Consider the following 55,945-nt stretch of genomic DNA (forward strand, 5'->3'; position numbering starts at 1 on the left):
TCCCGTCTCTACAACACCTCGACGCTGCTGACTCTGACCATCGGCATCATCATCTGCTATCTGGCTCTGTACGTCGTGAACCTGGCCTGGGCGCTCTTCGTGCTCGACACGACGGTGATGAGCGAGTCCCTCGGCAGAGCCGTCGGAACCGGTGATCTTTTCGTGCTCAGCTGGTTCGTCGCGTCGGCGGCGACACTCGGCGGGGCGCTGGGCACGGGTCTGGAGTCCGACGATGCGATCCGCGCCGCCACGTACTCGAAGCGCGAAGAGGAGCGACGCGCACGCCTGGCTGATGAGCGCGTCTGAATCGGCGATGCACGAGGGCGCTTCGTAGAACGGACTCCCGGTCTCAGGACGCCGATGGCGCCCAGGTCAAGGACAGCTGATGGCGGGTCTCCCGATGATCCAGCACGATGCTCGTCACCGGATCGGGATGCGCGGGTGAGGTGACGGGTCTCGGAAGCGTCAGGGTGATCGGTCCCGTGCGCACCCATGCGGACTCCGCGCTCCCCGCCAGTGTCACGGCGATGCCCGACGCGCTCCACTCCAAGAGCTCGACGGTGAGCGCCGTCCGCGTCGTGAGTCCGGTCACCGCCCCCTCGGCCCAGGAATCGGGAAGGGCGGGGAGAAGGGTGATCGCGTCGCGGGACGAGCCGACAAGCATCGCCGCCACGACGGCGGGAAGCGCGCCGCTCGCGTCGAGGTTGAAGATCGCGCCCGAGTCGTGCGTCGTCGACATCGCCGGGGTGAAGTGCAGCGCGGCGAGCCAGTGCAGACACTGCTCCGCGCTCGGCGCGTCGCCCAGGGCCGCGGCGGCGAGTCCGAGCTGCGCAAGCCCGAAGGCCATCTCGCCGTTGCCGGGAGGCGGGCCAGGGTCCTCGGCGCGCCAGGCGATCTTCTCCTGCACGAGCCGTCGCGCCGCCGCCCGCATCGGGGTCGCCTCGAACGCGGGGTCCATGTCATACCAGAGCGGATACAGCTCGCTCGTATGCCGGTGCGCACGGTGCGGCAGAAAGACGGGGTCGGCCCATTCGGCCAGCACCCCGTCGTCGTCGATGCGGAACTTCGGCTCGACGACGGGGAGAAGGATGGGGTCCCTGCCGTGCGCCTCGGCCAGCACACGACCGGCACGATCGACATCGCGCAGCACCGCGATGTCCATGGTCGCGTTCACCGCGAGCGGTGTCGCCGCACCGCCAGGGGTGTTCTCCGGCGAATAGGACGGTGCGACAGGTCCGTGCGCGATCACATCGCGCGAGAAGAGGAGGATCCCCTCGATCAGCTGCCAGGTCTCGTCGTCGACCAGCTCACGGTCCCCGGAACTCAGGACCGCGTCCGCCAGCATGCGCAACACCCACCCGCCGCCGCTGATCCAGAACTGGTGAGGGAAGCCGTCGGAGAAGTGGTTCGCAAGGCCGTGAGTGCTCATCCGGCTCGGCAGCATCGCTCCATCGAATCCGAAGATGCGCGCGGCGTTGGTGCGGAAGTCGGAGAGATGCGGAACGAGCAGGCGGAAGAGGGATGCCGTCAACTCCGGTGTGCCGGTGGGCACCAGCGACGCCATCCCGCCGTTCTGCACGTTGCCGTTCAGCGTGTAGTCGGCCGACCACGCCGGCGACCACGTCCCCTGCCACACCCCCTGCAGGGTGGCAGGGAGCTCTCCGGTCGCACTGATGATGTTGGCCCGCCCGGCGGCGTAGGCCAGTTCGATGAGCGCGCGCATCATCCGGGGGTCGCCGTCCGCTCCCTCCCGCAGCGTCTCCGTGGCGACGTCCTCCGGCACCCCCGACGCGAGGTCCAACCCCGAGGCGCCGTGCAGAGCGGCCTGGTCGCCGAGCGGGAGCGTATCGGGGTCGCTGTCGCCGTGACGCAGTTCGACCTCGAACTCGGCCCATCTCCCGCCCTCGACGTCGACGGCGAACTCCGCACCGGTATCGTCGACGAGCCGCACTGTTGCGTCCTGCGCGCTCACCGTGGTCGTCAGCGTCGCCCGCTCCCCCGCGGTGCCTGCACTCACGGTGAGGGCCGCCTCGGTCGGCGCCCGCAGTTCCACCGCGGCATCCGCGAACCCCCTATAACTCGCGGCGCCGGGGATGTCGGCGGTCAGATCACCGGTCACCCCGAGCCTGAGACGTACCGTCGCCGGAGCCGACGACCGCACGGCGATGCGGACCCGCCGTCCTCCGCGCGGCGCCGAGACCCGCAACTCCCGGTGGATGCCGTCGACCTGCCAGGCGATGATGACCTCTCCCGTCGCGAGGTTGCGGTGTCGCCGATAGGCCCCGGGCTTCGCACCTACCGGGCCGCCCGCGCCTCCACCCTCATCCGGGGCATCGATGACCAGCCGTAGCTCGGCACCGGGTGCCAGCGGATCGGTCCAGATCATCTGCGAGAAATCGGCGGAGCCGGTGGTCTCCGTGATGATCGCCGCAGCCTTCTCCGCCTCGTGCGCCAGCAGCGCGGTGCGGATACGCGGCATCGCCTCGACAAAGCGCGGCGGAGGGGTGCGTGCGTTGACGGGCAGGAAGAACCGCTCATGCGTCAGCGAGATCGCATGCTCGTCCGGACTCCCCCAGACGACCGCTCCGACCCGACCGCTGCCGACGAGCATGCCGAGGTCCCAGCTCGGCGCGGTGCTCGCGCTGACGAAGTGGGATCGGCTCTTCATACGTCGTCCTTCCGGTGGCGGCGATCGGGTGCGCGTCAGCGCACGCGGGTGCGCGTCAGCGCACGCGGGTGCGCGTCAGCGCACGCGGGTGCGCGTCAGCGCACGCGGGTGCGCGTCAGCGCACGCGGGTGCGGCGACCCTCGTCGCCGGCGCTCTCCTCGACAGCCGCGAGCACCCGCTGCACCTGGTACGCATCGGCGAAAGACGGCGATTCCGGTGTTCCGTCGATGGAGCGCACGAAGTCGACGATCTGGTGCGTGAACGTGTGCTCATAGCCGATGCCGTGGCCAGTGGGCCACCACGCGTCGGCGTAGGGGTGCGCGGGATCGGTGGCCTGGATCGTGCGGAACCCGCGGCGGTCATCCGCGTCGTCGTCGCTGTAGAACTCGAGCTCGTTCATCCGCTCGAAGTCGAAGGCCACGGAGCCGCGGTCGCCGTTGATCTCGATGCGGTTGGCGTTGCGGCGGCCGAGCGCCATGCGCGTCGCCTCGAACACGCCGAGCGCGCCCCCGCTGAAGTCGGCGATGAACGCGGCGGCATCGTCGACATCGACCGGCAGGCGCTCGGCGTCGAGATCGCCTCGGCCGCCGAGCCCCACTTCGGCGCTCCGACGAGGACGCGACGACACGAACGTGCGGAGGTGCGCGGACACGCCCACGATCCGCTCGCCGGTCAACCACTGCGCCGTGTCGATGCTGTGCGCGCCGATGTCGCCGAGGGCGCCGGAGCCCGCCGATGCGCGGTCGAGACGCCACGTGTGCGGAGCATCCGCGTCGCTCAGCCAGTCCTGCAGATACTGTGCGCGGACGTGCCTGATGGTGCCGAGCGCTCCCTCCGCGATGAGTCGGCGCGCCGACGCGAGCGCGGGGGTGCGCCGGTAGCTGTAGCCGCACATCGCGACGACACCCTGCCGTGCCGCGGCATCCGCGGCAGCGACCATGTCGGCGGCATCGGCCGGATCGTTCGCGAGCGGCTTCTCGCAGAGCACGTGCTTGCCGGCGCCGAGGGCCGCGATCGCGATCTCCGCGTGCGTGTCGCCGGGAGTGCAGATGTCGACCACGTCGATGTCGTCGCGTGCGACCACCGTCCGCCAGTCATCCGACCAGCTCTCCCAGCCCCAGTCGCGCGCCGCTGTGTGCCCTCGTGCCTCGTCGCGCGACACCAGGACCGAGAGCTGGGGCTCGCGCGGCAGGTCGAAGAAGCGCGGTGCGGTGCGCCAGGCGTGCGAATGCGCTCGTGCCATGAAGCCCGCACCGATCACGGCCACACGCAGCGGGCTCGTCGTCATGATGCCACCTCCGTTCGCTCGATCGCCGTGACGCCCGGCTCTGGTTCCAACTGCAGCTCCACCGTCGCGAAGGAGTGCGGCGGCAGGGTCACCGTCAGCCTCCCGCCGTGGATCACCGCGTCGAGCGCACGCGGGGCCACCCGGTCGGGAGCTGCGGCGTCGTTGTAGGCCGACGCGTCGTCGCCGGTGAGCACGCGAGCCCTGGCGACGCTCGCACCTCGCCCGCGCAGATCGATGCTCACGGTGCAGTCGGCATCGATCGCGAGATGGCTGAGCGAGATCAGGGCGGTGTCGCCCCGAGTCGAGGCCGACAGCGAGATCAGGGGGAGGTCGCCTCCCCGCACGCGGTTCGTCGGCACCTCGCGCAGGTGCGCGGGCAGGTGCAGCGCGTCCTGATGCCCCTTGTTCATCTCGAACACGTGGTAGGTCGGCGTCAGCACGAGCGCGTCGCCGTCCGTGAGCACCATCGCCTGCAGCACGTTGACGGTCTGGGCGATGTTCGCCATCGAGATCCGCCGTGCATAGCGGTGGAAGACGTCGAAGTGGATGCCCGCGACCAGCGCGTCCCGCACGGTGTTCTGCTGGAAGAGGAACCCCGGATTGGTGCCCTCCTCGACGTTCCACCAGGTCCCCCACTCGTCGCACACCAGCGAGACGCGGTTGTCGGGGTCGTAGGAATCCATCACAGCCACGTGTCCGCGCACGACGCGTTCCACGTCGGCGGCGTAGGCCATCGTGTCGTAGTACTTCTCGTCACTGAACGGTGCCGCGTGCTCGGTGTTGATGCCCGATCCTGAGTGCGTGTAGTAGTGGAAGGAGATGGCCTGGTACGGCAGGGTCCCGTAGAGCGTGCAGCCGTGGCACTCCATGAGCGTCTTCATCAGGACCCGCGTCCAGTCGAGGTCGTCTTCGTTGGCGCCCGCCGCGATGCGGGTGAGCCGGTTCTCGCCGTGATCGTGGGCGAAGGTGGCGTAGCGTCGCGCCTCCTCCGCGTAGTGGGCGGCCGACATGTGGCCGCCGCATCCCCACGCCTCGTTACCCAATCCCCAGAACGGCACCTTCCAGGGCTCGTCCCGCCCGTTCTCCCGCCGCAACCGCGCCATGGGGCTGTCGTCGCCGCGGGTGAGGTACTCCACCCATTCGGCCATCTCCTGCACCGTGCCGCTGCCGATGTTGCCGTTGACGTACGCGTCGGCTCCGAGGAGGTCGCACAGATCCATGAACTCATGCGTGCCGAAGTGGTTGCTCTCCACCACATCACCCCAGTTGGTGTTCGCGATACGCGGCCGCAGCTCCCGCGGACCGATGCCGTCGCGCCAGTGGTAGGTGTCGGCGAAGCAGCCGCCCGGCCAGCGGAGGTTCGGGATGTCGAGGGCCTTCAGCGCCTCCACGATGTCGAGTCGGATGCCGCGCACATTCGGGATGTCGGAGTCCTCGCCCACCCAGAAGCCGTCATAGATGCAACGCCCCAGATGCTCGGCGAAGTGCCCGTAGATGTGGCGGTTGATGCGGTCGCCGGTCACGTCGAGGTCGATCACCGCACGTGCGGTGGTGGCAGTGGTGGTCAACGCTTTCTCCAGGATTTCTCGGGGGTGAAGGGGATGAGCGACGGCCGCTCCGGGGCCGTGGTCAGATCGATGCGTCGGCCGACGCGTGCGGATTCCGTCAAGGCCGTCATCATCTCGAGCACGTGCAGGGCGATGTCGCCGCGGGCGCTCCCTGCGCCGGTGGCGAGGCGATCGAGCACGCCGATGCCGCGGCCGGCGTTCTCGTACCCGGCGCGCTCGACGACGGGCGTCCAGACGTCTTCGGCGGGTCGCCGCACCCGGACGACGCCTTCGAACAGATTCGGGTCGGGCACCGACAGCGTGCCCGTCTCCCCGTGGACCTCGAGCGGCGCAGCGTCCGTGGCTGCGCCGTCGAAACTGAACGTGACGGTCGAGATCGCTCCGCCGACATGCTCGAGCGTCCCGGTCACGTGCGTGTCGATCTCGACCGGGATGCTCTCCCCCGCCCGGGGACCGGAGGCGATCGTGCGCACGGCCCGGGGACGCGACGACGCCCCGGAGACGCGCGCGACGGGCCCGAGCAGATGGAACAGCGTGGTGAGGTAGTACGGCCCCATGTCGAACAGCGGACCGCCGCCGTCACGGTAGTAGAAGTCCGGGTGGGGATGCCACGCCTCGTGCCCCGACGACACCCAGGTCGCCACCGCGGCGACGGGCCGGCCGATGCTGCCGGCATCCACGGCGGCACGTGCCGTCTGCACGCCGGTACCGAGCACGGTATCCGGCGCGCAGCCGACCCAGGCCGACCCTGCGGCCTCGACGACCCGGCGGGCATCGCCGAGGGTCGCCGCGAGGGGCTTCTCTCCGAAGACGTTCTTGCCCCCGGCGAGCGCGGCGAGCGCCACCTCGGCGTGCGCGGACGGGATCGTGAGGTTGATCACGGTGTGCACCGACGGATCCGTGACGAGCTCATCGACGTCGAGCACGCGGCACCCGGGGTAGCGTGCGGCGACCGCCTCGGCTCTGGCCGTGTCGAGGTCGGCTGTCGCGGCGATGCGCACATCGGGGTGAGACCCGAGCGTGTCGAGGTACTGCGCCGAGATGACGCCGAGTCCGATTATTCCGATACCGTGCGGCTGGCCCACAGCATCCCCCTCTCGATGATGGTGCGGACACTCGTGTCGCGGAGGACGACGAGGCTGTGCCCTGGTGTGGCCACGAAGACCCGGCCCTTGCCCCACTCGCGCGTCCAGACGGCCGGCGAGGTGATCGGCCGGTGCCAGGGGTGGAACGGCTGCACAGGATGGGTGGTCGTGGCGAGGACGTCGTTGAGGTCGTCGGTGAGCACCCAGTACTGCTCCGTGCGAAGCGTGAAGTCCTCGATGCCCTCCATGATCGGGTGCCGCCGTCCGAGATCGGTGAGGTCGACGGTGTAGCAGAGGAAGTTGTCCGCCTCGCCGCCCTCGCGCTCAGCCGGGTGCTTGCCGGGGTGGGTGGCGAACTGGCCGCCGATGAGCTGCAGGTAGTCGGAGCTGTTGCGGTAGGAGTCGGCGATGCCGCCGTGCCATCCGGCGAGTCCGGTGCCGCGCTCGACCGCACCGCGCAGCCCCTTCAGCGCCTCCTCCGAGATGTCCGACATCGTGACGCTCTGCACGATGAGGTCGGTGCGGTCCATCTCCTCGCGGTCGGCGTAGACCTCGTTGGAGTCCTCGACGCGCACGTCGAAACCGTTGTCGACGAGGAACGGGAGGAACATGTCGGTGGCTTCGACGGGGCGGTGACCGTCCCAGCCTCCGCGGACCACGAGTGCTCTGCGCGCGGTCATGGCCGTGCCTCCCGCCGCGCGGCCGGTTCCCGCAGGCGCACCTCTGATCCGCGCGCGTTCAGCGCTGTCGGCAGCGTCGTCTTCATCGACTCGTCCCTCCGCATCGACGGGCATGTGCAACGTCCGACACGATGCCATCGACGTGTGGCGGAACGCACCGTTTTTGCGCAAAATAGCTTCATGGCCAGTCCCCCTCGCCCCACGCTCACCGATGTCGCGGCGCAGGCCGGGGTCAGCATCGCCACGGCGTCGCGGGCGCTGCGGGCACGGGGAGAGATGGCCGCGGATACGCGATCGCGGGTGCTGCGCGCCGCGGCAGAACTCGGCTACTCGACCGTCGGCCAGCGGCGCGGGCGTCCGCGGCGCGGCACGTCCCTGATGTTCGACCTCGTGCTGGGCCACTTCCACGACCCCTACACCGAGGAGATCACCGCGGGCGCCCGCACCACCGCCTCCGAGCTCGGATACGACCTGGTCCTGACGGCCGAGCGCGATGACCCCGCGGATGACTGGCACGAGCGCATCCGCTCGCGCGGTTCCGCCGGGGTCATCGTCGGCCTCATCGTGCCGACGAGCACCCAGATCGCCGCGATGCATCGGGCCTCCATCCCGCTGGTGCTGATGGAACCGCCGTCCGAAGCGTCGAGCCCGTTGCCGAGCCTGCGCACCACCGACAGCGCCGGCGGCGGGGCGGCTGCCGAGCACCTCGTCGCGCGCGGGGCTCGGCGCTTCATCGTGATCGGCGGAGCACCGTCCTACCGGTACGGACGCGCGCGAGTCGACGGTTTCGTGCGCACGATCGACGAGATCGCCCCCGGCGCTCCGTGCGTGCGCACCAGCGCGGACTGGAGCGCCTGGGATGCCAGGAGGGCCTGCGCGCGTGCGCTCGCGGAGCTGCCCGGCAGCGGACCGATCGGCGTTTTCGCGTGCTCCGACGAGATGGCGGCCGGCGCCTATCGGGCGATCGCCGACAGCGACCGCAACATCCCGCGCGATGTCATGGTGGTGGGCTTCGACGATGTACGCGGAGCACGGTGGCTGCATCCGTCGTTGACCACGATCCGCCAGCCGATCCGGGAGATGGCGTCGGCAGCCGTGCGCATCCTCGCGCAGGTGACGTCGGGGGGCGTGGTCTCGAATGAGGCCATCGTCATGCCGACGGAGCTCGTCGAGCGCGGCTCGACGCGCCCTGTCATCACGGAGTGACCGTGGTACGCACCGGGAAGTACACCGAGTAGCGTTCGTCGGTCACCTCGTTGAGCGGGATGAATCGGATGCCGGCGTCGCGGCCGACCGTGCGATAGCGCACCAGCCACTGCGTCCATTGCCGTTCGTCGTCGGCGGCGAGCAGGGTGGACGGCTCCGCCGGGTCGCCCTCCAGACAGACTTCTCGGTCGACGAGTCCGGCGAGCACCAGCGGCCCTTCGACGAAGGCCACCGTCTGGGGCTCGTCCGGGATCGGCACGGTGCGCAGCAGGAACGGGAACTCGACGTCGACGGTCGTCGCACCGCCGGGATGGACGAGTTCGAGGAACCGGCCCTCGCGGCGCCAGGGCGCCGTCGTCGTCACCAGCGGATCGCTCGACGTCCACTCCGGCACGCGGAGACGCACCGTCGCCGGCACTCCCTCTTCCGACGTGACGGCGACCTGCACGCGCACTGCCATCGGGCGGTGCGTCTCTCCTCCCGGCCCTGCATTGGAATCAGGACCGACGTAGCCGGCGTCGTCGCCGAGGCGCACGTCGACGGTCACCGGTGCACCCGCCGCCATCGTCTCGGCGCGCACCGGCAGGTACTGCGCCACCGTCAGCGTGTCGTCGTCGGCATAGACAGCGAGGGAGGCGACGCGGGTATGCGCCTGCACGAGGCTCCCATGGCAGCACCAGAAGTCCTCCGTCGGTGTGCCCCACCTCTTGCGCGCGCCGCCCTCGAGCGGCAGGAAGTAGGCGACCATGCCGGTCTCCGGGTGCTGTTGCGCCAGCAGACCGTTGTGCAGATTCGCCTCGATGTAGTCGAGGTGGACCGGGTCGCCGCCCCACCGGTACAGCACGTCGGCGAGGCGGATCATGTTGTACACCGAGCAGTGCTCCTGCGTCTTCGCTCCCCGGCGCGCGGCGAAGGAGAACGGGGGCGTCCAGATCTCGCCGGACGTCTGCCCGCCGGTGCAGAAGGTGCCTCGACGGGTGACCGCCCACTCCCAGTACTGTTCGACCACGCGCTTCCAGCGCTCCTCACCGGTGACCTCGAACGCGCGCGCGGCCCCCAGCACCTCGGGGATCGTCGTGTTGGCGTGCATGTTGGTGAGCGCATCCTCCCCGGCCAGCAGCGCATCGAAGAGAGAAGCATGCCAGTACCGGTCGAGGAGCTCGCGATAGAGCTCGTCTCCCGTCGCCTCGAGGAGGTCGGCCCACACCTCCAGCATCCCGCCGGTCTCCACATCCAGGATCTGCTGGAACCGCTCTCGATCGAAGCCTCGCGCCCACTCGGCGATCGCGCCGGCCGCGCGGTGCGCGATCTGCAGGCAGCGCTCGTCTCCGAGGTCGCGGTAGACGTCGACGAGCCCCATGAACGTCTTGTGGATCGCATACTGCGGGGCCCACACATCCCGCCCCTCCGCGAGTCGCCTCAGGAAGGAGGGCGGCGTCGCGAAGACCCATTCGCCTCCGTTCTCCTCCTGGCACTGCGTGAGCAGCCCGATCACTCCCTCGAGCATGGCGCGAAGCACCACGTCTCCGGTCGCCGCGATCTCCCGGGCTGCCGCCGACATCCAATGACCGAGGAAGTGCCCGCGCAGCAACGATCCCGGTGTCTCCCATCCCCAGTGCCGCTCGAGCCCTCGATCCTTCGCCGAGGAGCCCGACGGCTGCAGATGCCAGGCCTGGTCACCGATGCCGGCCTCGATCAGATGGTTCTGCATCAGATTCCGCTCCGACAACGACACGAGGTAGTCACGATTGCGGCGCCGGCGGCGGTCGAAGACACCCCCGGTGAGGCGTGCAGCCGAAGGCGGGAGTGCGACGGTGGGCATGATTCCTCCTGATATCCGAGATCGATCTCTCACTGTACTCGCCCCGGACATCCGTGCAGAATGGTCGGCATGCAATCCACTCGCGTGATCCACCTCGCCGCCGGCGACGTCTCCCTGGTGCTGGCCGTGCTCTCGAGCGGTCTTCCCGTCGTTCTGCACTGGGGGGCGCGGATCATCGCGACAGATGACGACCTCCTCACATTCGCCCTGGCCGAACAAAGACCTGGTATCGGGGGTATTTCCGACCTTCCCTATCGCCCTTCCCTCCTCCCGGAGCACGGTCGAGGATGGTTCGGACGCCCGGGACTGAGCGCGCATCGCGCAGGCCGGGGGTGGGCACCCTCGTTCCACGTCGACACGATCTCCATCGACGATACGGAGTTGCAGGGGTCGGTGATCCAGGCCGGGGCGGGATCGATCCGTGTGCTCGCGCGCGATGAGCAGGAGGCGATCTCGCTCATGCTAGAGATCGATCTCACCGCCGCAGGACTGCTCCGGCTCCGCTCCGGCGTGCGCAACGAAGCGAGGGAGGTCGCACCACTGGAGGTCGAAGACCTCATGCTCGCGCTTCCCGTTCCGACACGGGCGACCGAGGTGCTCGACTTCTCCGGACGCTGGGCACACGAGCGCATCGCTCAGCGGCACCGCGTGGTGCGCGGCACGCACAGCCGCCCCTCGCGCCGAGGGCGGACCGGACTGGACGCCACGACCGTCATGATCGCCGGCACCCCGGGATTCTCCGCCGACACGGGAGAGGTCTGGATGTTCCACGTCGGCTTCAGCGGCGACCATGAGCACGCACTCGAACGCGGCGACGGAACCCTGGCGTTCCGCGGCGGCGAGCTCCTCCTCCCCGGCGAGATCCGACTCACGCCAGGAGCGGAGTACGTCGGGCCCTGGGTGTACGGCAGCCACGGCGAGGGCTGGGACGCCGCGTCCGCCCGGTTCCATACCTTCCTGCGCGGTGTCTCGCGATCATCGCGCAGGGATCGGCCGGTCACGCTCAACGTGTGGGAAGCGGTGTACTTCGATCAGGATGCCGCGACCCTCCACGACCTCGCCGAGCGCGGCGCCGCACTCGGCGTCGAGAGGTTCGTGCTCGACGATGGCTGGTTCCGTGGTCGCGGCGATGACCGTGCCGGACTCGGCGACTGGGAGCCCGACCCGGTGGCGTGGCCCGACGGCCTGCGTCCGCTCGCCGATCGAGTTCGAGATCTCGGGATGGAGTTCGGGTTGTGGGTCGAGCCCGAGATGATCAACGAGGACTCCGAGCTCGCCCGCACCCACCCCGACTGGATCCTGCGAGCCGGTGACGAGCTTCCTGCCAGATACCGCTTCCAGCAGGTGCTCGACCTCACCAGACCCGAGGCGTTCACGCACATCCTCGACACACTCGACGGGTTGATCGACGACATCGGCGTCAGCTACCTCAAGTGGGACCACAACCGCGACCTCGTCTCCGCCGGTCATCCCGCGACCGGAGCACCGGCCGTGCACGCGCAGACCCTCGCCCTCTACCGGCTGCTCGATGAGCTGCGGGCGCGCCACCCCGACCTCGAGATCGAGAGCTGCGCCTCCGGCGGCGGCCGCGTCGACCTCGGCATCCTCGAGCGCAGCGATCGCATCCATCCCTCCGACAGTCACGATCCGGTCGACCGCTTCGACATCCTGCGGAACACCGGTCTGCTCGTGCCGCCCGAGATGATGGGCTCGCACGTCGCGTCTCCGGTATCGAGCGTGACCGGGCGCACGTCCGACCTGCATTTCCGTTGCGCGGTGGCCTTTCTCGGACATTTCGGCATCGAGTGGGACATCCGCGCGCTGAGTGATGCGGAGCGCACTGAGCTCGCGGCGTGGATCGCGCGCTTCCGCCGTCTGCGCCCCCTCATCCAGACCGGGCGTACGGTCGGCAGCGGAGAGGACGACCCGTCGGCCCCCTCGATGCGCGGTGTCGTGGCCGATGACGGCAGCGAGGCGCTGTACACCGTCGTGACCCCCAGGACGACGGCCGACACCCTGGCACGGATCCGCCTGCTCGGAGTGGACCCGACGCGTCGCTACCGGTTGACGGTCAACGCGCCCGAGTCGCTCGGGCCGCCCTGGCAGGTTCCCGACTGGCTGCGGGCGCCCGATCTCGACGAGGCCGGATCCGCGCCCGTCCTCTCCGGCGCGCTGTTGTCCACGGCAGGGCTGGAGTTCCCGACGTTCCACCCGGACCGTGCGGTGGTCGTGCATCTTCGCGCCGTGGACACGCTGTGAGCGCCCCCAGACGACAGGCCGCCGCGCTTCCCCCGATGGGCTGGAACAGCTGGGACTGCTTCGGCTCCTCGGTCACCGAGGACGAGGTCATCCGCAACGCCGGGTTCCTGGCTGAGCACCTCGCACCGTTCGGCTGGGACTGCGTCGTCGTCGACATCCAGTGGTACGAGTCCGACCCCGGCCACCACGACTACCGACAGATCTCGCGCCCGGAGCTCGACGACTGGGGCCGCCCGTTGCCCGCGGTCACCCGCTTCCCGTCTGCGGCCGGCGGGTCTTTCCGGCCGCTCGCCGACCGCATCCATTCGCTCGGCCTGCGCTTCGGCCTGCACCTGATGCGCGGCGTGCCGCGCGCCGCGGCCGAACGGCGGCTGCCGGTCCTCGGCGCGCCCGGCGCAACCTGCGACACCATCGCGGATCGTGCGAACGTCTGCCCCTGGAATCCCGACAACTTCGGTGTGGACATGAGCGCTCCCGGCGCGCAGGAGTACTACGACTCGCTCGCCCGGCAGTTCGCCGACTGGGGTGTCGACGTCATCAAGCTCGACGATGTGCTCTATCCCCCGGTGCAGACCGCCGAGATCGCCGCGTTCTCTCGCGCCATCGACCGCTCAGGACGGCCGATGCTGCTGAGCCTCTCGCCCGGCAAGCAGTTGTCGACCGCGCACCTGGACTCGCTGCGCGCGCATGCCCAGCTGTGGCGCATCTCGGACGACCTCTGGGACGACTGGTCGCAGGTGCGCGAACAGTTCCAGCGCGCAGCCCGATGGGCGCCGCTCCAGCAGCCCGGCGCGTGGGCCGATGCCGACATGCTGCCGTTCGGGCGGATCGGCATCCGCGGGCACGTCGGTCGCGACCGGATGAGCCGCCTCACGCTCGAAGAGCAGCGCACGGTGATGACGCTGTGGTGCCTGCTGCGTTCTCCGCTCATGTTCGGAGGCCACCTGCCCGACACCCCGCACGACACCCTCGCCCTTCTGACCCGCCGCGAGGTGCTGGCGCTCCGCGAGGGTCACGGCGCGCGCGAGATCGTGCGTGACGGCGATCTGGTGATGTGGAGATCACGGGTCGGCGATCGCGACTACCGCGCGCTGTTCTGGCTCGGCGACGAGCCGAAGCGGCTGCGCGCCCACGTCGATGACCTGGGTGTGCCGGAGGATGCACTCGCCCGGGGCTGCGCCGACGCATGGTCCGGCGAGATGCTTCCCCACGACGGCGGTTGGGTCGAGGTCGAGGTTCCCGCCCACGGTGTGCGACTGCTCCTGTTCGGGTGAGCGGGACGGCTCACCTCGCGGCGATCCGCTGGTCCACGGAGCGCGGACGTCACCGCGGCGGGCCGCCCGCCCACGTGCGCAGCTGATCGGCGATCTCGGTCTCCCCTGCTGCCTGGGCGTCCGCGAGCGCCGATACCCCGGCCCGTGCGAACACGGAGTCCAACTCGACCCTGGTTCCGGTCGCCGCGGACTCCCCCGCCGCCTCGACCATCGCGAGACTGCGGATGTTCTGGCGGATCTCCCCCGACGGAGGCGCGCCCCCGTCCAACGCGGCCAGGAACTCCGTGAGCGCGGCGTCGAGCCCCTCCCGAACGGCGCCCACCGGAATGTCCTGCACCCCGCCTCCTTCGCGCTGCATCCGCACGGCGTTCTCGCCGTCCCACGTCGCGGACCCTCCCGGCGCGCTCGCGCGCCAATCCCCGTTCCACGAGGTCGTGAGGCCGTCGGCGCACCAGCTCCCCGCGTAGCCGAAACGCGCGCCGCCCGAGAAGCGGAAGATCGCCTGCGCAGCCGCCGCTCCGCGGTACCAGCTCCACGCCGGCGAGAACTCCTCGCAGTACACCGATTCCGGTTCGCTCCCGAGCAGGTATCTGGCCTGGTCGAACTGGTGGATGGCCATGTCGACGAGCAATGGCGAGGCCATCTCGTCACGGAAGCCACCGAATCGAGGGTTCTGGAAGAACTGCGTCTGCAGCTGGCCGAGGCCGCCGAGGTCCCGCAGGGCGTCACGGAAGGCAGTGATGCCTGCCGAATGCCGGCGCGATTGACTGGTCGCGAGCAGCACTCCTCGCGTGACGCTCAGTGCGCTGAGCCACATCGCGTCCGCCACGGTCGGGGTCACCGGTTTCTCACTGAGCACCGGAACCCCCGCCCGGATGGCGGTCTCGCTCACCCCCCGATGCGCCTCGGGAATCGTGACGTTCAGCAGCAGATCCGCACGGACCTCCTGCAGCGCTGCGGCCACATCATCGAAGACCGGCACGCTCCAGTCACGCTCCGCCGCCGCGGCCCGCGCCGCCGACAGGTCGATGTCGACGACGGCCGAGGGGCGCAGATCCTCCCTCGACCGCACCACATCCATCCATGCCCGCCCCATGCCCCCGGCTCCGACGACGACGACGTCACGCACGTCGGCACCGGCCACGGCCGCGGTCATTGCAGCGTCCCGTCCCATTCACGGGGTGTGTCGAACTCGCCCTCGCGGTGCATCGTGATCCGCGGCTGGGTGCGCGGCCGATCCTGGAACGCCCACGCCACGGCGTTGGCGAGCACCCGCTTGATCTCCGGCTGGTGATAGACCGGGTAGTCCTGGTCGCCGGGCGAGAAGTAGAAGATGCGCCCGTGACCGCGCGAGAACGTCAGCCCCGAGCGGAACACCTCGCCGCCGGAGAAGCTCGAGACGAACACCAGTTCGTCCGGAGCAGGCACATCGAAGTACTCCCCATACATCTCCTGAGCGGGGATGATGAGCGGATGCGGCACACCCTGGGCGATCGGATGCGTGGGCGACACCGTCCACACCAGCTCGCGATCGACACCCTGCCGCCAGCGCAGGCTGCACGTGGTTCCCATCAGACGGATGAAGACCTTCGAGAAGTGCGCCGAATGCAGAGGGATGAATCCCATCCCTCCGAGCACATGCCGCTGCACGCGCTCGACCGCATCGTCGTCCACGGCGTCATGCCGCAGATGCCCCCACCACAGGAGCACGTCGGTCTCGGCGAGCTGCTCTTCGCCGAGCCCCTGCTCCGGATCGTCGAGAGCGGCGGTCTCGACCACGGCGTCCGCACCGAGGAGATCGCGCAGCCCGGCCGCGATCGTGCCGTGCATCGTGTCGGGGTAGATCTGCCGGGTGAGCTCATCGTGCTTCTCGTGATGATTCTCGCCCCAGACCAGCACCCGCATCGGCCGCTTCGTCGTCATTCCTCGTCCTCTCCGTGATCGACATCCCACGCGGTCCTCCCCGCGCGGGCCAGCACCACATGCCGCGGGCCCACGAGCCGGACGCGGATCGCACAGGCGCGATCCGCCACCGACGGCCCCGCCGCGAGCACCACCGTGCCGGGATCGACGCCCAACCGGCCGTCGATCCCCGTCACGGCCAGACGTGCGGCTTCGAGAGTGAAGCGCACGGTCCTTCGCCTCCCCGCGGGGATGCGCACACGCGCGAAACCGACCAGCTGCGCCTCCGGACGCACCACGGCGCCGGACGGGAAGGAGGCATAGAGCTGCACGACCTCCACCGCCGCCGACCCCGCGTTGTGCACGGTGACGGCGATCTCGGCGGCGCCGTCGGTGCGGAGATCGGACGGCGCGTCGATCGACTCGTACTCGATCCGTCCCCTGGTCAGGCCGTAGCCGAACGGGTAGAGAGGGGTCGGATCGGCCACCGTGGCCCCCGCATCATGACGGCCGGACGGCGGTTCCAGGTACGTGGTGGTCACCGAGGGCGACCGCGGAATCTGCACGGGAAGCCGCCCGCTCGGGGCGACGCGTCCGGAGAGCACGCCGGCGATGGCGCCGGCGCCGTCTGCGCCGGGGAAGAAGGCCTGGACGATCGCGCGCGCCGCCCCGAACTCCCCCAGCGCGTACGGACGCCCGGAGACCACGACCAGCACCGTCGGGACACCGGTGGCCAGCACGGCCAGGACGAGGTCGTGCTGGCGACCGGGAAGCCGCAGATCAGGGGCATCGCATCCCTCGCCGGAGGTGCCCGCACCGAAGATCCCCGCCACATCGCCGACGACCACCACGGCGACGTCGCTCTCGCCGGCTGCTCTCACCGCAGTGGCGATCTCCTCGGCATCGTCGAGGATCTCGCAGCCGCGGACGAAGCGCAGCTCGCCGATCCCCCGCTCTGTGTGCAGTGCCGCCTCGATCGTCTGGATCGTGATGCCGGGGTCATGGCCCGGGTACTTGGTGAGGACGTGGTTGGGGAACGCGTAGCATCCGAGCAGACTCCGATATTCGGCAGCGGCCGGCCCGATCAACGCCACCCGCGAATCGAGGGTCAGGGGCAGGATGCCGTCGTCCTCGAGCAGCACGATCGACTCCTCGGCGATCCTGGCCGACAATGCACGGTTGCGCTCGCTGTCGAGGTCGACGTCTTCCGCGCCGTGCGGCACGACGGATGCCGCGTCGAGCAGTCCCGCCTCGATCTTGTGCCTCAGGTGACGCACCGCCGCACGGTCGATATCGCTCTCGTCGACGATCCCTTCGCGGACCAGTCGTGCGAGCGAGGAGAACGCGGTCGTGGACGGCAGTTCGACATCGACACCGGCGCGCAGTGCGAGGGCGCCGGCCTCGGCGGCATCCGCAGCCACCCGGTGCCGGGAGACGAGGAACGGGATCGCCCAGTAGTCGGCCACCACCGTGCCGTCGAATCCCCACTCGGTACGCAGGATGCCGTCGAGCAGCGCCCGGTTGGCTGTGCTCGGGATGCCGTCGACATCGGCGTACGAGGTCATCACGCTGCGGGCTCCGCCCTGTCGCAGCGCCATCTCGAAAGGAGGCAGCACGGTGTCGGCGAACTCGCGCGGCCCCATGCTGACGGGGCCGCGGTTGCGCGCACCCCGCGACGCCGCGTAGCCGGCGAAGTGCTTCACCGTGGCGATGACCCCGGCACTCTCGAGCCCCGAGACGTAGGCGGCGCCCAGCTGTCCGACGAGATACGGATCCTCGCCCAGGGTCTCCTCGACCCGCCCCCATCGGTAGTCCCGCACGACGTCGAGCACCGGAGCCAGCCCCTGATGCACGCCGATGGCGCGCATGTCCGTGCCGATGGCACGCCCCATCTCGCGCACCAGATCATCGTCGAAGGTGGCCGCCCACGCGAGCGGTGTGGGGAAGGCGGTCGCACCGTAGGTGGCGAGGCCTGTCAGGCACTCCTCGTGCACGAGCGCGGGGATCCCCAGGCGCTGGCTGTCCGTCACCGTATGCTGCAGCGCCCGCAGCTTCGCCACGGCGTCGCGCACGCTGATCGGTGCCGTGCCGAAGACGCGGGTGAGTTGGCCGAGGCCGTGTGCGAGCGAGACGACGACGCCGTCGGCGAAGTCATCGGAGAGGTGCGGGTCGCTGGCATCGGCGCCTCCGGCCGGCCAGAGGGATCCGAGCTGAGCGACCTTCTCCTCGAGGGTCAGCTCGTCGACCAGAGCTTGTGCACGCTCACGCGCGCTCAGCGTCGGATCACGCCATCGGGCCTGATCGACGGCGTTGAGCTCGACCGTCATCCCTTGAACGCCCCGTCCATGATGCCCGCGACCATGCGGCGGCCGACGAAGAAGAAGACGATGAGCAACGGCAGGGTGGCCATGAACGAGCCGCCCATGGTCAGAGCCAGATCGATCGTCCGGTTCGCCTGCAATTGCTTGAGTGCGATCTGCACCGTGAACAGCTCGGGAGACTTCAGCACGATGAACGGCCACATGAAGTCGTTCCACACACCGGTGAAGGTGATGAGCCCCAGGACGAAGGCGGCCGGGCGCACGACCGGGAACCCGATGCGCCAGAAGATCTGCCAGCTGTTGGCGCCGTCGATGCGCGCGGCAGCCATCAGCTCGTCGTTCAGGGTGGTCGACAGATGCTGACGCATCCAGAAGATCCCGAAGGCGCTCGCCAGTCCTGGCAGGATGATCGCCTGGAGCGTGTCGACCCAGTCGAGCCACGAGATGATCAGATATTGCGGGATCACACTCAGCTGCGCCGGCACCGTCATGGTCAGGAGCACGATGAGGAACAGCGTGTTGCGCCCGGGGAACTGCAGCTTGGCGAAGGCGAATCCGGCGAGCGCGCACAGCAGCGAGGTGATGACGGCCACGGCGAGCGACACGATCACACTGTTCAGCAGCGACTGCAGGAAGGGCACGGTCTCGAACACCTTCGTCGCGATGTCGAAGAAGTTGAATCCGGGGTACAACCGCGGCGGGATCGACGTGACAGCCGAAGCTCCGACCGACGCGATCACGAACATGTAATAGAGCGGGAAGACGCTGATCAGCACGGCGACGATGAGGAATGCGTAGACGTACCACCGCACCCTGCCGACACGGCCGCCATGACCACGGCGGCGGGCGGGAGCTTCGGGCTTCGCCTGCGACATCGAGGCCGTCTCCTGCGTCACGTGAGTCATGCGCGTGCCTTCCTGGTGCGGGTGGTGAGGTAGAAGTTGATCAGCGACACGACGACCACGATGACGAACAGCGCCACTCCGATCGCCGAGCCGTAGCCGAACTCGAACTGTCCGAAGCCCTGTTCGTAGAGGAAGAGCGCGAGCGTCTGGCATTGGCGACCGCCGCCGCAGGTGAGTCCCGACTCCGGCGCGACGAGCAGCGGCTCCGTGAAGATCTGCAGCCCACCGATCGTCGACATGATCACGGTGAAGATGATGATCGGTCGCAGCGACGGAATCGTCAGGTGGATGAACTGCTGCCAACCGGAGGCACCGTCGACGGATGCCGCCTCGTACATCTCGCGTGGGAGGGCTTGGAGCCCGGCGAGGTACAGCAGGGTGTTGTACCCGAACCAGCGCCACATGACCATCGAAGAGATCACGATCCACGAGCCCACCTGCGACGACATGAAGTTCACCGCCGGCGCCCCGACGAGATCCAGGATCCAGTTGATGAGCCCGAAGTTCTTGTCGAAGATCTGGGCGAACACGAGCGCGGTCGCGGCGACCGAGGTGATGTACGGGATGAGCAACGCCATCCGGAAGAAGTTCGCGAGCTTGAGTGTCGCGTGGTTGAGCAGATGGGCCAGGCCCAGGGCCAGCAGCAGCTGCGGGATCGTGGAGATCAGGAAGATCCCGAAGGTGTTGACGAAGGCGTTCCAGAACCGTGCGTCCTGGAAGAGCCGCTCGAAGTTCGCCAGGCCCACGAAGGTCTGCTCACCGATCGGATTCCAGTCGAAGAGAGCCACGTAGAAGGTGAACAGCAGGGGGAACAGGCCGAAGACGGCGAAGATGATGAAGAACGGGGCGACGTAGAGATACGGGGCGAGACGCTCGGCGAACGGCTGCCTGATCTTCTGGGTGGGCGGCCGGTCGCGCCGGCGGATCTTCTGAACGGGGATGGCGGTCGCTGTCGCGGTCATGGTCCTGCCTCGGTCGGGATGGTCGGCCCACGCGCTGCGGCGCGGACCGACCATCGGGCGATTCGGTTCTCAGCCGCCGATCGCGGCTTTGGCGCTGTCCAGCCCGGTCTGCCATGCGTCAGCCGGTTTGACGTTGCCCGCTTCCATGTCCACGAGCGCGTTCAGCAACGCGGCGCCGATCGCGCTGGTGTCGGGACCGTTGTAGAACGAGCTGAACTCCAGCACAGAGTCACTCATGGTGGCGCCGATGGGAGAGTCGCCGAAGAAGGGGTCGGTGTAGCTGCGCACCTCTTCGCTGTTGAGCGCCTCGTTCGCCGCCGGGAAGGTTCCGGTCGTCGAGAAGTGCTCGGTCTGCCCCTTCGGCGAGAGCATCGTCTCGATGTACTGCCACGCCGCTTCCGGGTTGTCGGCGCGGGCGGGGATGGCGATGACGCTGCCACCCCAGTTGCCGCCGATGCCGGGGACCGACGCGATGCGCCACAGGCCCTCGGTGTCGGGAGCGTCCGTCTTGATGCCGGACAGCATCCACGAGGGAGCCGTGGTGACCGCGAATGCGCCGTTGGCCTTGCCCGGCGCCCAGCCCGATGACCACGCGGGGATGCTGGCGCTGATGCCGGCGTCGTAGGTGCGCACCGCGACATCGAACGCCTCCTCGACCTCGGGGTTCTTGTCGTAGATCAGCTCACCGTCTGACGAGTAGTACTTCTCGCTCACCTGGTTGACGGTGGAGAAGAAGACGCTCGTCTCGACGTTGTCGACGAAGGGCTCCCCGGTCGCTGCCGTGTACTTCTCACCCATCTCGATGAACTTGTCCCACGTCGACCACATCTCGGCCACCTCGGCCGGGTCGGTGGGGAGACCGGCCGCCTCGAACAGATCGGCGCGGTATGCGAAGCTCAGACCGCCGACGTCCGTCGGGATCCCGATGATCGAGCCGTCCTCGGCCGTCGCTCCCCCGATCGCCCAGTCGAGGTAGTCGTCGCCGAGGTCATCGCCGCCGAGCGTGCGCAGATCGACGAAGTTGCCCGCGTTCTCGACGAACTTCGGAAGGTCGTCATTCTGGATCATGACGAGGTCAGGGACGCGGCCGCCGGCGAGGGCCGCGGTCAGAGCGGTCGCCGTCTCGGTCGTGCTGCCGACCTCGCTCAGCTTGACCTTGGCGTCGGGGTTCTTCTCGAGGTACCGGTCGACGGAGTCCTTCTGCCCGATGCCGGTGAAAGACCAGAACTCGAATTCGGCGTTCGGATCACCGGATCCGGACTCCGATCCTGATCCGCCGGATGAGCATCCGGAGATCAGCAGCGCGAAAGCGCCGATCGCTGCGATAGGCAGGGCCAATTTGCGACGGTTCACAACAGCTCCTCTTCTTCGGGGACATGTGAGTGCAGACGACTACGTGAGGGAGTGCGCCTGAGAGATCGATCTCTCGTTCGGGTCACAGTAACCGACATCATCCAGCAGGGCAACCCTGTAACGACGCATCGGCCGATCCGACAAATTCGTCCCTCGGTCGAACATCCGTCGGTTTTCGTGCGATGATCTCTACATCGAGAGATCGATCTTCGACTGACCACCGAACTTCCGCGGAGAGAGCCATGGGCAGACCCACCGTCGTCGACGTCGCGCAGGCGGCGGGAGTGTCGCGCGCCACCGCCGCCCGCGTGCTGGCCGGCGCGACCAATGTCGACCCGGCGATGACCCAAGCCGTCGAACGAGAGGCTCAGCGCCTCGGCTACGAGACGAACTTCGCGGCCAGGGTGCTGCGTGGTGGCCGTGCCGGTGCCGTCGGGCTCGTGATCGCCTTCGAGGAGCTCGGCAGCCACAACGGAACCTTCTTCACCGCGGTGCTCAAGGGCGCCGCGAAGGGACTCGCCGCGGGAGAGGTGCAGCCCGTGCTGTTGCCCGCCGACCAGGAAGACCTCGATCGCATTCCGCGCTTCCTCCGCTCAGGCGCGCTCGACGGCGCGATCGTCATCTTGCAGCACGAGATCACGCACCTCGTCGATCGGCTGGCCGAGTCCCCCGTGCCGATCGCCTGGGTCGGTCGCCCGCATGCCGATATCGGCCCCGATCCGATCGTGATCGACTCGGACAACTACGGCGGCGGCGTGCTCGCCGCCCGCGCCCTCGTGGAAGCGGGCCGCCGGTCCATCGGCATCATCACCGGACCGCTCGACCTCGAGCAGGCGAGGGACCGCACGCGCGGATGGACCGACGAGCTCGCCCGGCACGGCATCACGCCCGGTCCGATCGTGCACGGGGACTTCACGCTCGACAGCGGCACCGCGGCGATGGCACGGCTGCTGCAGCGCGCCCCCGATCTGGATGGCCTCTTCGCCTCCTCCGACCTCATGGCTGCGGGGGCGCTTCGGGTGCTTCAGGCGGCAGGAAGGCGCGTGCCGACCGATGTCTCCGTCGTCGGGTTCGATGACATCCTCATCGCCGGCACATCCGATCCACCGCTGACGACGGTCCGTCAGCCTCTGGAGGAGATGGGGAGAGCAGCCGCAGATACGCTGCTGGCGACGATTCGCGGTCTCCCCGCCGAGAAGGAGCAGTTGCTGCCGACCTCGTTGATCTCTCGTGAATCGCTCTGAGCCCTCGACAACACCTCCCCGCCGCAAGGCGCTGATCAGCACGGATGCGGCGAATGAGGCGGACGATCAGTTCGCCGTCGCTCATGCACTGCTCTCCCCCGTGCTAGAAGTGCGTGGTCTGCTTCCGGCCCACTTCGGCCGGAACGGGAGCAGAGCGGCATCGCGTGCGGAGGTCGATCGGCTCTGCGATCTGATGAGCGTCGGCGACAGCATCGCGATCGCCGATGGTGCCGACGGCGCGCTGCCGGATACGCAGACGCCTCGATCGTCTGCGGCGTCGCAGCTCATCATCGACGAGGCGCACTCCGATGAGCGGCGGCTGTGCATCGCCGTGCTCGGCCCCCTCACCGACGTGGCATCCGCTCTGTTGGAGGATCCGTCGCTCGTCGCGACCGACCCGCTCGTGGTGTGGGTCGGCGGGCCTCCCTATGAAGGGCTGGCGGGATACTCGCCGGAGTTCAACCTCGTGAACGACGTGCCGGCCGCTGAAGTCGTGCTCGCCTCAGGCGTCGAGGTCTGGCAGATCCCGATGCCGGTCTACACGATGGTCGGCGTCGGTCACGCCGAGCTCCGCGAACGCCTCTCCGGCACCAGCGCTCTCGGCGACTACCTGGTGGACCAGCTGATCGAGTTCAACGAGACGGTCAGCTACGGGCCGCTCGACTTCCGCTCTCTCGGCGACAGCCCCGCCATCGGTGCGCTCCTCAATCCGCTCGGCGCGCGCTGGAGTCTGCGTCCGCCGCCACGGTTCACCGCCGATGCGCAGATCGATGGCGTCCTCGATGAGCACCGGCGCATCCGCGTCTGCGAAGGGGTCGATACCCGCTGGCTGATCGAGGACATGTTCGCGAAGCTCCGGGCGTGGGGCGACGCCGAATCGTCGCTCACGCTCGATGGCTCGCGCCTCTGACCAGCCCGCTACGGGCGTCTCCCCTTGTCTGCGCGGCGCCTGTTCGAACCGATGACGGCTGTCACGACCGTCACCAGGATCATCACCGTCGAAACGCCCAACAGGGTGAGGGCGAAGGGTATCCCGTTCACGCTTTCGGTCCTCCGAGTCCGGCGCCGACCCCGAAAGTGGGGACAGCATCCCTTGGTGAGACGCGGCACGCCCCGATTCATCACGCGAAACAGCGATCGACCTGCGCATCTCGGACGGGAGCACACAAGCAAGCCCCCTGTCCGCAGCTCACGTGAGCTACCGGCAGGGGGCTTGCGTTCGGGATTATGACCGAACCAGGTTCGCTCTTGATCAGGACGGTCAGAAGTCCCAGTCGTCGTCTTCCGTGGCCTCGGCCTTGCCGATGACGTACGACGAACCCGAGCCGGAGAAGAAGTCGTGGTTCTCGTCGGCGTTCGGCGAGAGCGCCGACAGGATCGCCGGATTCACGTTCGTCACGGTCGAGGGGAACATCGCTTCGTAGCCGAGGTTCATCAGCGCCTTGTTGGCGTTGTAGTGCAGGAACTTCTTGACGTCTTCAGTGAGACCGACGCCGTCGTAGAGGTCCTGCGTGTACTGCACCTCGTTGTCGTAGAGCTCGAACAGCAGGTTGAAGGTGTAGTCCTTCAGCTCCTGACGGCGCTCCTCGGTCTCGTTCTCGAGACCCTTCTGGAACTTGTACCCGATGTAGTACCCGTGCACGGCCTCGTCGCGGATGATGAGGCGGATGAGGTCGGCCGTGTTCGTGAGCTTCGCCTTGGACGACCAGTAGATCGGCAGGTAGAAGCCCGAGTAGAACAGGAACGACTCGAGCAGCGTCGAGGCGACCTTGCGCTTGAGCGGGTCGTCTCCCTGGTAGTAGTCCATGATGATCTGAGCCTTCTTCTGAAGGTTCGGGTTCTCGGTGGACCACCGGAACGCCTCGTCGATCTCCTTGGTCGACGCGAGCGTCGAGAAGATCGAGGAGTAGCTCTTCGCGTGCACCGACTCCATGAACGCGATGTTGGTGTACACCGCCTCCTCGTGCGGGGTGATCGCGTCGGGGATGAGCGAGACGGCGCCCACGGTGCCCTGGATCGTGTCGAGCAGCGTCAGACCGGTGAAGACGCGCATCGTGAGCAGCTGCTCTTCGGGCGTCAGCGTGTTCCACGACTGGATGTCGTTCGACAGCGGCACCTTCTCGGGCAGCCAGAAGTTGTTCACCAGGCGGTTCCAGACCTCGAGGTCCTTATCGTCGATGATGCGGTTCCAGTTGATCGCCTGCACGCTGTCGACCAGCTTGATCGGGGAGTGGGGAGTCATGTCTTCGTCGTTTCTCGAGTCAGTGAGCAGGTCAGAGCATGCAGGAGACGCACTCGGTCATGTCGGTGCCCTCCAGCGCCATCTGACGCAGACGGATGTAGTAGATCGTCTTGATGCCCTTGCGCCATGCGTAGATCTGCGCCTTGTTGATGTCACGCGTGGTGGCGGTGTCCTTGAAGAACAGCGTCAGCGAGAGGCCCTGATCCACGTGCTGCGTGGCCGCGGCGTACGTGTCGATGACCTTCTCGTAGCCGATCTCGTACGCGTCCTGGTAGTACTCCAGGTTGTCGTTCGTCATGAACGCGGCCGGGTAGTAGACGCGGCCGAGCTTGCCTTCCTTGCGGATCTCGATCTTCGACGCGATCGGGTGGATCGACGACGTGGAGTTGTTGATGTACGAGATCGAGCCGGTCGGCGGCACCGCCTGCAGGTTCTGGTTGTAGATGCCGTGCTCCTGGATCGATGCCTTGAGCGCGACCCAGTCCTCCTGCGTCGGGATGTGCTTTCCGGCGAAGAGCTCCTTGACCTTCTCGGTCGCCGGCACCCACGCCTGGTCGATGTACTTGTCGAAGAACTCCCCCGACGCATAGGTCGAGTCCTCGAAGCCGTCGAACGCCTGCTTGCGCTCGATCGCGAGGTTGTTCGACGCACGCAGCGCGTGGAACAGCACCGTGTAGAAGTAGATGTTCGTGAAATCGATGCCCTCTTCGGAGCCGTAGTAGACGTGCTCACGAGCCAGGTACCCGTGCAGGTTCATCTGCCCGAGGCCGATCGCGTGGGAGCGGTCGTTGCCGTCCTCGATCGAGCGCACGGAGCGGATGTGGCTCTGGTCGCTGACCGCGGTCAGCGCGCGGATCGCGGTCTCGACCGTCTGGCCGAGGTCATCGGCATCCATCGACAGCGCGATGTTCATCGATCCGAGGTTGCACGAGATGTCCTTGCCGATCTGGTCGTACGACAGGTCGTCGTTGTATGTGGTCGGCGTGTTCACCTGCAGGATCTCGCTGCAGAGGTTCGACATGTTGATGCGGCCCTTGATCGGGTTGGCCTTGTTCACCGTGTCCTCGAACATGATGTACGGGTAGCCCGACTCGAACTGGATCTCGGCGATCGTCTGGAAGAACTCGCGCGCGTTGATCTTCGTCTTCTTGATGCGAGGGTCGTCGACCATCTCGCGGTACTTCTCGGTGACGGAGATGTCGCCGAAGGGCACCCCGTAGACCTTCTCGACGTCGTACGGCGAGAAGAGATACATGTCCTCGCCGTTCTTGGCGAGCTCGAACGTGATGTCGGGCACGACGACGCCGAGCGAGAGCGTCTTGATGCGGATCTTCTCGTCGGCGTTCTCACGCTTGGTGTCGAGGAAGCGCATGATGTCGGGGTGATGCGCGTTGAGGTACACCGCACCCGCCCCCTGACGTGCACCCAGCTGGTTGGCGTAGCTGAAGCTGTCTTCGAGCAGCTTCATGACGGGGATGATGCCGGAGGACTGGTTCTCGATCTGCTTGATCGGCGCACCGGCCTCGCGGATGTTCGAGAGCAGGAGCGCCACGCCGCCACCGCGCTTGGAGAGCTGGAGCGCGGAGTTGATTCCGCGGGCGATCGACTCCATGTTGTCTTCGATGCGCAGGAGGAAGCAGCTGACGAGTTCGCCGCGCTGCGCCTTGCCCGCGTTGAGGAAGGTCGGCGTCGCCGGCTGGAAACGACCGGAGATGATCTCCTCGACCAGGGCGACCGCGAGCTTCTCGTCACCGTCGGCGAGACCGAGGGCGGTCATCACGACACGGTCCTCGAAGCGCTCGAGGTAGCGCTTGCCGTCGAACGTCTTGAGCGTGTAGCTCGTGTAGTACTTGAAGGCGCCGAGGAAGGTCTCGAAGCGGAACTTCTTGCCGTAGGCGAGGTCGTTGAGCTTCTGGATGAAGTCCATCGAGTACTGCTCGATGACGGCGGGCTCGTAGTACTCCTTCTCGACCAGGTAGTCGAGACGCTCCTTGAGCGAGTGGAAGAACACGGTGTTCTGGTTGACGTGCTGGAGGAAGTACTCGCGCGCTGCCCGCTTGTCGGCGTCGAACTGGATCTTGCCGTCGGCGTCGTACAGGTTGAGCATCGCGTTGAGCGCGTGGTAGTCCAGGCCCTCGTAGTTGGGGTTGGCCTTGAACGCCACCGTCTCGGTCACTGCGTCCTGCTCGTCAACTGTGGTAGCCACTGTCGCTCCAATCCGTCGCTCACGCGATCAACGTCGTCTTGTGTGCCGAAGATTTCGAGCCGGTACAAGTGAGGCACGTGACACTTGCGGCTGATGATGTCGCCGGCGAGACAGAAGGAATCGCCGAAGTTGGTATTTCCCGCAGAGATGACGCCGCGGATGTGCTGCCGGTTGCGCTCGTCGTTGAGGAACCGGATCACCTGCTTGGGCACGGCCCCTCGTTCGACGCCGCGCCCTTCACCTCCGCCATAGGTGGGGGTGACCAGCACGAAGGGCTCGTCGATGACGAGGTCTTCCTCCTGCCGGCGGAGAGGGATGCGTCGGGCCGGAAGCCCGAGCTTCTCGACGAAACGTGCGGTGTTACCCGACGCGCTCGAGAAGTAGACCAGGAGCGGCGCGGCGGTCGCGACTAGGTGCATGACTCACCCCGGTTCCTGAGCGACGCCGAAGGGTCACGCCAGGCGCGTGGCGAGCTCGGCGATCTTGTCGGGACGGAAGCCCGACCAGTGGTCCTCGTCGGTCACGACGACGGGCGCCTGCATGTAGCCGAGCGCCTTGACCTGCTCCAGCGCCGTCGGGTCCTCCGACAGGTCGTGGATCTCGTACTCGATGCCCTTGGCATCCAGCGCACGGTAGGTGGCGTTGCACTGCACGCAGGACGGCTTGGTGTAGACCGTGATCGACATCTGAAACCCCTCAAATCTCTGGTTGCTCCGGCAGACCCCCGCCGGGACTTCAATACTACATATAGGGACGGACATTACGGGCGACCACAAGGGGTAGTAGTTACATCCGTGTAGTTTTCCACCGCTCTCCCCTGGTACAACACAGGTTCTCCACCGTTTCTTCCACAGGCCGAGACCGGTCCGAAGGGCATCCGAACCGCGAGAAATCGCGGCTGGGAAGCGCCTGTGAGCGATCTGTCCACAGGTGGGACCGTAAGCGGGGGTTCCGACATTCCGAGACCTGTGGAAACTGCCGTTCGGCGTGTCGTCGGCGTGTCGCATCCGTACCCGCTTCGACGCTCCGCACCGGGTGCCGGTACCGTTGTGAGGTGGCGGGATATCGGGACCTTCTTCGCACGCCCGGGGTGGCGCGCATGATCGCAGCTCAGCTGACCGCGCGTTTCCCCAACGGCATGTCTTCGCTCGCGATCCTGCTGCATGTCGAACAGCAGACGGGGTCGTACGGAGCCGCCGGTCTCGTGCTCGCAGCGACCAGCGTCGGCCAGGCTGTCGCCGGCCCCATCACCAGCCGCTGGATGGGCGCGTGGGGCATGCGCCGCGTGCTCACCCTCACCCTGACCGTCTGTGTGGTCGCAGTGCTGGGACTCGCTCTGCTCCCGCTGAACCTGCCGGGCTACATGGTGCTGGGGATGGTGGCCGGCCTCTCCACTCCGCCGATCCAGGCCGCCGTGCGCACGATCTACCCGAAGCTCGTGAACTCCTCGCAGCTCACCCCGCTCTTCTCCCTCGACGCCTCGTTGCAGGAGATCATCTGGATCCTGGCTCCCGTGGTCATCACGCTCGTGTCGACGCAGATCGGCACCACCGAGGGCCTGCTTCTCGTCGCGATCATCCTGGTGGCCGGAGGCGCGTGGTTCATCCTCTCCCCCGAGGTCGGTCGCGTGCGGATCCCCCGCAGCCGGAACGCCCTGGGAAAGGTCGTCCTGAAGCCGCCGGTCATGCTCGCCACGGTCATCGGCTTCCTCCTGATCGGCGCGTGCGCGGCCGTCGAGGTCGGCGTCGTGGCGACGTTCGAGCACGGCAGCCTGGCCGCGGGGCTCGTCCTCGCCGTCTTCTCGGTCGGCAGTCTCGCCGGGGGCCTGGCCTTCGGCCATATCCCCATCGGACCGTGGGCCATGGCACGGCGTCTGCTGATCGTCACGATCGGCCTCGGCCTCACGATGGTCATGCTCAACGTGTTCTGGCTCGGCGGCACCCTGATCCTCGCCGGCATCGGCATCGCCCCGGCCCTCGCCGTGCTGTTCGCGATCACCTCGGCGAGTGTGAAGTTCAGCGAGACCGCAGAGGCCTTCGGATGGGCCGGTACCGGCCAGCTCATCGGCGCCGCAGCCGGGTCCGCGGTGGCGGGCTTCCTCGTCGACGTGAGCGACTGGCGTGGCGCCTACTTCGCCGCGACGCTGTTCGCCGCGGCCGGCCTGGTCGTCTCGATCGTGTTCGTCCGTTCCTTCCCCGATCTGCGTCACCGCGACGCGAGCCCTCACCCCGATACCGAACCGCTGGCGGTCACCCCCTCATGAGCTCCTTCTCCTCTCTGACGTCCGCGCCCGAGATCGTCTGCGTCGGCGAGACCATGGCGTTGATCACGCCGACGGATGCGGGCCTCGCCGAGGCCGGGCACGCGACGATCGGGCTCGCCGGGGCGGAGTCCAACGTGGCGGCGGGCGTCGCCGCCACCGGCCACCGCGTCGCTTGGGCATCCCGCCTGGGCGCCGACCCGCTCGGCGACCGCATCGTGTCGGACCTCGCGCGTCGCGGCGTGGAGCTGTGGGTCGAGCGCGCCGCGGACGCACCCACCGGCGTCATGTTCAAGGATCCGGGCGTCGAATCCTCCGCCGTGTACTACTACCGCCGCGGATCGTCCGCCGCGCACATGGGGCCGGGCTTCCTGACACCCGAGCGGCTGGACGGTGTGCGCATCGTGCACACCACCGGCATCACACCCGCGCTCTCGCCCTCGACTCGGGAGATGGTCGACCGCCTCTTCACCGATGCCCGCACCGCCGGCGCGCTCGTGTCATTCGACGTGAACGACCGGCGGCCGCTCTGGAGTCGCGAGGAGGCCGCCGAGACCCTCGCCCGCCTGGCCGACGCCGCCGACATCGCCTTCGTCGGCCGCGACGAGGCCGAACGCATCTGGGGCACCGTGACTCCGGCCGAGATCCGCGCCTTCCTCCCCCGTTGTCCGCTGCTGATCGTCAAGGACGGCGATGTCGGGGCGACCGCCTTCGACGGCGACGCCGATCCGGTGTTCGTGCCGGCCCCCGTGGTCGACGTGGTCGAGCCGGTCGGGGCAGGCGACGCGTTCGCCTCCGGCTTCCTGGTCGCCACCCTCGACGGCGCATCGCTCGACGCACGCCTGTCGGCAGGGCATGCCGCCGCCGAGCGCGTACTGACGATCGCGGCCGATCTCCCGCCACTCGACTGATCGCACTGAGCCCACCTCACCGGCCGGTCGTAGGCTGTGAGCATGCCCGCACCGCTCCTGCTGCCCCGCATCGCCTGGGGCTCCCCCTCGGCTCCGCGCCGCGCCCTGCTCGTGCACGGTCTCGGCTCCTCCGCTGCCCTCATGTGGCGCCTCGGAGACGCGCTGGCCGAAGCCGGATGGCACACCACCGCCGTCGATCTGCGTGGTCACGGTGACGCACCCCGGGCACTCGACTACTCGGTCGCAGCGTATGGCGCCGACCTCGTGGCGACCCGCCCCGCCGACGGCGGCAGCTGGGATGCGGTCATCGGCCACTCCCTCGGGGGCGCAGCGAGCACGGTCGCCGCGGCATCCGATGCCGCCTGGACGCGCCGCCTCGTGCTCATCGATCCGGCCATCCACGTCGACGACCGTGACGCCGCGATCGTGCGCCGGAGCCAGGAGCGGGCATTCGCCGACCCCCGACTCGACGTGGTGCAGGAGGAGCATCCGCACTGGCACCCGCAAGACCAGGAGCTGAAGGTCGATGCCGTGCTCCGGGCGAGCGCCTGGGCGGTGGAGCAGACCAGCGCCCAGAACCGGCCCTGGGATGTGCGGGCCGAAGCCGCGGCCCTCTCGATCCCCACGCACGTGCTCGGCGCCGACCCCGCCGTGTACAGCATCTTCACCGGCGATCTGGCGGACGAGGTGCTGGCGGCGAATCCGCTGATCACGATGTCGATCGTCGCCGGCGCCGGGCACTCCCTGCACCGCGACAAGCCGGAGGAATCCGTGCGCCAGCTTCTGGAGGCTCTGACGTGAGCGCTTTCGACCCGACCACCTTCCTCCCCGACGACCTGCTGGAGCGGATCCGCGAGCGTGCTCCGCTGCACGACCGCGAGAACACGTTCCCGCAACAGGACCTCGACGAGCTCCGCGAGGCGGGATACCTGTCGATCCTCGTGCCGGCCGCGCGCGGGGGTGCCGGTCTCGGTCTCGCAGAGGCCGCTCTGCTGCAGCAGCGGCTCGCGACGGCTGCCCCGGCCACGGCCCTGGCCATCAACATGCACCTGGTGTGGACGGGCGTCGCGAAGGTGTTCTCCGACCGCGGCGTGCCGGGGCTGGAGTTCGTGCAGGACGGCGCGGTCGCCGGTGAGGTCTTCGCGTTCGGCATCAGCGAGGGCGGCAACGACCTCGTGCTCTTCGGCAGCGACACGGATGCCGTGCCCCTCCCCGACGGCGGCTACTCCTTCACCGGCACCAAGATCTTCACGTCGCTGGCCCCCGTATGGACGCGACTCGGGCTGCATGGCCTCGACACCACGAGCGCGGATGCGCCGAAGCTGGTCTTCGCGTTCGTCGAGCGCACCGATGCGGTCACGACCTCCGAGGATTGGGACACGCTCGGCATGCGGGCGACCCAGAGCCGCACCACCCGTCTGCACGGCGCGACAGCGGATGCCGCACACGTCGTGCGCCGGATCGATCCCGGTCCGAACCCCGACCCGATCGTGTTCGGGATCTTCAGCGTGTTCGAGATCCTGCTCGCCTCCGTCTACACCGGCATCGCCCGCCGCGCGCTGGACCTGGCCGTGCAGACGGCGCACACCCGCCGCTCGAAGAAGACGGGCGCGGCCTACAGCCAGGACCCCGACATCCGCTGGCGCATCGCCGACATGGCCCTCGCCTACGACGCCCTGCCCCCGCAGATCTCCACCCTCGCACGCGACGTCGACGAGCGCGTCGACAACGGCGCACGGTGGTTCAGCCTGCTCTCGGGCGTCAAGCACCGCGCCATCACGATGTCCAAGCACGTGGTCGACCAGGCGATGCTGGTCTCCGGCGGCGGCTCGTACTTCTCCTCGAACGAGCTCTCCCGCCTCTACCGCGATGTGCTGGCGGGGGCGTTCCACCCCTCCGACCCCGAGTCCGCCCATGCCACGGCGGCGGGCGCATGGCTGGGTCCACTCGAATCCTGACCCCTTTCCTGCTGTTTTCCATAGACTCGGGCAACTCAAAGCGCGAAATCAGTTGCCGAACGTCGTTGCGGATGCGAAGATCGCACCATGAGCCCGACGAGAAGACACCCCACGCTGGATGAGGTCTCGAAGACGATCATCGAGCTCCTGCAGGAAGACGGCCGTCGCTCGTACTCCGATATCGGCCGTGTGGTCGGCCTGAGCGAGGCGGCGGTCCGTCAGCGCGTGCAGCGGCTCACAGAGTCCGGCATCATGCAGATCGTCGCCGTGACCGACCCCATGCAGCTCGGCTTCCACCGCCAGGCCATGATCGGCATCCGCGTCTCCGGCGATGCACGCCGGGTCGCCGAGGCGGTCGCCGCGATCGAGGCGATCGACTACGTCGTCATCACCGTGGGCGCCTTCGACGTGCTCGCCGAGGTCGTCTGCGAGGACGACGAAGACCTGCTCTCGCTGATCAACGACGTCATCCGTCCGATCGAGGGGGTTCTCTCGACCGAGACCTTCATCTACGCCAAGCTGCAGAAGCAGCTCTACAACTGGGGGACCAGATGAGCACCACACGCAACGAAGCCGAACTCCAGGCGATGGCCAAAGACCACCTCTGGATGCATTTCACCCGGCAGTCCACGATGGAGAAGTCCGGTGTGCCGATCATCGTCAAGGGTGATGGGCACCACATCTGGGACTCGAAGGGCAAGCAGTACTTCGATGGTCTCGCCGGCCTCTTCGTGGTCAACGCCGGACACGGTCGCACCCGACTCGCGGAAGCCGCCGCGAAGCAGGCGTCGGAGCTGGCGTTCTTCCCGCTGTGGTCCTACGCGCATCCGGCCGCCATCGAGCTCGCCGACCGCCTCGCCGATGAGGCGCCGGGCGACCTGAACCGCGTCTTCTTCTCGACCGGAGGCGGCGAGGCCGTCGAGACCGCGTTCAAGCTCGCCAAGCACTACTGGAAGCTGATGGGCAAGCCCACCAAGCACAAGGTGATCTCCCGCTCGGTCGCCTATCACGGCACCCCGCAAGGTGCTCTCGCCATCACCGGCATCCCGGCGATGAAGTCCATGTTCGAGCCCGTGACCCCCGGTGGCTTCCGCGTGCCGAACACCAACTTCTACCGCGCGGCGGAGATGGGTGGACCGGCGGATGATCTCGAGGCCTTCGGCCGTTGGGCGGCGGACCGCATCGAGGAGATGATCCTCTTCGAAGGCGCAGACACGGTCGCCGCGGTCTTCCTGGAGCCTGTGCAGAACTCCGGCGGCTGTTTCCCGCCCCCTCCCGGCTACTTCGCCCGCGTGCGAGAGATCTGCGACCGCCACGACGTACTGCTCGTCTCCGACGAGGTCATCTGCGCGTTCGGACGCCTCGGGCACACGTTCGCGTGCACGGGCCTCGGCTACGTGCCCGACATGATCACGTGCGCCAAGGGCATGACGAGCGGATACTCGCCCATCGGCGCCACGATCGTCAGCGACCGCATCTACGAGCCCTTCTCGAAGGGCGACATGTCGTTCCCGCACGGCTACACGTTCGGCGGCCACCCGGTCTCCGCGGCCGTCGCGCTCGAGAACCTCGCCATCTTCGACGAGGAGGGCCTGAACCAGCGGGTGCGCGAGAACTCTCCGCTGTTCCGCGCCGAGCTCGAGAAGCTCCTCGACATCCCGATCGTCGGCGACGTGCGCGGCGACGGCTACTTCTTCGGCATCGAGCTGGTGAAGGACAAGGCCACCAAGGAGACGTTCGACGATGACGAGTCGGAGCGGCTGCTACGCGGCTTCCTCTCCCCTGCCCTGTTCGAAGCCGGCCTGTACTGCCGCGCGGATGACCGGGGCGACCCCGTGATCCAGCTCGCACCGCCGCTCACGATCGGTCAGCCGGAGTTCCGCGAGATCGAGCAGATCCTGCGCGACGTGCTCACCCGGGCCCAGTCCGTGCTCTGAACGCCCGCACGCGCTACGGTCCCTCGTCCTCCGCTGCGGGGACGAGGGACTTCAGGATCGTCGCCTGACGGACGAGGAACGCCCGTTCGTCGAGCCTCTTGCGACGCAGCCACGAGGTGACCTCGCTGTTGTTCTTGCTGGCGTTGCACGACGCACACGCCGGCACCACATTTTCGAGGGTGTATCTTCCGCCGCGGGAGACGGGCATGATGCAATCGCGCTGCAGCGCCGGTGCCGGGTTCTGGCAATAGGCACAGCCCTCCCAGGCGTCCATCAGCGCCTGCCACTGATCGGGAGTGAGATCGTTGTCCACCCGCGACAGTCGATTCTGCCTCCGACGCGCATAGCGCGTGCGGGCAGCTGGCGTGCGCGCGGACGCGGGGACTTTGCGACGGGCAGGCATGGGCTCACGGTACCGCGGCGGGCGGGGGATGTTGCGGTGTGAACCGCTCAGTTCCGATTGTGCCCGAGGGCCCGGGAGACCAGCACCTGTTTCCAATAGGTCTCGCGGTCGATCACATGATCGTCGTCTGTGCGCATCGACCAGAACTCCAGCAGAGCGAATCGCATCGTCGTTCGGAAATACTCTTCGCCCGTCGCCGCGAGGTGAGCTTTCAGCCCGACGTTGTCTCCGTGGAGGGTGAGCGCGTAGTGGGACCAGCGTTGCCAGATCCCCGTGTCGCCGTAGGCAGAGCCGACGTAGGGTTCGCCTGTCACCGTGTCGTGGATGACATAGACACCCTTCATGTGCTCCAACGCGATACGCCAGTCAGGACGGCCCTGCTTCACGATCGTCTGGATCTCGCCCAGCGAATGATCGATGCGATCGTGCCCCGGGAAGGGGATGCCGACGAACGGTTCCTCGGCAATCGACGCAACCGTCATGTCGCCGAGACATGCCTCCATGTTCCGACGGCGGTTGCGGCCCGTGAGCGCCACGCGCACGAAGAGCCTCTTGATATAGGGGCCCATGAGGTCTTGCCGAAGGATGACGTCGTAGGAATGCTGTCGTGGCTCGGGGCGACGGCCCACCACTTCCCAGATCCCGCCGAACAACCACAGCGTCGGATCGCGTCGGTCCTGTGCGAGAGAGAAGATGAACTGCCGGTTGAAGTCGTCGTTCACGTTGCGCCATGAATTCCACCGCTGCCACTGATCGGGGTCGTTGCCGAGCGCGTCGATCGGAAAGGACTCACCATTGAAAACGGCGAAATGGAGCTTGACTCGCGTCGGATCGAACCCTGGCGGCAGTAGCGTCTCGAGCAGGATCGGGTCCATGGTCACAGGCTAGTGCGGACGATGGAGAGAGCTGGCGTCATTTCGACGAGACTGACCATTGGCCGTGCTTGTCTCGTTGAGGATGCAAGAACGAGGCTCTATAGCGGCTCGCAGCCACAGCGGGGCGGCCAGATGCGCACACGGAAACGACGACGGCCGACCAGTCATGATCTCTCATGCCCGATCGGCCGTCCTCTCGGTGGACCTAAGGGGATTCGAACCCCTGACCTCCTCGATGCGAACGAGGCGCGCTACCAACTGCGCCATAGGCCCGTGAACACCTCTACGCTATCACGACGGAAGAGGGGTCCGCGTCACACCGATCACCCGGCGGCACGTCGGGAGAGCAGCTCCCTCACGTGGTCTTCGATCTCCGCATCGTCCACGAAACCCATCCGGGCGTACGGAGATGAGGAGGCGGCCGGCAGGGCCACCGGGGCCTCCGGAGCCATCTCCTCGGCACGCGCACGGAGTGCGGCGATGCGGGCGGCCTTGCGCCGTTCTTCCTGCGCCTCGATCTCGGCCTGCGCAACCTGTGCGCGCGATCCGGCGACCGACACCATGGGCTCGGGCAGCGGACGCGGGGTCCAGGTGGCACGGCCCTGATCATGGAGTTCCGGAGCAACGCGCTCGGTCTGCGGCTCTGCGACCTGCTGCGGGCGCCTGACGGATCGCGCGGCCACCGCTGCCATCCGCTGCAGGGCGAGCCCGGAGACGAGCACGAGCGCGCCTCCGACCCAGAGCAGCAGCTGCGCACCGGTCGCGATGATCTGCCACACACCGAGGCCCGCGAGAGCGAGCCCGAGGAGCACCATGGTGGTCGCCGTCGCACGCACGCGACGACGAGCGCGCGCCTGGCGCACCACCGGATCAGCCCTGGTGGCGGCGAGCTCGTTGCGGAGCGCTTCGAGCTCGGCGGCCTCCCGCTCGGACTGCACGCGCTTGGCCAACTTCTGCTGCGCGAGCGCGGTGCGGGCGTTCAACTCGAAACGCACCTCTCCCGGTGTCTCACTGGTCTCGGCGAGCACGCGGAGCGCCTGGTTCAGCCGCACGGCGTTGCGCTCCGCGGCGTTGTACTGGAAGCGACCGCGCCAGGAGGGCAGCAGGTACAGCATCCAGAGGAGCACAGCGACGAGCACGATCACTCCCCCGCTCAGCACCGGCCCGTCCATACCGACAAAGCTACGGGTTCCCGAGCCTTCCGAACGCGCAGTCGGCGCGTGTCGCGGGGAGTCGGCGTCGGATCAGAGACTCAGACGGTCAGCGGGAGGCACCGTCGACGCGTCGGGAGGCACCTGACCGTTCAGCCAACGCGCCAGAACTCCCTGCGGAACGTCCTCCCGGGTGAGCGCGAAGGCATAGTGATCCCGCCAGTCCCCATCGATGTGGATGTAGCGACGCCGCAGCCCCTCGTAGCGGAACCCCAGCTTCTGCACCACGCGCAGGCTCGCCACGTTCTCGGGGCGGATGCAGATCTCCATCCGGTGCAGTCCGTACTCGGTGAAGCAGGCATCGGTCGCGAGCGCGACGGCCGTGGGGGTGATCCCCCGGCCGGCGAAACGCTCGCTCACCCAGTAGCCGATGGTGGCCGAGCACAGCGAGCCGCGAGCAACACCCCACACGTTCAGCTGACCGGCGACCTCGCCGTCGTACTCCATGACGAACGGGTAGCCGGCACCGTCCTTGTACTGCTGAAGGAGTCGCCGGATGCTCAGGCGCATGTCGAACGAGACGCTCCCGTAGGGAACCGTCGCCTCCCACCGCTGCAGCCATGACCGGTTGGTCAGCAGCTCGTGCTGCAGCGGACGTGCGTCCTTCGAGCGGATGAGCCGCAGCTCGATCGCCCCGTGCCTGATGCCTGCCGTCAGATCCATCGCGCGCCCCGACGCCCGCAGAGTCGCCTACAGGCGTTCCGCGAACTCCTTCAACCACGGCCGCAACTCGGGGCCGAGGTCCTCACGGTCGGAGGCGAGCTGCACGATCGCCTTGATGTAGTCGACACGGTCACCCGTGTCGTAACGCCGACCGCGGAAGATCACGCCCACCACACCGGGGCCGTCGGGGTCTGCCGCCATCTCCTGCAGCGCATCCGTCAACTGGATCTCGCCGCCCTTGCCCGGCTCGGTGCGCTCGAGGATCTCGAACACCGAGGCGGGGAGCACGTAGCGTCCGATCACGGCGAGGTTGGAAGGAGCATCTTCCTGCGCGGGCTTCTCGACGAGTCCGGTCACGCGGACCGACTCAGAGCCGTCGATCGGCTCCACGGCGGCGGCGCCGTACATGTGGATGTTGGAGGGGTCGACCTCCATCAGAGCGATCACCGCGGCGCCGCTGCGCTCGTGCTCGGCGATCATGTCGGTCAGCAGCGGGTCGCGCTCATCGATGAGGTCATCGCCCAGCAGCACCGCGAACGAACTGTCGCCGACGTGCGTGCGGGCGCGCAGCACCGCGTGCCCGAGCCCCTTCGGCTCACCCTGACGCACGAAATGGATGTCGGCGATGTCGCTCGACTTCATGACGCGCTCGAGGCGGCCCGTGTCGCCCTTCTCCATGAGCTTCACCTCGAGCTCCGGCACGGAGTCGAAGTGGTTGGAGATGGCGTTCTTGTTGCGGCCGATGATGACCAGGATGTCGTCGATGCCCGCTTCCGCCGCCTCTTCGACGACATACTGGATGGCCGGCTTGTCGACGACCGGGAGCATCTCCTTCGGCATCGCCTTGGTGGCTGGCAGGAATCGAGTCCCCAGGCCTGCGGCAGGAATGACGGCCTTGATCTTCTGCGTACCCATCCCCTCAGCCTAGTGGTGGGCACCCCCGTAGACTCGGAGGCATGTCGAACGACGTCGAGCATGCCAAGCGCGCACTCCGCGCCGAACTGCGCGAGCGCCGCGGACTGCTCTCCGAGGCACAGCGCGAAGCGGCGGCCGCAGCGATCGGCGAACGTCTGGATGCCCTGATCGACGAACTCGGCGCCCGGTCCATCTCCTGCTTCCTCTCCACCCTGAGCGAACCCGGCACCCGGGAGTTCGTGACCAGAGCCGTACGCCGAGGGATCCGGGTGCTGCTCCCGATCACGCGCGCCGACGGACTGCTGGACTGGGCCGTCGCAACCGATGACGACGCGACGACCGAGGGGCTGTACGGACTTCCGGAGCCCACCGGCGAGGTGCTCGGGCCCATCGCCGTGAACGATGTCGACCTGATGATCGTCCCCGCAGCGGCCGTCGACCGATCGGGCATGCGGATGGGGTGGGGCCGCGGCTACTTCGACAAGACCATCGGTTCCATGGAGAAGTGCCCTCCTGTCTACGCAGTCATCTATGATTCCGAGATACTCGACTCCCTGCCCCGAGAGGTGCACGACCAGCCGGTGGACGGCGTCGTCACCCCGTCGCAGACTCTGAACCTGTCGCCGTCGCGACGCTGACCCTGAGGACGAAATGCCCACTTACGCCTATGCCTGCACATCGTGCGGACACCAGTTCGATGCCGTGCAGAGCTTCTCTGACGACGCTCTCTCGGTCTGCCCCGAGTGCGGTGGCGCCCTGCGCAAGCAGTACGGCTCGATCGGGGTGACCTTCAACGGCTCCGGTTTCTATCGCACCGACTCGCGCGCCAAGACTGGCGGATCGAAGGATGCTTCGGCATCATCGAAGACGGAGTCGACGACGAGCGCCAAACCGGCGGCTGCATCGAGTTCCGCCTCTTCCTGAGGTCCCGATCTGCTGGGGGTCCCCATGCTCAAAGGTTTCAAGGAGTTCATCCTCCGCGGCAACGTCATCGACCTGGCTGTGGCCGTCGTCATCGGCGGTGCATTCACCACGATCGTGAACGCCGTCGTCGCCAGCGTCATCAATCCGCTCGTGTCCCTCTTCTTCAAGGCGGATGCCGCGGGCAACTTCGGCCCGCAGCTCACGAGCATCTATGGCGAGAAGGTCACCTTCCCGATCGGCGATCTGGTCTCGGCCGTCATCAGCTTCCTCGCCGTTGCCGTTGTCGTCTACTTCGTGTTCGTCGTGCCGATGAACCACTACAAGGCGCGCGTCGCCGCGAAGAAGGGCACTCCCGCAGAAGAGCCCGCCGCAGCCACCGAAGCCGAGCTCCTGCTCGAGATCCGCGACCTGCTCGCCAAGAACCAGCGCAGCTGACCCGCGTCCACTCTGCGAGAAGCGCACGGCACCCGGATCGGGGCCGTGCGCTTCTTGCGTTCGGGGCCGTTCAGACCGCCGAGTCAGTAGTGCGGAGGGACATCCTGGATCAACTGGTCGTCGTTCGGGCCCTTCGGTCCGCGCACGGTCCGCGCCGGCTTCTCCACGACCGCCGGTCCCGACTCCGGATCCGGGTCGGTGCCGGGCACCGGCGTCAGCCGTGCGCGCCGGGAGCCCGGCACCCGCACGACGCGTTGCCGCGGGGCATCGGAGTCAGGCTGCTCAGCCACGGTCGGGATCGGCGATGTCGATCGGTTGCGTGTCGTTGTCGGCCCGCGGCGCCGAATCGGAGATGCCGAGCACCGCGGCGATCCGCGTGGCGACCGTCACCGGATCGCTGTAGAGGTCGAAGGCATGCACGCGCACGTAGTGCCATCCCAGCCGGCGCAGCACGTGCGGGCGCAGACGCAGCGTCTCGCGCAGCGATTCCCCCCGGGACTCCGGGTCGGACTCGATCACCACGGCCTTGCCCTGGTGCTGCGCGACCAGCGGGAGGCGTCCGCGGTAGTCGACGTCGACGGAGGCGCCGAGGCGCCGCAGCTCTCTGGCGAGAGCGAGGGTCAGCGGATCGGCCAGATCCTCCAGGCGGGCATCACGTCCGCGCGCGGCCAGGCCGCCGAGGATCGACATCAGTGTCGCCGCGCCGTGCTCGAGGCGCCCGTCGTCGAAGGAGGAGGGGCGGATGGACGACACGATCACCATCGAACGACGAGCTCTCGTCATACCGACCGTGAGCAGGCGCTCACCGTCAGGCGTGGAGAGATCGCCGAAGTCGCTGAGCACCCGTCCGTGCTTGGTGAGGCCGAAGCCGAGCGAGAAGATCACACGGTCGCGGCTCTCCGCGACGGATTCCTCGAGAGTCAGGACCGAGAACGGCTCGGCGGTGTCACGTCCGACGAAGTCGGCGACGTCGGAGCGACCGGCGAATGCCGACGTGACCGCCGCGCGCACGCGCTCGGCGTGCCGCCTGCTGGCGGTGACGACCATGAGCGACTCTGTCGGACGATGCACGGCGTGCTCGACCACGAGCGTGACGACGCGCGCGACCTCGGCATCAGGGCTCTCGACAGCGCCGGAGATCGGATCCGGCGCTCCGGTGCCGCCTTCGACGTAGTCCACCGTGAGGCTGCCACGTCCGAGATACGAACCGGCCCAGGGCAGCGAGACGATCTCGCCCCCGTAGAAGGCATCGTTGATCAGCTCGGCGAGATCCTCTCCCCCGGCCCGATAGCTGCGCGTGAGCGTCATCACCGGCAGCAGCTCCGAGAGCCGCTCGAATACCGAGACATCGTCGAAGGGGACCTCGGGCTCCCAGTCATCGCCTGGATCGACGGCGATGTGGAAGGGAGTGGGGCGCTGCGTCACCGGATCGCCGAACGCGACGATCTGACGCGCACGGCGGATCGCCGGTGCAGCCTCGGCGAGATTGATCGCAGCCGCATCGACCAGGAGGACGGTGTCGAACTCGACGGACTCCGGAATCTCGGGTACGCGGTAGGGCGAGGAGATCCAGACCGGGGCGAGCACGTCGACCAGGCTCGGAGCGGCGCTGACGATCTCGGCCGTGCTGGAGCCGGGTTGGGTCAAGGCACGACGAAGGTGCTGGGACTGCTGGGGCTCATCGACGATCGCGATCTTCCACTGGCTCGCCAGCTGCCAGGCGAGCAACGGTCCTGCCATCGCCGCATGAGCCTCATCCACCAGACGGAAGTCCCGCTCGAGGCGATCCACGACGGCGGTGTTGGCGCCCAGAAGGGCACGGTTGTCCTGAAGTGCACGTTCCAGGAGCGACTGCCACCAGGCGAATTCGAGCTCCTCGCCGACCTGGCCCTCGGATACGTGGCGCACCGACAACTCGGCGAGCAGCGGCTCGAGACCCCACAGCGCGAGTCGATCGCGCAGCTGCGCGCGCTCGACCAGGTTGTCGAAGACGTCGGACTTCGCGGCGAGGCCGGCAAGGGTGCGGACCAGGCGGGCGACCGGCAGCGCCGCGAGAGGTTCGCGTCGTCCGAGAGCGGCATCGAGCTCCGCGAGCTCCGCGTGGGCACGCTGCCACGCCGAGGAAACGTCGGCGAGTCCGAGCGGCACTTCGGGCGCCACCCCCGCCTCGACGAAGCGCTGCCACTGCGTGCGCTGCGCCTGGATGCGCAACAGCGCCTCGTGCATCTCGGTGACGTGCACGCCGGGCCGGACGTACTCCTTCGCCAGACGGCGCAGGCGACGGCGGTTCGCTCCGGAAAGCCCCGGCGCATCGCGGCGCGAGCCGTGCGCCTGGATGAGTTCGCCGAGCGGCCGTTCGAACACGGTCGGGCTGAAGCGGTCGAGCGAGTCGCGGATGCCCTGCAGCAGCCCGAGGTACTCGCCGAGTTCGTCGATCGTGGCGAAGGGACGCATGCGCGTCTGCGCGATCAGCTCGTAGCCGCGCTCCAGGAGCGCAGGAATGCTGTTCGAGTGGAGGCGAGCGGCGAGCTCGTGAGCTGCTCGCGCCGCCTCCGTGCTCGAGAACGTGACGCCATACCAGGGCGAGTCATCCGGGCCGAACCGGAACTCCCCGAGTCGTGCCGCCTGAGCAAGCGCCGACGCGGCAGCGGACCTGTCGTCGGCCAGACGGTGCAGCGCCTCTGCGCCGAGGCGGGCAGTGGTCGACGGAGGCACGGGAAGCGAGGCGAGGCGGGTCAGGTGCCGCGTGGCATCGAGAACCGAGGCCCCGGTGCCGCCGACGGGTGCGGTGAGCGCCTGTCGATAGTCGCGCAGGACGGTACGCAGACGGACGAGTGCATCGTCGACCTCGCCGACCTTCGGGGCGGCCGCCTTCTCATTGCGTCCGATCGCACGCACGAGGTCGCGGCGGACGCTGGCGGGTGAGATCGCGAGGCTGTCCAGACCGATCCCGGCGAGGCGATGACGCACGCCGTCGAGCGTGGAACGCCGTGCCGAGACGACGAGCACGCGCCGGCCGGCCCGCACCAGCTCACCCAGGGCGTTGATCACGGTCTGGGTGCCGCCGGTGCCCGGCAGCGTCGCCACGGTCAACGAATGGCCGGCAGCGATGCGCGCGAGCACTGCCTCCTGCTCGGCATCCGCATCGAGCAGGAGGTTGTCGGATGCGGGCGCTCTGTCATCGGGCCCGGTGTGGTGCGGCGTCGCCCGCGGCGCGGTGACCTGTTCACGATCGCCGACGTGGCCGGCGAGCGCGTTCAGCACGACGTGGTCGAGGTTGCGGCTGTCGCGGACCATCGCGCCGCTCACATCGGCGAAGGTGGAGACGACCAGCCGTGGTTCGACCGAGAAGGTGTCGATCGAGCGGGCCGTCGCGCGCAGGCTGTCGATCACCGGCTGGGGTTTGAAGATGCCCCCGTCGTAGGCGAGGGCGGCGAGGGCTGCGGCGTCGATGAAGAGGCCGAAGTGCTCTTGCGCGATGCGCACGAGCTCAGGATTCACCTCGAAGGCACCCTGCAGCTTGAGCTCGAAGTCGGAGTGGTGTCGGCGGATGGCCAGAGGGCGCAGCAGCACGGGGGCGGAGAACCCGACTCCCCCGATGCGCCAGTGCGCGACGCCGACGGCGAGGTGGACAGCCTCGATCCCACGGACAGTGCGGAGTTCGGTGTTCTTCGCGGTGATGCGTTCAGCCGCGAGCCTGGCCGTACGCAGTCCGACCTCGTCGCGGAACAGGTTGGACAGCAGGGTCGACCGGCCGGTGATGAACTGCGGCAGGCTCCCCGGATGCGCCTTGGAGATGTCGATCCCGGATTCGGGCCCGTCACGGAAACTGACCAGGGGCGATGCGCCTCCGAGGTCGGCGGCTTCCGCACGCAGTCTGGTTCGCTCCGCCTCGGCGGCGTGTGCGACATCGACGCCGGTCGCGGACTCGTGGAGCTCGCCGAGAGTCACTGCGGCCTCCGCCACTGCGTCATCCGCAGACTTGTCATCACGTCGCCACACAACTCACACACTAGGCGCGTCAGTGCCCGGCGTCCGGTATCCCTGGCGGGTTTCACCGGATTCATGCCTCTGAGCCGGCCCGCGCACTCTTCCTGCACGCCCTCGGAGGGTGATCGGTTGTTCCCGAGACGTGGCCCGTCGGGGATCCGCGCACGCGTCACGTCGGCACGAGCGGACACTATGGAGGAATGACCTTCCGCTACGACTTCGCTCCGACGCCGTTCGGCGACGCTCTCGCGGTGTTCTCCGATGAGGGCATCGTGCGGTTCGACCTCTCCGAATCCGAAGACCCATCCGTCCCCTGGCTGCTGGAGGGCGTCGCACGGGAGCTCGGCGCCCTCCCTGAACCCGCCCCCGGCGCGGCAGACGAGCTGTCCCGACTCCTCGAGGCCTACTTCGAGGGTGAGCCCGTGCGCTTCACCGACCATGTGGAGCTCGACTGGCGCCTCGCCCACGGCTTCTCGCGGACCGCGCTGCAGACGATCGGCACGATCGAGTGGGGCGAGACCATGAGCTACGGCGAGGTCGCGGTGCTCGCCGGTCACCCCGGGGCCGCGAGGGCGGTCGGCACCGCCTGCCGGCTCACCCCGTTCTCGATCGTCGTGCCCGTGCACCGCGTGGTGCGCTCCGACGGATCACCAGGGCACTACGGCGCGCACCCCGATCGGAAACGCTTCCTGCTCGACCTCGAAGCACGCTGACCGCGCAGGCCGGTGGGACGAGCGGGATCCCGACGAGTAGGCCGCCGGGGTCCCGCCCCTCCGCCACCGGGCGACCGGACCTGCCCCGATGGTAGGGTCGACGCTACGAAAAGGGGTACGGCGTTGTCTCCCCGAGGTAGGAAGTCATGAGCGCAACGGTGGCGTGGGAATCCGAGACCGAGCTCGTCGCAAACGCGGTGAGCGAGCTGGCCAGACGCACGCGCTTTCCTGTCGCCTTCGGCGGCCTGATCGAAGAGGGCGTCGTGAGTGTCACGAGCATCGTGGGCAATCGCACCCGCAGCCTCGACGGCCTCCGCGTCCGACCCGAGCGAGGTCTCGGCGGTCGCGCCATGATGGAGCTGCGCCCGCGGATGACGAGCGACTACGGGTCGTCACAGCAGATCACGCACGACTACGACATGTTCGTGCTCGGAGAGGGGCTCCGCACTCTTCTCGCGCTCCCGATCGTGGTGCAGGGCCGCTCCCGCGGCGTGCTGTACGCCGGCACCTGGGACGAGGAGCCGGTCGGGGGCATCACGACGGCGCCGGCGATGCAGGTCGCCCAGTCGGTTGCCGACGAGCTCCGCATCCGCGACGAGGTCGAGCAACGGCTGCGAGCCCGAGCCTCTGACGATACGGTCGCCCCACCGCAGCGCGAACAGTTACGCGAGAGCTTCGCAGAACTCCGCAGCATCGCCGCCTCCATCGACGACGACTCGCTGCGGCGTCGGATCGCTCGCGTCGAACGTCGGCTTGCCGTCCTCGCGGGCGACGCGGTCCCCGTCTCGACGGGCCCGGTGCCCACCGTGCGACTATCACCCCGAGAGATCGATGTGCTGGCGTGCGCGGCCCTGGGATCGACGAATGCAGAGATCGCCGGCCGGCTGGGACTCCGCGAGGGCACGGTGAAGGCCTACCTGGGCACGGCGATGTCGAAGCTCGACGCCTCTACTCGTCACTCCGCGGTGGCCAAGGCCCGCCGCGCGGGTCTACTCCCCTGACCCCGCGCTGCACAGTCCCTGCCCAGTCCTTTTCGCTACCATGGGCTGCAGTCGGCGAACACCGGCTCCGGACGAGGCAGGCCAGTACCCGGTGAGCGAAAAGACTGGTCCGAAAGGACCGTCATGTCGTGGATCGTCTTGATCGCATCCGGAGTTCTCGAAGCCGTGTGGGCGACCGCACTGGGCAAATCCGATGGACTCACCAAGCTCTGGCCGAGCGTGACATTCTTCGTCGCGCTCGCGATCTCGATGTTCGGTCTCGCATTCGCGATGCGCGATATCTCCACCGGCACCGCCTATGCGGTGTGGGTCGGAATCGGCGCATCGCTCACCGTCATCTGGGCGATGATCAGCGGAGACACCGAGATCTCCTGGCTGCGAGTTCTGCTCCTCATGGGCCTCGTCGGCTGCATTGTGGGCCTCAAGCTCATCGACACCGGCCACAAATAGTGACCTCGGTCCGTAATTCTTGTTGTTGTGGTTATTCCACACGGGTATCGTGTCTTCCATGGCGAGAAGAATTGTGCACCAGCTGGTCGACGATATCGATGGCACCGTCCTGGAGGTCGGCGAGGGCGAGACCGTTCATTTCTCTGTGAACGGCACCTCGTACGAGATCGACCTCAGCAGCGCGCACGCAGAGGAATTGCGTGCGGCTTTCGAACCGTACATCTCCGCAGGACGTCGAGCAGGATCCGGCGGTGCCGCGCGCTCCGCCGCTCCTCGCAAGCGCCCGGGGCGGAACCCCGAGGTCGCGGCCATCCGCACTTGGGCCAATGAGAACGGCTACACGCTTTCGGAGCGCGGTCGCATTCCCGCACCGATCGTCGAGGCCTACAACGCAGCCCACTGACCGAGTCGGAGAATAGGCGCTTCCCCGGAAGCTCTTATTCCCCGTCTTCTTTTGCCCAGGATTCATCTCGCAAAGTGATCTCGCTCGTCATATCAGCGAGGAACCTGATGACGACCTCGCGTTCCTGTGGAGTCAGACGAGCGGCCGCATAGAATCGCTTCGCCTGCTGACGGCCGACCGTCTCCATAGCCGCATGGCGCGTCTCCGCCGAAATCGTGATCGCCAATGCGCGTCGATCTGTCGGATGCGGGGCGCGATGGATATGCGCACTCTTCTCGAGGCGATCGAGCAGTTTGGTCGTGGCTGCCGTCGAGATTCCCAAATGCTGGGCGATTCCTCCCGGTGTCGCGATCATGTCGTTATTCGCGCACACGATGAGGTAGTGCAGCGCCCGCATATCTGTCTCATTGAGCTGCATATAGCGACGAGATGCGAGCGAGAGACGCTGCTCCGCTTCGCGCAACTCGCCGATCGCCGCCATGAGGCGCGAGATCTGGCGCAGGTCCTCCGGGGGAACACCGCTGCGGTCGATCAGCGTGCTCCGTGGGTCGCTCGCATCGACGTCGTAGATGGCCGAATGACTCAGACCGTCAGGACCAGGAACGCTCGCGCTTGTCGGCGCCACTCCCGACGCACCCGGAGCAAGGGTGGTGCGGGACTCGTTCTCCATGCGATCATGTTACACATCAAGGGCTTCATGCTAAGTTGATAACTCACCTAGTTAGCCAAATCGACGAGAGGATGCCATGGATGATGTGACTCTCCTCGCCGAAGACGGGTCCGCGGTCGGCGTGCTCCCGAAGCGCGACGTGCACACCTCTGCGACGCCCCTCCACCTCGCGTTCTCGTGTCATCTGCGCGATCGTGAAGGAAGGATCCTGGTCACGCGTCGAGCGCTGAGCAAACAGACCTGGCCGGGTGTCTGGACCAACAGCTTCTGCGGACATCCGCGTCCCGGCGAGGACATGGTGGACGCCGTCACTCGCCGTGCCCATGAGGAGCTGGGCGTCAGCCTCGCCGACATCCGCCTCGTCCTGCCGTCTTTCCGCTACCGCGCGGTCGATGCGAGCGGCATCGTCGAGAACGAGATCTGCCCTGTGCACGTCGCCGTCATCGACGGCGAGCTGTCGGTGAACCCCGACGAGGTCGCCGAGTGGGCCTGGATCGAACCCGCTGACCTCGTGGAGGCCGTGGAGCGCGCCCCCTTCGCCTTCAGCCCGTGGATCCGCGAGCAACTGCCGCAGCTTCGTGCGATCGGCGAGGTCTGACGATGACCGCGATGGCCACAGAGGAGGACCTCGGCATCCGGATCGAAGAAGCGCTCCGGCTCCGCTTCACCGAGCGCAGCACAGCGGCAGAGGCATACGGGCCCGAGTTCGCCGCACTGTGGCGGGCTGCGGCAGAACACGCGCTGGGCGGCAAGCTCATCCGTCCGCGCCTCCTGCTCGATTTCCGCCTCGCCCTCTCCGCCTCCGGTCTGTCTCACGAGGAAGCCGCGTGCGCCGTCGATATCGCGGCGAACGTCGAGCTCCTCCACTTCGCCTTCCTTCTGCATGACGACGTGATCGACGGCGACCTGATCCGGCGGCGTCGGCCCAACCTCATCGGCTCTCTCGCCGAGCGCCGATCCGACGGACCCGATGACGCGGAACTCCACTGGGCGCGTTCCAGCGCGATCCTGATGGGCGATCTGCTGCTGGCCTCCGCCGTGATGGGATTCGCACGTGCCGATGTGGCACCCGACACACGAGTGCGCCTGCTCGCTCTGATGGAGCAGACCATCCTCGAGACGGTCGCCGGAGAGCACACCGACGTCGGGCTCAGCGACGGCATCATCCCCCCGGATCTGCGCACCATCCTGTCGATGAGCGCATACAAGACCGCGACATACTCCTTTGTGCTCCCCCTGCGAGCGGCGGCCGTGCTGGCGGGCTCCTCGCCGTCCGCCGAAGAGCAGCTCACGGCGATCGGCCGCCACCTGGGCCTGGCCTATCAGCTGCAGGACGACCTGCTCTCGGTGTTCGGCGACGCGCAGGAGCACGGGAAGGATGCGTTCTCGGATCTCCGCGAAGGCAAAGAGACGGCGATCATCGCATACGCGCGGATGACGGGCCATTGGCCGAGCATCGAGCTGCACTTCGGCTCGACCGATCTGAGCACGCAGCAGTGCGCCGACATCCGCGACCGCCTGCGGGAGTGCGGTGCAGAGGGATTCGCCCGCAGCCTGGTCGAGGAGCAGCTCGGCGCCGTGTCGACCGTGCTCGGCGAGGCCGAGGCGGCCGGCACGATCTCCCCCTCCGCCGGGCGCACGATCCTCGCACTCGCCTCGCGCATCGAGAGTCGACGCGCATGACGGGGAGCCCTGCGAGCGCAGCCGGGGACGGCGCACTCGACCGCTTCAGCCGCACCGCCGAGATCGCGACGACGGATGTCATCCGCAACTACTCCACCTCGTTCGGGCTCGCGACCCGCCTGCTCGGAGCTCGCCACCGACAGCACGTGCGCAACATCTACGCGATGGTGCGCATCGCCGACGAGATCGTCGACGGCGTCGCCGCCGAGGCCGGTCTCGACGCTGCCGCACAGAGCGATGCGCTCGCGTCGTACGTCGCCGAGACGCACCGATCGATGCGTACGGGATACAGCAGCGATCTGATCCTGCACGCCTTCGCCCGCACGGCGCGGGAGTGCGGGATCGGAGAGGATCTGACGCAGCCCTTCTTCGACTCGATGCGCGCCGACATCGCCGCCGACACCGGATTCACGGCCTACGACGGCGATGCGCACGCCCGCTACGTATACGGCTCGGCCGAGGTCGTCGGACTCATGTGCACGCGCGTGTTCCTGCGCGGCACTTCGCGCACTCCCGCCGAGGAGCGGACGATCGACCACGGGGCACGTCAGCTCGGAGCCGCCTTCCAGAACGTGAACTTCCTGCGCGATCTGGCCGATGACACGGATCGGCTGCACCGCGGCTACCTCGGCGGCGGCGAGCGTCTCACGGAGGCCGATCGCGATACCTGGGTGAAGACGGTCATGCAGCAGTTGGACGACGCGCGCCGCGCGATCCCTCTGCTCCCCAAGGACTCCCGCGCCGCCGTCCGCAGCGCGCACGCCCTGTTCGCCGCGTTGACGCGGCGCGTGGCGAAGACCCCCGTCGATGTGCTCTACCGCAGGAGGGTGCGCGTGCCCGATCCCCTCAAGGCCGTGCTCGCCGCCCGCGCCGTGTTCGTCACCGCTCTGGAGCGCGACCGATGAGCCGCGTGGTGGTGATCGGTGCCGGCGTCGCCGGACTCGCGGTCGCCGGTCTCCTCGCCCGCGACGGGCACGATGTCACCATCCTGGAGAAGAACGACCGGGTCGGCGGCCGCGCCGGGACGATCGAGCGCGACGGGTTCCGCTTCGACTCCGGCCCCTCCTGGTACCTGATGCCGGAGGTGTTCGACCACTTCTTCGCGATGATGGGGACGAGCGCACAGGAGCAGCTCGACCTGACACTGCTCGACCCCGGCTACCGGATCTTCCGCGAGCCGGACACGTCGACGGATGACGCCGCGTCCGTGACCGTACCGGCGGGTCGGGAGCGGGTGGCGGCGCTGTTCGACTCACTCGAACCGGGCTCCGCGCGTGCGCTGGCGACGTACCTGGACTCCGCGCATGAGGCCAGCACCATGGCCGAGAAGTACTTCCTCTACAACCCGTTCACCCGCCTCCGCTCTCTGCTCGCGCCCGAGGTGCTGCGCGCACTGCCCCGTCTGTTCACGCTGCTCGGCACGCGCCTGCAGGCCTTCGCCGCTCGGCGCTTCCGCAACCCGGTCATCCGCCAGATCCTGGGCTACCCCGCCGTCTTCCTCGGCACCGACCCGCGAACCGCTCCGGCGATGTACCACCTCATGAGCGCATTGGACCTCGACCAGGGCGTGAGCTACCCCCAGGGTGGCTTCTGGCGGGTGGTCGAGCGCATCGAGGATCTCGCCCGCACCGCGGGGGTGCAGATCATCACGGATGCGGAGGTGACCGGCATCCGCACGCAGGATGACAGGGACGGGACGCATGTCGCCGGTGTCGGATGGCGTGACCGAAGCGGCGAGGAGCACGTGGAGCACGCCGACATCGTGGTGTCTGCCGCCGACCTGCACCACACCGAGACCGTGCTGCTGCCGGCATCCCTGCAGACCTATCCGGAATCGTGGTGGGCACGGCGCACCAGCGGCCCCGGCGGTCTGCTCGTGATGCTCGGCGTGCGCGGCTCGCTCCCTCAGCTGCCGCATCACTCGCTGTTCTTCACCGACGACTGGGATGCGAATTTCGATGCGATCTTCGGACGCCACCCCGCGATCCCGTCTCCCGCGTCGACATACGTGTGCCGCCCGAGCGCGACCGACCCCGACGTCGCACCCGCAGACCACGAGAACCTCTTCATCCTGGTGCCGATCCCTGCGGACGTCGACCTGGGCCATGGTGGGTCAGACAGCAGCGGATCCCCCGCGATCGAGCGCGCCGCCGACGCCGCCATCGACCTCGTCGCACAGTGGGCCGACATCCCCGATCTGCGGGAGCGCATCGTGGTCAGGGAGACGAAGGGACCCGCCGACTTCCGCGACGACTATCACTCGTGGCGCGGCGGGATGCTGGGACCGGCGCACATCCTCTCCCAGAGCGCCATGTTCCGCGCGCAGAATGCCTCGAAGCGCGTGCGCGGCTTGTTCTATGCGGGCGCGACCACGGCGCCGGGCGTCGGCGTGCCGATGTGCCTGATCAGCGCCGAGATCGTGCTGAAGCGCATCCGCGGCGATCACTCCGGCGGCCCGCTCCCCGTGCCGGTCGCCGGTGCCGCCCGCACGGAGATCGGCTGATGGGTGCGCTGTATCTGGCGGCGCTGCTCGTATCGCTCGGTTGCATGCTCCTGCTGGACTGGCGCTTCCGCCTGTTCTTCTGGCGCGACCCGCTCTCCGCGTTCGTGGTGACCGTCATCGGTCTCGCGTTCTTCCTCGTCTGGGACGTGGCGGGGATCACCGGAGGGATCTTCTTCCGCGGCGATGCGACGATCGCGACGGGGGTCGTGCTCGCGCCGGAGTTGCCGATCGAGGAGCCCGTCTTCCTGCTGTTCCTCGTCGTGTGCACGATGGTGATCTACACCGGCGCCGTCCGTGTGCTCGGCCGTCTGCGCACACGGCGGCACGCCGAGGAGGTGCACCGATGACGTACATCCAGCTCGCCGCGTGCTTCCTCGCCGCAGCCGTCGTGGCCGCGGTGGTGCTGTCGCTGCTCGCACGCCGCCGCGGTGCGGGACCCGATCTCGGCGCGATCGCCCTGACCGTGCTGGCGCTGTTCATCCTGACGGCCGTGTTCGACACGATCATGATCGGCACCGGCCTGTTCCACTACTCCGGTGCGCACCTCCTCGACATCCACGTCGGGCTCGCGCCGATCGAGGACTTCGCCTATCCGCTGGCCGGAGCGCTGCTGCTCCCGAGCCTCTGGGTGATGCTGCGGGCGCGTCGCAGCGTGCGGATGCGCAACGCCGCTCATGAGTCTGAGGCAGACGCATGAGCGCCACGACCGGCCGCCCCTCACTCGGGCGGGACATCGCGCTGATCCTGCTCTCCTCGCGCCCGATCAGCTGGATCAACACCGCCTTCCCCTTCGCCGCGGCCTATCTGCTCAGCACGCGCGAGATCGACGCAACGCTCGTGATCGGGACCCTGTACTTCCTCATCCCCTACAACCTGGCTATGTACGGGATCAACGACGTGTTCGACTACGCCTCCGATCTCGCGAATCCCCGCAAGGGCGGGATCGAGGGCGCACTGCTGGCACCCCGCATCCATCGGGCGACGCTCTGGGCGGCGGCAGTGACGAACGCCCCCTTCCTGGTGTACCTCGTGATCGTGGGCAACCCGGCATCGTGGATCTGGCTCGCCGTGAGCGTCTTCGCCGTGATCGCCTACTCGGCCCCCGGTCTGCGCTTCAAGGAGCGCCCGTTCCTCGACTCGATCACCTCGAGCACGCACTTCGTCAGCCCTGCGATCGTCGGCCTCGCACTGACGGGTGCACCCGTGACGACGGGCACCGTGATCGTGCTCGTCGCCTTCTTCCTCTGGGGGATGGCCGCCCACGCGTTCGGTGCCGTGCAGGACGTCGGCCCCGATCGAGAGGCCGGCATCGGGTCGATCGCCACGGTCATCGGCGCTCGTGCGACCGTGCGGCTGTCGGTCGCGCTCTGGACCGTGGCGGGCGCGAGCATGCTCCTGACGCCCTGGCCCGCCCCACTCGCCGCCGTCCTCGCCCTCCCGTACATCCTCAACGCCCTGCCGTGGTGGAACGTGACCGACGAAGGGTCCGCGGCGACGAACCGCTCCTGGCGGCGGTTCATCGCGCTGAACTACATCGCCGGCTTCCTCGCGACCATGATCCTCATCCTCGCCTGGGTCTCCTGACCCCGCGAAACACCCTCCGGAAGGAAACCGATGTCCCGCCCCGCTCAGGCGCCCGCACCGACGCCCCGTGAACGTTCACGCCGCCACTCCTGGGTTCGCGTCTTCATCCCCGTCGCGCTGATCCTCGTCTGGTTGGTCGGCGCGTCGCTCGGTGGGCCGCTGTTCGGAAAGGTCGACGAGGTGTCGTCGAACGATCAGACCAGCTACCTCCCCTCGTCGTCCGACGCGACACAGGTGCAGAAGCTTCTGGGCGAGTTCAACGACAGCGAGGCCATCCCGGCGATCGCGCTCTTCACCTCAGAGCAGAAACTGACGGAGACGGAGCTCACGACGATCTCGGATGCCGTCGCCGACGCGCCATCTGTCGAGGGAGTCAGCGCCGACGTCTCCCCTGCCCTCCCCTCCGACGACGGCAAGGCAGTGCAGGCGTTCATCCCGATCAAGAGCGACGCCGAGCTCGCGGACGCCACCGAGGCGCTCGGCGCGCAGCTGCGCGCGGCCGCGCCGGACGGCGTCACGGTCTACATCACCGGACCGGCCGGCTTCAGCGCCGACCTCGTCGCCGGGTTCTCGGGCATCGACGGGCTCCTGCTGGGCGTCGCACTCCTCGCGGTCCTGGTGATCCTGGTGCTGGTCTACCGGTCGTTCCTGTTGCCCCTGGTGGTGTTGTCGACCAGCCTGTTCGCCCTGTGCGTGGCGCTGCTGGTGGTCTGGTGGCTCGCGAAGTTCGAGGTACTGCTGCTGAGCGGACAGACCCAGGGCATCCTGTTCATCCTCGTGATCGGCGCCGCCACCGACTACGCCCTGCTCTTCGTGGCGCGCTTCCGCGAAGAGCTGCGTGTGGCGCAGGACAAGGGCACGGCGGTGCTCGCGGCATGGAAGGGTTCGTTCGAGCCGATCGTCGCCTCCGGCGGCACCGTGATCGCCGGGCTCCTCTGCCTGCTCCTCAGCGACCTGAAGTCGAACAGCACACTCGGACCGGTGGCGGCGATCGGCATCGTGTTCGCGATGCTCGCGGCGCTCACGCTGCTGCCGGCGCTGCTGCTGCTCTTCGGCCGGGCGGTGTTCTGGCCGCGTCGGCCGAAGTTCGAGCCCGAGGTCGTCGCGGAAGAGCACGGAATGCGTACCACCGGGCTGTGGGCACGACTGGCCGGCCTCATCAAGAAGCGTCCGCGCGTGATCTGGATGGTGACCACGCTCGTGCTCGTGGCAGGGGCTGCCGGCCTCACGCAGCTGAACGCGGTCGGAGTGCCGCAGTCCGACCTGGTGCTCGGAGCGTCGGAGGCCCGCGACGGACAGGTCGCGCTGGGCGAGCACTTCCCCGGCGGCTCCGGCAGCCCGGTGTACGTCGTGGTCCCCGAGGAGTCCCTGCAGGCGGCGGCCGATGTGCTGCTGGCGAGCGACGGCGTCGACGGGGTCGCGGTGACCGCATCCGACTCGCCGAGCGGCAGTGCCCCGGTCACGGCGGACGGCATCACCGCCGTGGGCGCCCCCGGCACCCCGGCACCGGAGCCGACCGTGGTCGACGGCGACGTGCTGCTGCAGGGGACTCTGACCGATGCGGCGGATTCGGATGCCGCGGCCACCACGGTGCGCGACCTGCGCACGCAGCTCGATGGCGTCGACGCGCTCGTCGGTGGTGTCACCGCGACGGCGATCGACACGAATGACGCCTCGATCCACGACCGGAACCTGATCATCCCGCTGATCCTGGTCGTGATCATGTTCATCCTGATGCTGCTGCTGCGCTCGATCCTGGCCCCGGTGCTGCTGATCCTGACGACCGTACTCTCGTTCGGCACGGCCCTGGGGGTCTCGGCGCTGGTCTTCAATGGCATCTTCGACTTCCCGGGGGCCGACCCCGCGGTGCCGCTCTACGGGTTCGTCTTCCTGGTGGCGCTCGGTATCGACTACAACATCTTCCTGATGACGCGCGTGCGCGAGGAGTCGATCGAGCACGGCACGCGGGAGGGGGTGCTGCGCGGACTCTCGATCACCGGAGGAGTCATCACCTCGGCCGGCCTCGTGCTCGCGGCGACATTCGCCGCACTGTCCGTGATCCCGATCCTGTTCCTCGTGCAGCTGGCGTTCATCGTCGCATTCGGCGTGCTGCTCGACACGTTCGTCGTGCGGTCGCTGCTGGTGCCTGCGCTCACCTACGACATCGGCAAGGCCATCTGGTGGCCGTCGAAGCTGTGGCGGCGCGGACGGGACTGAGGATCACGGCGAGGGCGGAGGCTCAGGGGCACACCGGAGGCGGCGACGGAGGGTAGGAGATGGCACGGGCGTAGGCCAGTCCCACCAGATTTCGCCTACGCTCGCTCATCCACCTACGCTCGCGGTGGTAGCCGACGGTCTGCGCTCATACCAGCGCCGACTTGAGTGCACCGAGGTGGGCGCGGCTCTCCGCTGCGGCCAGCGCGGACTCCCGATCGATCACCGTCTGCGCGAGGCGCTCGTGCCTGGCATGGTCCTCGGCGCCGCCGTGCTCGGTGCGGATGCGGAGCATCTCGATCATCGCCTGGCGCAGGCGCGGGGTCAGCGCGTCGAACAGATCGAGCAGGATGCCGTTGTGCGACGCCACCACGATCGCACGGTGGAACGCCGTGTCGGCGTCGACGTGTTCCTCGATGCCCGGCCCGCTCAGGGCCCGCGCATCGAGCGCGCGACGGATCGCCCGCACATCGACGGCGGTTCGTCGGGCGGCGGCGAGTGACGCCGCCTCGGACTCGATCGCGATCCGGGCTTCGATGACGCTGACGATATCGGCGCGGCGGAGCACGGCATCCCAGTCCTCTGGCGCGTCGAGCGCCGCCACGAACACGCCCGACCCCTGACGCGTGGTGAGCACGCCCCGTCCGGCGAGCTGTCGGATCGCCTCTCGCACCGTCGAGCGTCCGACACCGAGCTGCGGGGCGAGCGTCGTCTCACCCGGCAGCTTCTGGCCGAGCGTCCACTCCCCCGCCTTGATGCGTTCGAGCAGGATCTCGGCAGCCTGATCGGCGAGCGGAGTTCGTTGGATCTGCGCCATACGATCAGTCTAACTTGTCAACTTGTCTGAGGAGTTACTACATTGTGCTCGTGCGCATCGAACGACTTCTCCTTCTCCGCCACGACGGGGCCTGATCAGACCGGCTCCCCGTCGTGGGAAGTCTGCATGCCGGTCGGATCCCGCCTACCCCTCGGAGAAGACCATGAACACGACAACACCCGCCCCCTCGGACTTCCACACCCTGTCCACACCGCGCGGCCCCGTGCCGGCAGACGCGCCGGCATGGAACCGGCAACGCGCATCGCAGATGCCCTCGCACCGCTACGCCCCCGCGCGTGATCGCGTGGCGGTTCCGCTCACCGAGCGCAGCTGGCCCACCCGGGAGCTCACCGTCGCGCCGCTGTGGGTGCCGGTCGACCTGCGCGACGGCAACCAGGCGCTCGCCGAGCCGATGGACCCCGCGCGCAAGCGCCGGTTCT

The 55,945-nt window shown here is 68.1% G+C and carries 53 protein-coding genes, 1 tRNA gene and 1 riboswitch (2 of these 55 cut by a window edge); of the genes, 28 read left to right on the plus strand and 26 right to left on the minus strand.

Translation table 11 applies throughout. The features are described from left to right. Positions 1-306, plus strand: the 3' end of a protein-coding gene (locus KZC51_RS15110) for a hypothetical protein (RefSeq protein WP_247630856.1). Its footprint begins 693 nt before the window's first position; 306 of the gene's 999 nt are visible here — the last part of the coding sequence; the start codon falls outside the window, past its left edge; the stop codon is at positions 304-306. A 43-nt stretch (positions 307-349) separates the two neighbouring features. On the opposite strand, the gene KZC51_RS15115 is transcribed toward KZC51_RS15110, so the two are convergent. The 5 genes from KZC51_RS15115 to KZC51_RS15135 all read right to left on the minus strand — a co-directional run bounded on the left by KZC51_RS15115 (position 350) and on the right by KZC51_RS15135 (position 7,289). Beyond that, positions 350-2,668, minus strand: coding sequence for a glycosyl hydrolase family 95 catalytic domain-containing protein (locus KZC51_RS15115; protein ID WP_247630857.1), 2,319 nt, complete (start codon positions 2,666-2,668; stop codon positions 350-352). Positions 2,669-2,783: 115 nt separating this feature from the next. After that, a complete protein-coding gene (locus KZC51_RS15120; RefSeq protein ID WP_372491809.1) occupies positions 2,784-3,959 on the minus strand; it encodes a Gfo/Idh/MocA family protein in 1,176 nt (391 codons plus the stop codon). After that, positions 3,953-5,524, minus strand: a complete 1,572-nt coding sequence (locus KZC51_RS15125) for an alpha-N-arabinofuranosidase (RefSeq protein WP_247630859.1) — start codon at positions 5,522-5,524, stop codon at positions 3,953-3,955. The genes KZC51_RS15120 and KZC51_RS15125 overlap by 7 nt, the downstream gene beginning before the upstream one ends. Further along, positions 5,521-6,609, minus strand: a complete 1,089-nt coding sequence (locus KZC51_RS15130; RefSeq protein ID WP_247630860.1) for a Gfo/Idh/MocA family protein — start codon at positions 6,607-6,609, stop codon at positions 5,521-5,523. Before KZC51_RS15130 ends, KZC51_RS15125 begins: the two co-directional genes overlap by 4 nt. After that, positions 6,582-7,289 (minus strand): ThuA domain-containing protein, encoded by a 708-nt coding sequence (locus tag KZC51_RS15135; RefSeq protein ID WP_247630861.1) that lies wholly within the window; start codon positions 7,287-7,289, stop codon positions 6,582-6,584. Before KZC51_RS15135 ends, KZC51_RS15130 begins: the two co-directional genes overlap by 28 nt. A 180-nt stretch (positions 7,290-7,469) precedes the next feature. Between KZC51_RS15135 and KZC51_RS15140 the strand changes: the two genes are divergently transcribed. Then, positions 7,470-8,495, plus strand: a complete 1,026-nt coding sequence (locus KZC51_RS15140; RefSeq protein ID WP_247630862.1) for a LacI family DNA-binding transcriptional regulator — start codon at positions 7,470-7,472, stop codon at positions 8,493-8,495. Here KZC51_RS15140 and KZC51_RS15145 read toward each other — a convergent pair. Next, positions 8,485-10,317, minus strand: coding sequence for a beta-L-arabinofuranosidase domain-containing protein (locus tag KZC51_RS15145; RefSeq protein WP_247630863.1), 1,833 nt, complete (start codon positions 10,315-10,317; stop codon positions 8,485-8,487). The two genes, KZC51_RS15140 and KZC51_RS15145, sit on opposite strands and share 11 nt — an antisense overlap. 69 nt (positions 10,318-10,386) lie before the next feature. On the opposite strand from KZC51_RS15145, the gene KZC51_RS15150 reads away from it, so the two are divergent. Further along, positions 10,387-12,576 carry an alpha-galactosidase gene (locus KZC51_RS15150; protein ID WP_247630864.1) on the plus strand — a complete coding sequence of 730 codons (2,190 nt, stop codon included), beginning with the start codon at positions 10,387-10,389 and terminating at the stop codon, positions 12,574-12,576. Beyond that, the gene (locus tag KZC51_RS15155) at positions 12,573-13,850 is read left to right on the plus strand and encodes a glycoside hydrolase family 27 protein (protein WP_247630865.1); all 1,278 of its coding nucleotides are present in this window, start codon (positions 12,573-12,575) and stop codon (positions 13,848-13,850) included. Before KZC51_RS15150 ends, KZC51_RS15155 begins: the two co-directional genes overlap by 4 nt. A 49-nt stretch (positions 13,851-13,899) precedes the next feature. Here KZC51_RS15155 and KZC51_RS15160 read toward each other — a convergent pair whose 3' ends face one another. The 6 genes from KZC51_RS15160 to KZC51_RS15185 all read right to left on the minus strand — a co-directional run bounded on the left by KZC51_RS15160 (position 13,900) and on the right by KZC51_RS15185 (position 21,293). Then, positions 13,900-15,006 carry a Gfo/Idh/MocA family protein gene (locus KZC51_RS15160; RefSeq protein ID WP_247630866.1) on the minus strand — a complete coding sequence of 369 codons (1,107 nt, stop codon included), beginning with the start codon at positions 15,004-15,006 and terminating at the stop codon, positions 13,900-13,902. Continuing rightward, the gene (locus KZC51_RS15165; RefSeq protein ID WP_247630867.1) at positions 15,003-15,773 is read right to left on the minus strand and encodes a ThuA domain-containing protein; all 771 of its coding nucleotides are present in this window, start codon (positions 15,771-15,773) and stop codon (positions 15,003-15,005) included. The genes KZC51_RS15160 and KZC51_RS15165 overlap by 4 nt, the downstream gene beginning before the upstream one ends. Then, positions 15,770-18,079: a beta-glucosidase family protein gene (locus KZC51_RS15170; protein WP_247630868.1), complete on the minus strand. Its 2,310-nt coding sequence runs from the start codon at positions 18,077-18,079 to the stop codon at positions 15,770-15,772. Before KZC51_RS15170 ends, KZC51_RS15165 begins: the two co-directional genes overlap by 4 nt. Next, positions 18,076-18,978: a carbohydrate ABC transporter permease gene (locus tag KZC51_RS15175; RefSeq protein WP_247630869.1), complete on the minus strand. Its 903-nt coding sequence runs from the start codon at positions 18,976-18,978 to the stop codon at positions 18,076-18,078. The genes KZC51_RS15170 and KZC51_RS15175 overlap by 4 nt, the downstream gene beginning before the upstream one ends. Next, complete coding sequence (locus tag KZC51_RS15180; protein WP_247630870.1) at positions 18,975-19,940, minus strand: carbohydrate ABC transporter permease; 966 nt, start codon at positions 19,938-19,940, stop codon at positions 18,975-18,977. The genes KZC51_RS15175 and KZC51_RS15180 overlap by 4 nt, the downstream gene beginning before the upstream one ends. Positions 19,941-20,009: 69 nt before the next feature. After that, positions 20,010-21,293: an ABC transporter substrate-binding protein gene (locus KZC51_RS15185; protein ID WP_247630871.1), complete on the minus strand. Its 1,284-nt coding sequence runs from the start codon at positions 21,291-21,293 to the stop codon at positions 20,010-20,012. Between the two features lie 242 nt (positions 21,294-21,535). Here KZC51_RS15185 and KZC51_RS15190 point away from each other — a divergent pair, with 242 nt between their 5' ends. Continuing rightward, positions 21,536-22,537, plus strand: coding sequence for a LacI family DNA-binding transcriptional regulator (locus KZC51_RS15190; protein WP_247630872.1), 1,002 nt, complete (start codon positions 21,536-21,538; stop codon positions 22,535-22,537). Continuing rightward, positions 22,524-23,447, plus strand: coding sequence for a nucleoside hydrolase (locus KZC51_RS15195; RefSeq protein WP_247630873.1), 924 nt, complete (start codon positions 22,524-22,526; stop codon positions 23,445-23,447). Before KZC51_RS15190 ends, KZC51_RS15195 begins: the two co-directional genes overlap by 14 nt. A gap of 351 nt (positions 23,448-23,798) precedes the next feature. Here the strand turns inward: KZC51_RS15195 and nrdF are convergent, their stop codons facing one another. From nrdF to nrdH, 4 genes are read right to left on the minus strand one after another with little or no spacing between them, the layout of a single operon-like run. Next, a complete protein-coding gene (nrdF, locus tag KZC51_RS15200) occupies positions 23,799-24,779 on the minus strand; it encodes a class 1b ribonucleoside-diphosphate reductase subunit beta (protein WP_247630874.1) in 981 nt (326 codons plus the stop codon). Between the two features lie 31 nt (positions 24,780-24,810). Beyond that, positions 24,811-26,955, minus strand: a complete 2,145-nt coding sequence (gene nrdE / locus KZC51_RS15205; RefSeq protein WP_308194322.1) for a class 1b ribonucleoside-diphosphate reductase subunit alpha — start codon at positions 26,953-26,955, stop codon at positions 24,811-24,813. Then, positions 26,952-27,404 (minus strand): class Ib ribonucleoside-diphosphate reductase assembly flavoprotein NrdI, encoded by a 453-nt coding sequence (gene nrdI, locus KZC51_RS15210; protein WP_247630875.1) that lies wholly within the window; start codon positions 27,402-27,404, stop codon positions 26,952-26,954. The genes nrdE and nrdI overlap by 4 nt, the downstream gene beginning before the upstream one ends. A 33-nt stretch (positions 27,405-27,437) precedes the next feature. Then, the gene (gene nrdH / locus KZC51_RS15215) at positions 27,438-27,671 is read right to left on the minus strand and encodes a glutaredoxin-like protein NrdH (RefSeq protein ID WP_046012882.1); all 234 of its coding nucleotides are present in this window, start codon (positions 27,669-27,671) and stop codon (positions 27,438-27,440) included. A 413-nt stretch (positions 27,672-28,084) separates the two neighbouring features. Here nrdH and KZC51_RS15220 point away from each other — a divergent pair, with 413 nt between their 5' ends. The 6 genes from KZC51_RS15220 to KZC51_RS15245 all read left to right on the plus strand — a co-directional run bounded on the left by KZC51_RS15220 (position 28,085) and on the right by KZC51_RS15245 (position 34,051). Then, entirely contained in the window at positions 28,085-29,248 is a 1,164-nt protein-coding gene (locus KZC51_RS15220) for an MFS transporter (protein WP_281732146.1), read from the plus strand. Beyond that, positions 29,245-30,156 (plus strand): sugar kinase, encoded by a 912-nt coding sequence (locus KZC51_RS15225; protein WP_247630877.1) that lies wholly within the window; start codon positions 29,245-29,247, stop codon positions 30,154-30,156. The genes KZC51_RS15220 and KZC51_RS15225 overlap by 4 nt, the downstream gene beginning before the upstream one ends. Positions 30,157-30,198: 42 nt before the next feature. After that, positions 30,199-30,957: an alpha/beta fold hydrolase gene (locus KZC51_RS15230; RefSeq protein ID WP_247630878.1), complete on the plus strand. Its 759-nt coding sequence runs from the start codon at positions 30,199-30,201 to the stop codon at positions 30,955-30,957. Beyond that, complete coding sequence (locus KZC51_RS15235; RefSeq protein ID WP_247630879.1) at positions 30,954-32,114, plus strand: acyl-CoA dehydrogenase family protein; 1,161 nt, start codon at positions 30,954-30,956, stop codon at positions 32,112-32,114. Before KZC51_RS15230 ends, KZC51_RS15235 begins: the two co-directional genes overlap by 4 nt. Positions 32,115-32,201: 87 nt before the next feature. Beyond that, positions 32,202-32,669: an Lrp/AsnC family transcriptional regulator gene (locus tag KZC51_RS15240; protein WP_247630880.1), complete on the plus strand. Its 468-nt coding sequence runs from the start codon at positions 32,202-32,204 to the stop codon at positions 32,667-32,669. After that, a complete protein-coding gene (locus KZC51_RS15245) occupies positions 32,666-34,051 on the plus strand; it encodes an aspartate aminotransferase family protein (RefSeq protein WP_247630881.1) in 1,386 nt (461 codons plus the stop codon). Before KZC51_RS15240 ends, KZC51_RS15245 begins: the two co-directional genes overlap by 4 nt. A 13-nt stretch (positions 34,052-34,064) precedes the next feature. Here KZC51_RS15245 and KZC51_RS15250 read toward each other — a convergent pair whose 3' ends face one another. The 6 genes from KZC51_RS15250 to galU all read right to left on the minus strand — a co-directional run bounded on the left by KZC51_RS15250 (position 34,065) and on the right by galU (position 38,118). Further along, positions 34,065-34,364, minus strand: coding sequence for an HNH endonuclease (locus KZC51_RS15250; RefSeq protein ID WP_308194311.1), 300 nt, complete (start codon positions 34,362-34,364; stop codon positions 34,065-34,067). 137 nt (positions 34,365-34,501) lie between these two features. Next, a complete protein-coding gene (locus KZC51_RS15255) occupies positions 34,502-35,329 on the minus strand; it encodes a GIY-YIG nuclease family protein (RefSeq protein WP_247630883.1) in 828 nt (275 codons plus the stop codon). Positions 35,330-35,529: 200 nt separating this feature from the next. Beyond that, positions 35,530-35,602: transfer RNA gene (locus KZC51_RS15260), tRNA-Ala, on the minus strand. 50 nt (positions 35,603-35,652) lie between these two features. After that, complete coding sequence (locus KZC51_RS15265; RefSeq protein WP_247630884.1) at positions 35,653-36,501, minus strand: hypothetical protein; 849 nt, start codon at positions 36,499-36,501, stop codon at positions 35,653-35,655. A 72-nt stretch (positions 36,502-36,573) separates the two neighbouring features. After that, positions 36,574-37,203, minus strand: a complete 630-nt coding sequence (locus KZC51_RS15270) for a GNAT family N-acetyltransferase (protein WP_247630885.1) — start codon at positions 37,201-37,203, stop codon at positions 36,574-36,576. A gap of 27 nt (positions 37,204-37,230) precedes the next feature. Further along, positions 37,231-38,118, minus strand: coding sequence for a UTP--glucose-1-phosphate uridylyltransferase GalU (gene galU, locus KZC51_RS15275; RefSeq protein ID WP_247630886.1), 888 nt, complete (start codon positions 38,116-38,118; stop codon positions 37,231-37,233). Positions 38,119-38,159: 41 nt separating this feature from the next. Here galU and KZC51_RS15280 point away from each other — a divergent pair, with 41 nt between their 5' ends. The 3 genes from KZC51_RS15280 to mscL are packed head-to-tail and all read left to right on the plus strand — an operon-like array spanning position 38,160 to position 39,477. Next, complete coding sequence (locus KZC51_RS15280) at positions 38,160-38,756, plus strand: 5-formyltetrahydrofolate cyclo-ligase (RefSeq protein WP_247630887.1); 597 nt, start codon at positions 38,160-38,162, stop codon at positions 38,754-38,756. Positions 38,757-38,769: 13 nt separating this feature from the next. Then, on the plus strand, positions 38,770-39,042 hold the full coding sequence (locus tag KZC51_RS15285) for an FmdB family zinc ribbon protein (RefSeq protein WP_247630888.1): 273 nt from the start codon (positions 38,770-38,772) through the stop codon (positions 39,040-39,042). Positions 39,043-39,066: 24 nt separating this feature from the next. After that, a complete protein-coding gene (gene mscL, locus KZC51_RS15290) occupies positions 39,067-39,477 on the plus strand; it encodes a large conductance mechanosensitive channel protein MscL (RefSeq protein ID WP_247630889.1) in 411 nt (136 codons plus the stop codon). A gap of 83 nt (positions 39,478-39,560) precedes the next feature. Here the strand turns inward: mscL and KZC51_RS15295 are convergent, their stop codons facing one another. After that, positions 39,561-39,767 (minus strand): hypothetical protein, encoded by a 207-nt coding sequence (locus KZC51_RS15295; RefSeq protein WP_247630890.1) that lies wholly within the window; start codon positions 39,765-39,767, stop codon positions 39,561-39,563. After that, positions 39,760-43,443 (minus strand): AAA family ATPase, encoded by a 3,684-nt coding sequence (locus tag KZC51_RS15300; protein ID WP_247630891.1) that lies wholly within the window; start codon positions 43,441-43,443, stop codon positions 39,760-39,762. The genes KZC51_RS15295 and KZC51_RS15300 overlap by 8 nt, the downstream gene beginning before the upstream one ends. A 224-nt stretch (positions 43,444-43,667) precedes the next feature. Between KZC51_RS15300 and KZC51_RS15305 the strand changes: the two genes are divergently transcribed. From KZC51_RS15305 to KZC51_RS15320, 4 genes are all read left to right on the plus strand, one after another. After that, a complete protein-coding gene (locus KZC51_RS15305) occupies positions 43,668-44,180 on the plus strand; it encodes a methylated-DNA--[protein]-cysteine S-methyltransferase (protein WP_247630892.1) in 513 nt (170 codons plus the stop codon). Between the two features lie 146 nt (positions 44,181-44,326). Continuing rightward, complete coding sequence (locus KZC51_RS15310) at positions 44,327-45,181, plus strand: LuxR C-terminal-related transcriptional regulator (RefSeq protein ID WP_247630893.1); 855 nt, start codon at positions 44,327-44,329, stop codon at positions 45,179-45,181. Between the two features lie 45 nt (positions 45,182-45,226). After that, positions 45,227-45,294: riboswitch (guanidine-III (ykkC-III) riboswitch) on the plus strand. A 10-nt stretch (positions 45,295-45,304) separates the two neighbouring features. Further along, positions 45,305-45,631: a DMT family transporter gene (locus KZC51_RS15315; RefSeq protein ID WP_247630894.1), complete on the plus strand. Its 327-nt coding sequence runs from the start codon at positions 45,305-45,307 to the stop codon at positions 45,629-45,631. Between the two features lie 58 nt (positions 45,632-45,689). Then, a complete protein-coding gene (locus tag KZC51_RS15320) occupies positions 45,690-46,034 on the plus strand; it encodes a histone-like nucleoid-structuring protein Lsr2 (protein WP_247630895.1) in 345 nt (114 codons plus the stop codon). Between the two features lie 34 nt (positions 46,035-46,068). Here KZC51_RS15320 and KZC51_RS15325 read toward each other — a convergent pair whose 3' ends face one another. Continuing rightward, entirely contained in the window at positions 46,069-46,704 is a 636-nt protein-coding gene (locus tag KZC51_RS15325) for a MarR family winged helix-turn-helix transcriptional regulator (RefSeq protein WP_247630896.1), read from the minus strand. A 76-nt stretch (positions 46,705-46,780) separates the two neighbouring features. On the opposite strand from KZC51_RS15325, the gene idi reads away from it, so the two are divergent. From idi to KZC51_RS15365, 8 genes are read left to right on the plus strand one after another with little or no spacing between them, the layout of a single operon-like run. Further along, positions 46,781-47,302 (plus strand): isopentenyl-diphosphate Delta-isomerase, encoded by a 522-nt coding sequence (idi, locus tag KZC51_RS15330; RefSeq protein ID WP_247630897.1) that lies wholly within the window; start codon positions 46,781-46,783, stop codon positions 47,300-47,302. Between the two features lie 11 nt (positions 47,303-47,313). Continuing rightward, on the plus strand, positions 47,314-48,387 hold the full coding sequence (locus KZC51_RS15335; RefSeq protein ID WP_247630898.1) for a polyprenyl synthetase family protein: 1,074 nt from the start codon (positions 47,314-47,316) through the stop codon (positions 48,385-48,387). Further along, a complete protein-coding gene (locus tag KZC51_RS15340) occupies positions 48,384-49,292 on the plus strand; it encodes a phytoene/squalene synthase family protein (RefSeq protein WP_247630899.1) in 909 nt (302 codons plus the stop codon). The genes KZC51_RS15335 and KZC51_RS15340 overlap by 4 nt, the downstream gene beginning before the upstream one ends. Further along, on the plus strand, positions 49,289-50,890 hold the full coding sequence (crtI, locus tag KZC51_RS15345) for a phytoene desaturase family protein (RefSeq protein ID WP_247630900.1): 1,602 nt from the start codon (positions 49,289-49,291) through the stop codon (positions 50,888-50,890). The genes KZC51_RS15340 and crtI overlap by 4 nt, the downstream gene beginning before the upstream one ends. Next, positions 50,890-51,237: a lycopene cyclase domain-containing protein gene (locus KZC51_RS15350; RefSeq protein WP_247630901.1), complete on the plus strand. Its 348-nt coding sequence runs from the start codon at positions 50,890-50,892 to the stop codon at positions 51,235-51,237. The genes crtI and KZC51_RS15350 overlap by 1 nt, the downstream gene beginning before the upstream one ends. Then, a complete protein-coding gene (locus tag KZC51_RS15355) occupies positions 51,234-51,587 on the plus strand; it encodes a lycopene cyclase domain-containing protein (protein WP_247630902.1) in 354 nt (117 codons plus the stop codon). The genes KZC51_RS15350 and KZC51_RS15355 overlap by 4 nt, the downstream gene beginning before the upstream one ends. Beyond that, the gene (locus KZC51_RS15360; RefSeq protein WP_247630903.1) at positions 51,584-52,474 is read left to right on the plus strand and encodes a prenyltransferase; all 891 of its coding nucleotides are present in this window, start codon (positions 51,584-51,586) and stop codon (positions 52,472-52,474) included. Before KZC51_RS15355 ends, KZC51_RS15360 begins: the two co-directional genes overlap by 4 nt. A 30-nt stretch (positions 52,475-52,504) precedes the next feature. Continuing rightward, positions 52,505-54,691: an MMPL family transporter gene (locus KZC51_RS15365; RefSeq protein WP_247630904.1), complete on the plus strand. Its 2,187-nt coding sequence runs from the start codon at positions 52,505-52,507 to the stop codon at positions 54,689-54,691. A 145-nt stretch (positions 54,692-54,836) separates the two neighbouring features. On the opposite strand, the gene KZC51_RS15370 is transcribed toward KZC51_RS15365, so the two are convergent. Next, entirely contained in the window at positions 54,837-55,505 is a 669-nt protein-coding gene (locus tag KZC51_RS15370; RefSeq protein ID WP_247630905.1) for a FadR/GntR family transcriptional regulator, read from the minus strand. Positions 55,506-55,668: 163 nt separating this feature from the next. Between KZC51_RS15370 and KZC51_RS15375 the strand changes: the two genes are divergently transcribed. Beyond that, positions 55,669-55,945 carry the 5' portion of a 2-isopropylmalate synthase gene (locus KZC51_RS15375; RefSeq protein ID WP_443677132.1) on the plus strand. Its footprint extends 1,529 nt past the window's final position, so 277 of the gene's 1,806 nt are visible here — the first part of the coding sequence; the start codon lies at positions 55,669-55,671; the stop codon falls past the right edge of the window.

Origin of the sequence: Microbacterium croceum, from assembly GCF_023091245.1 — a bacterium.
In the GTDB taxonomy this organism is placed as follows: Bacteria; Actinomycetota; Actinomycetes; order Actinomycetales; family Microbacteriaceae; genus Microbacterium; species Microbacterium croceum.

What these genes read in the sequence shown, in the direction of transcription:
- KZC51_RS15115 (WP_247630857.1), bottom strand. Translation starts at nt 2,668, where the DNA reads ATGAAGAGCCGATCCCACTTCGTCAGCGCGAGCACCGCGCCGAGCTGG.
- KZC51_RS15135 (WP_247630861.1), bottom strand. Translation starts at nt 7,289, where the DNA reads ATGACCGCGCGCAGAGCACTCGTGGTCCGCGGAGGCTGGGACGGTCAC.
- KZC51_RS15140 (WP_247630862.1), top strand. Translation starts at nt 7,470, where the DNA reads ATGGCCAGTCCCCCTCGCCCCACGCTCACCGATGTCGCGGCGCAGGCC.
- KZC51_RS15145 (WP_247630863.1), bottom strand. Translation starts at nt 10,317, where the DNA reads ATGCCCACCGTCGCACTCCCGCCTTCGGCTGCACGCCTCACCGGGGGT.
- KZC51_RS15150 (WP_247630864.1), top strand. Translation starts at nt 10,387, where the DNA reads ATGCAATCCACTCGCGTGATCCACCTCGCCGCCGGCGACGTCTCCCTG.
- KZC51_RS15160 (WP_247630866.1), bottom strand. Translation starts at nt 15,006, where the DNA reads ATGACCGCGGCCGTGGCCGGTGCCGACGTGCGTGACGTCGTCGTCGTC.
- KZC51_RS15165 (WP_247630867.1), bottom strand. Translation starts at nt 15,773, where the DNA reads ATGACGACGAAGCGGCCGATGCGGGTGCTGGTCTGGGGCGAGAATCAT.
- KZC51_RS15170 (WP_247630868.1), bottom strand. Translation starts at nt 18,079, where the DNA reads ATGACGGTCGAGCTCAACGCCGTCGATCAGGCCCGATGGCGTGATCCG.
- KZC51_RS15175 (WP_247630869.1), bottom strand. Translation starts at nt 18,978, where the DNA reads ATGACTCACGTGACGCAGGAGACGGCCTCGATGTCGCAGGCGAAGCCC.
- KZC51_RS15180 (WP_247630870.1), bottom strand. Translation starts at nt 19,940, where the DNA reads ATGACCGCGACAGCGACCGCCATCCCCGTTCAGAAGATCCGCCGGCGC.
- KZC51_RS15190 (WP_247630872.1), top strand. Translation starts at nt 21,536, where the DNA reads ATGGGCAGACCCACCGTCGTCGACGTCGCGCAGGCGGCGGGAGTGTCG.
- nrdF (WP_247630874.1), bottom strand. Translation starts at nt 24,779, where the DNA reads ATGACTCCCCACTCCCCGATCAAGCTGGTCGACAGCGTGCAGGCGATC.
- nrdI (WP_247630875.1), bottom strand. Translation starts at nt 27,404, where the DNA reads ATGCACCTAGTCGCGACCGCCGCGCCGCTCCTGGTCTACTTCTCGAGC.
- nrdH (WP_046012882.1), bottom strand. Translation starts at nt 27,671, where the DNA reads ATGTCGATCACGGTCTACACCAAGCCGTCCTGCGTGCAGTGCAACGCC.
- KZC51_RS15220 (WP_281732146.1), top strand. Translation starts at nt 28,085, where the DNA reads ATGATCGCAGCTCAGCTGACCGCGCGTTTCCCCAACGGCATGTCTTCG.
- KZC51_RS15225 (WP_247630877.1), top strand. Translation starts at nt 29,245, where the DNA reads ATGAGCTCCTTCTCCTCTCTGACGTCCGCGCCCGAGATCGTCTGCGTC.
- KZC51_RS15230 (WP_247630878.1), top strand. Translation starts at nt 30,199, where the DNA reads ATGCCCGCACCGCTCCTGCTGCCCCGCATCGCCTGGGGCTCCCCCTCG.
- KZC51_RS15240 (WP_247630880.1), top strand. Translation starts at nt 32,202, where the DNA reads ATGAGCCCGACGAGAAGACACCCCACGCTGGATGAGGTCTCGAAGACG.
- KZC51_RS15245 (WP_247630881.1), top strand. Translation starts at nt 32,666, where the DNA reads ATGAGCACCACACGCAACGAAGCCGAACTCCAGGCGATGGCCAAAGAC.
- KZC51_RS15255 (WP_247630883.1), bottom strand. Translation starts at nt 35,329, where the DNA reads ATGGACCCGATCCTGCTCGAGACGCTACTGCCGCCAGGGTTCGATCCG.
- KZC51_RS15265 (WP_247630884.1), bottom strand. Translation starts at nt 36,501, where the DNA reads ATGGACGGGCCGGTGCTGAGCGGGGGAGTGATCGTGCTCGTCGCTGTG.
- KZC51_RS15270 (WP_247630885.1), bottom strand. Translation starts at nt 37,203, where the DNA reads ATGGATCTGACGGCAGGCATCAGGCACGGGGCGATCGAGCTGCGGCTC.
- galU (WP_247630886.1), bottom strand. Translation starts at nt 38,118, where the DNA reads ATGGGTACGCAGAAGATCAAGGCCGTCATTCCTGCCGCAGGCCTGGGG.
- KZC51_RS15280 (WP_247630887.1), top strand. Translation starts at nt 38,160, where the DNA reads ATGTCGAACGACGTCGAGCATGCCAAGCGCGCACTCCGCGCCGAACTG.
- KZC51_RS15285 (WP_247630888.1), top strand. Translation starts at nt 38,770, where the DNA reads ATGCCCACTTACGCCTATGCCTGCACATCGTGCGGACACCAGTTCGAT.
- mscL (WP_247630889.1), top strand. Translation starts at nt 39,067, where the DNA reads ATGCTCAAAGGTTTCAAGGAGTTCATCCTCCGCGGCAACGTCATCGAC.
- KZC51_RS15305 (WP_247630892.1), top strand. Translation starts at nt 43,668, where the DNA reads ATGACCTTCCGCTACGACTTCGCTCCGACGCCGTTCGGCGACGCTCTC.
- KZC51_RS15310 (WP_247630893.1), top strand. Translation starts at nt 44,327, where the DNA reads ATGAGCGCAACGGTGGCGTGGGAATCCGAGACCGAGCTCGTCGCAAAC.
- KZC51_RS15315 (WP_247630894.1), top strand. Translation starts at nt 45,305, where the DNA reads ATGTCGTGGATCGTCTTGATCGCATCCGGAGTTCTCGAAGCCGTGTGG.
- KZC51_RS15320 (WP_247630895.1), top strand. Translation starts at nt 45,690, where the DNA reads ATGGCGAGAAGAATTGTGCACCAGCTGGTCGACGATATCGATGGCACC.
- KZC51_RS15325 (WP_247630896.1), bottom strand. Translation starts at nt 46,704, where the DNA reads ATGGAGAACGAGTCCCGCACCACCCTTGCTCCGGGTGCGTCGGGAGTG.
- idi (WP_247630897.1), top strand. Translation starts at nt 46,781, where the DNA reads ATGGATGATGTGACTCTCCTCGCCGAAGACGGGTCCGCGGTCGGCGTG.
- KZC51_RS15335 (WP_247630898.1), top strand. Translation starts at nt 47,314, where the DNA reads ATGGCCACAGAGGAGGACCTCGGCATCCGGATCGAAGAAGCGCTCCGG.
- KZC51_RS15340 (WP_247630899.1), top strand. Translation starts at nt 48,384, where the DNA reads ATGACGGGGAGCCCTGCGAGCGCAGCCGGGGACGGCGCACTCGACCGC.
- crtI (WP_247630900.1), top strand. Translation starts at nt 49,289, where the DNA reads ATGAGCCGCGTGGTGGTGATCGGTGCCGGCGTCGCCGGACTCGCGGTC.
- KZC51_RS15350 (WP_247630901.1), top strand. Translation starts at nt 50,890, where the DNA reads ATGGGTGCGCTGTATCTGGCGGCGCTGCTCGTATCGCTCGGTTGCATG.
- KZC51_RS15355 (WP_247630902.1), top strand. Translation starts at nt 51,234, where the DNA reads ATGACGTACATCCAGCTCGCCGCGTGCTTCCTCGCCGCAGCCGTCGTG.
- KZC51_RS15360 (WP_247630903.1), top strand. Translation starts at nt 51,584, where the DNA reads ATGAGCGCCACGACCGGCCGCCCCTCACTCGGGCGGGACATCGCGCTG.
- KZC51_RS15365 (WP_247630904.1), top strand. Translation starts at nt 52,505, where the DNA reads ATGTCCCGCCCCGCTCAGGCGCCCGCACCGACGCCCCGTGAACGTTCA.
- KZC51_RS15370 (WP_247630905.1), bottom strand. Translation starts at nt 55,505, where the DNA reads ATGGCGCAGATCCAACGAACTCCGCTCGCCGATCAGGCTGCCGAGATC.